Here is a 57,671-nt window from a genome sequence, read left to right as displayed (position 1 = left end):
GGTTGCTTTCCAATCCATCCCTTCCTTTTTCCAGCGCTTTGTACAGGGCAGAAACTCCAGCAAAAGGCACTCTGGAGTAGGCATTTTTGGCAAAGGTGGTCTTGAGCATTTCCGTAAGCCGCATGGCTCCTGTGGGGATCACGGTGTCGTCTATGTCTGAGATCACGCCAAAGTCCAGCGTACCCTTTGGGATTACTACCTTGCCTATGGCTGTAACAGATCCCTGTCCTTTGATGATTTGATCCACCAGGTTTATTTCCACGTTTTGCCATCTGGAACCTGAGATTTTGCTCGTATCAATTGCTACCTTAAATTCAAAATACCCTTCTTCATTGGTCTTGGTGAAAAATTCTTGCCCTGCAATTAGTGCTTTGACCTGCACGTGGGGAATGACCACGGTGTTGAATCTGCGGAACATTTTATCTATGTTTTGCCAAATGCTATCCTTAGGAGTGGATTTGTTAATTCTATTGTTCCGAATTACCCGCCCTGCCAGGTAGAGTTCTTTTTGATTACCAAATCCCTGATAGGGGACGATCATGATGGAGCTGACTAAGCCAAGTTTGATCGAAATCCATAAGATCACTTGATTGACTTTGAGTTTGATCTCATAGATGATAGTTAAGAAAAGCTTTCCTTTTTTAGCAGTCATGTAAGGAGTTGAAAAGTGCTAAGACAGACTTTGGAATTTAAGCGTGCGGATAAAATCTATGATTGTAGGGAATAAATTCCCTAATCTGGGTAAATTTGCCCCGCGCCACTTGGTGTCTTTTGACCCTAATGTAGATCTGTCTTTGCTAAGGTAGAGATTTGTCTTTTTTTTGAAAGGAGATTTAATTTTACCTAAATGGCTGAAGGTATATTTACAAAGGCATATACGGTGGTAAAAATGGCTTTTTTCAAGGGGTGGAGGTGATCCAAGTTTGGATTTCAAGTAAAATTAGTGGCTGAGTAAAAGCTGCGAACATGTCAATGTGTTTTATCCTTACCATGGAATGGCGTTTGCGAATATTATTTAACAAAAATCACATAAACCAAACTAGAAGATTATGAATGCAAAAATATTAGGAACTGCCGCTGTGGCACTTTTAATGGCGGCGAGCTGTCAATCTAAGAAAACAGAAAACGAAGAAGTAGTTCTGGAAGAAATGGAAATGACTACTCCGGTTGCTATTTCTATTGAGAAATTCACAGAGTCTCCGGCTTACGCAGGCTCTTCTTTGAAACTGACAGAACCGAGCGGATCCAGCATAGCAAGTGCAGGTGAGGCTACTTTCAACTTTGAAGTGGGGGATTACGAGCTGGGAGCTCAAACCGAAAAAAGTGGAGTTGCTGCCATGCTAGCTAATTCAGGCAAGGGTCAGCACATTCACTTTATTTTGAACAATGATCCCTATTCAGCTCATTATGAGCCTTCGTTTAGCAAGGATCTGCCAGAGGGGACACACTATGTGGTCGCTTTTCTAAGTAGATCTTATCATGAGTCTGTGAAAAATGCCAACTCTTACGTAGCTAAGAAAATAGTGGTAGGCGAAGCTGGTGATGACAAGGGCGTAAATCTGGATGAGCCTACGCTGATCTATAGCCGTCCAAAAGGGGAATACAGCGGAGCAGATACAGAAAATCTGATGCTTGATTTCTTCTTGTTGAACACTGAACTATCCCAAACAGGCAATAAGGTAAGAGCTACAGTTAACGGTCAGGAATTTATGATTACCGAATGGGCTCCATACATCATCAAAGGGCTTCCCAAAGGAGAAGCGACAATCAAGCTTGAACTGCTTGATGCAGATGGAAACTTAATTCCGGGTGGATTTAATGAGGTGACCAGGACGGTGACTTTGGCAGACTGATCAAATTCGATTTAAAATTCAGAATAAACTCCGTGTGATTGATTTCGCACGGAGTTTTTTTTGCTGATTTGCTGTAGTGTTGCCTGGTAGGTAAGGCTGCGCCAGGACCGTCGCAGCTAATCGTCCAGGCTTTTTGCCCCAGGTGGAGACCACAGCGCACGGGCGACTGCACATTGAAGTAAGCTCAACCTTTAATTTACATCACTACTGGTAAGAACGCCGATATCCATATTTTCTCCTTTAGAAAAAGTAGGTGAATGGTTGAGTGTGCATTTCATTTTGCAGGAAAAAACTCCTTTACCAGTTTTTTGATTTTTGCTAATGTTTCGGGCATAGGGAGCTCACTTTTTCCGCCGGCAGCATTTGCATGTCCGCCACCATCAAAATGCCCAGCAGCAAGTTGGTTAACCGGGTTGTCTGCCCCTTTTGACCGAAAGGATATTTTGATGATTCCATCTTTCTCCGAAAGTAGAATGGCAGCTTTCATGCCTTTGATGGATAGGGCTTGGTTTGCCAAGCTGTCGGTATCGCCTTTTTGGTAGTCATATTTTTCTAATTCTTCTTTCGTCAGAGAGATAATTGCTACCGAGTTTTCTTCCAGAATTTCCATTTTCTCTGCCATGGCAAAGCCCTGCAAACGTAGGCGACTTGCAGTATTGGTATCGTTAAGAGCTTCATGGAGAAGGTGATGCTGTACTCCAGCGGCAAGCAATTTAGCGAGGATTTCATGCGTTCTGGGTTTGACAGAATTGAATCGAAAGCTTCCCGTATCGGTCAATATACCGACATAAAGTGGTGTTCCTGTTTTTTCATCCAACAAACTCCCATTTCCAGACTGCTCGATTAATTCTACTATCAACTCTGCCGTGGAAGATACTGAGGGGGCAGATACGGCAATGTCGCAGAAATCCTGCGGGTCTAGGTGGTGGTCAATCATGATTTTTTTGCAGGTGGCTGATTCAAGCATTTCCTGCATAGATTTACCTACCCGCTCAGTAGAATTATAGTCCAGACAGAAAATCAAATCTGCTTTTTGGAGTGCTGTGGCCACTTTATCCGCCTCATGTTCCATAGTTTTAATGCGGTTCAGATTCAGGAAATCCAAAAAATCAGGTGCTTGGTCAGGATGGCAGACCAGCGCATCCTTTCCCAGTTTTTCAATAAAGTGTAGAAGTCCCAGAGAAGAGCCTACAGAGTCTCCGTCGGCAGATTTATGAGCAGTAATCACAATATTGGAGGCTGCTAAAATTTCATTTACTATGTGAGAATAAGTATTCATGCGCTGGTTTTCGGGGATGAGCTGCTATGCTGCAGCCGAGATGGGGGTGATAGATTTGCTGAGCGCAAAGGAACAAAATGAGAAGAGAATTATGGGGAATTGGGCTATAAATACCTGAAATTAGTAATAGTCAGCCAATTTTATTGATTTTATGCATTTACTTTTCGAAGTGAAAATTTTCCTCAGTGCGGGTTAAGTCAGTATTTTGTCCGAGGGAGTATAGATAGGCGATCAGCGGTTTTAAAGCCCCTGATTCAAACATGGTATTATGGGAAGTTCTTGTGCCATTTTGGTATAAAACAAGGGTTTTGATTGCTCCATCACAGCAAAGCAAAGGGTTCTGCTCAGAATCTAAAGCTGTGATTTTGGACTGAATGATGAGTTCAAGAAGTTCATTGAAAGCCTGCTCCGAGAGCACTCCTCTAAAATTCCCATAAGCTAAAGAGTCTGCCTCGCTATAGTTCTTTTCTTTATTATAATTTCCAGTAAATCGAATGGATCTATCTGCCAAAATCTCCAGATGTATCACTGGGCAGGATCCAAAGCAATCGCTAGTATGAAAAATCAGTTTGCTAAAAGCGGCAGTACTGTCCTGTAGTGCTAGGGGAACAATTGTCAAGGCATGCTCAGCAAGGGGAAAGCCTTTTTTTTCAGGTTGACCAAAATTGAGCCATGCTATTAGGCTTAAGCTAATCATAAAAGCAGAATGCATAGAAATGAGTTTAGTTTCGCAGCCAAGACGAACGTAAAAGCCTGCATGATACTTTATTTCACCATTTTTAACTCTGCTTTCTTTTCCTCAATCTCACTAGCTAAAATGGAGTTGATATCCGATTTTGCGCCAACAAGAAGATGGATGTTAGTTCCGAATTCCCGAGCATTGCTGTCTGAGATGGATCCGATATGCGCTGACTTTTCAAATAGAGAAATTTCCCTTTCGCTGACTTGGTCTGAAGCTTCCCTTACCAAAATGACATGCTTGATTGGTTGATCCAGCGAAATCCAGTTTACATAATCAGCATTCATGGTGACGGCTCTCAGACCTTTGATTTTCGTATAGAAGTTGATGGCGCCAGCCTGCCCATAGTTATCACAAATAATCAGCGTATGGTCTGTTTCAGGGCTTTTCGAATAAGCCAGGTCTACTTTCTCTGCCAGTTCCTTCCAGCCCAGCATGTCAGCAAAATCCTGTGGGATATCGTGCACTTCCCCATCTTCCCAGCGTGTGAGATCTAGATCTGCATTGCTTGCATAGATTTCTTTGAGTTTTTTTGGTGGTTTGATGGGGAAAACTAACGGGAGTATCAGCAGAAAAAAAACAATTGGGGTAAGATAGGTGAATGGTTTCAGGTAGCGCTTCCAGCCTAGCTCTAGCAAGTGGGCAAGGTAAATGGACCCAAAGGCAAAGAAAATAGGATAAAGACTAATGGCATAATATGCTTTGGCGCGGAAAATGGCGAAAGTAACCAAGGTGCTGATCAAAGTAAAAAAGAGGAATCTATATTTCTTGAAAGGAGAATAGCTGAAAAAGGAAAGGAATGCAGCGATCAGAATAAAGATGGAGCCTAGAAAAAAGAGCACTTGCTCAGCCAAGAAATCCACTCTAGAAACATTTACCAGTTGATATTTGCTCAGCATTTTCATATGCCAGATCACAGGATAATCATTCACTACTTGCCAAATGATATTGGGAAGTGCGATCAAAAAGCCCAAGCCCAGTCCGGCGTAGAGGTGAGGGTTTTTGAAGATTTTGCGTTCGGGTGTCAGCATCAAGCCTAGTAAAACCCCGAAAGCAAGGAAGAGTACCGTGTACTTGTTCAAAAAACCAAATCCGAAACCAACTCCCATCCAGTAGAGCCAAGAAACTTTTCCGGTCTGTATATGTCTTAAGAGGGTGTAGAAGATAAAAGTCCAGGCCAAAATGTCGAAGGAATTGGGCTGAAAAAGTAGGTTCAGACGAGCCAATGCAGAAAAGGTCAAAGCGGTGGCAGCCAGGGAACAGGCGTATAAATTTCCTCCTAGTTTTTCAATACTTTTCCAAACCAGCAAAATCGTTAAAGCGCCGAAAAGAGCAGGAAAGAATTTTACCCAAAACCCAGTGTTACCCAAAAGGTAAATCAGATAGGAAAACCAAGAAGTGACCGGAGGAACAGAAATGTAGCCCCAGGCCAGGTGATGGGCTTGGTCCAGATGAAGATATTCATCTCGGTGTAAGTCGTAGCCGGAATCTATGAGTAGGTACTGAAGTACCAACTTCAGGAGGATAAATCCGCATAGCAAGAGGTTACGCTGATTCATGGGATGCTTAAGCAAAGAATTTGACCAGTGAGTTTTCCAAGCTTAGGTTAGAATTGATTCCTGATTCATACTTTTGATTTTCAACATTACCCATTGAAAATCAGCTTGAAGGTGGTGCCTTCTCCTTGAGTAGACCGCACCTGAATATTGCCTTTGTGACGTCTCATGATTTGCTTGGAGAGACTTAAGCCTATGCCCGAGCCTTTCTTTTTGGTGGTGAAGAAAGGAATGAAAATCTTGCTTAGTGCTTCTTCCTCTATGCCTTTCCCAGTATCACTTACTTCCAGTATGATCTTTCCTGCTTCATCTATAAAAGCCCGCAGGGTCACCCTTTTCTCCGGGGCGTCTTCCACGGCCTGGATTGCATTTTGGGCGAGGTTGATCAAGACTTGTTCTATCTGGGTCTGGTCACCAAAGAGGACCAGCTCCTCGGGATTTAGGTCTTTGACCAGTTCGATATCATGGGATTCCAGTTGGTTTTGGAGCAGGACTTCCAGCTGATCAAATAGTTTTGCTATGGCAATGCTGGTGAATTTAGGCGATGGGATATGTGCCAAGCTCCTGAAGTCAGACACAAAACTGATCAATCCTTGGCTTCGCTTTTCTATAGTGCTGATGCCCATCAGGTAGTCCTCCATGTCCTGATTGGAGATTTTCTCCATGTTTTCCAACTTGCTTTCCATTTCACCTTGTATGGTTCCTGCGAGTGAAGATATTGGCGCTATGGAGTTCATGATTTCGTGAGTCAGTATTTTTACGAGGTTTTGCCAGGCCTCCATCTCCTTCTCTTCCAGCTCGGATTGTATGTTTTGCAGGGATACCAATTTGAATTTTTCCCCTCTCATCAATAGTTCGATCACATAGACAGAAAGCTGCATAATGCCGTCTGGATGGGCGATTTTGATGAGTTCGCTTCCCCCCGTTCTAAGGTTATTGATCGCGAGGTGGAGTTCCTTATTGATCTGGCCTACCTCACTGATGTTCTTCACTTCCTCTACGTCCAGTATACGTTTGGCAGCGGTATTGATGATCTGAATTTCCCCATTTTCCCCAAAGGTGATCAGGCCAATGCTCAGGTGTTTGAACACCGAGCGGAAGTACTGGTAATTCGCTTCTTTTTCTGCTTGGTCTTCTTTGAGCTTTGCCAGAATGGCGTTGAATTCTATATGGAGGTCGTCAGTTTCTGTGCCGTCAAACTTGACTGGGTACAGCTCGGAATAGTTGTCCTGCTTAATATTATCCAGAAATACCCGGACCTTATTGAATGAACCCTCCGAGTACCGCAAAAGGTAAATGATCTGGAGCACCACCAAAACCAAGAAAAGGGAGATCATAAAGACTCCCCAACTATCGATGATAGCATACGCCAAAAGGAAAAGGGATGCAGCCAGGAAGGCTATCCTCCCGAGTAAACCTACTTTATAATCCATATTTTTCCAGCCTTCTGTACAGGGAAGCTCTGGTCAGTCCCAGCTCTTTTGCAGCTTTTGAGATATTGCCTCCATTTTTGTCTATGGCGCGCTGAATGGTAGTGCGTTCCATGTCGTCTAGGTTCAAAGTGGCAGAGGTAGGGGCTTTGTCTGAGGCTGGTTTGGCAGATAGAAAGAAGAAATCCCTAGAGTCCAACTCATTCCCTTCAGCCATGATAATGGCTCGTTCTATGGCATGCTGGAGTTCACGGATGTTTCCGGGCCAGCTGTAGTGCTGTAGCAAATCTATGCCAGCAGGGGTGAAGCCGGTGAAGTTCTTTCGGTACTTCTGGCTATAGCTTTTCAGAAAGTGATTGGCCAAAATCGGAATATCGTCCTGTCTCTCTCTCAAAGGAGGAAGGAAAATCTCCACCGTATTGATTCTGTAAAGTAAATCCTGGCGGAAAGTATTGTCCATGACACTTTCGTGCAAAGGCATATTGGTCGCGCAGATGAGGCGAATATCCACTGGTATGGCTTTATTGGTGCCTATCCTGGTCACTTCTCTTTTCTGGAGCACCGTGAGGAGTTTGGACTGCAGAGGAATGGATAGGTTTCCGATTTCATCCAGGAAAAGCGATCCCTTATCGGCTACCTCAAAACGTCCTGCTCTATCGTCTTTTGCATCGGTAAATGCGCCTTTTTTATGTCCAAAAAGCTCGGACTCAAATAGGCTTTCCGTGATCGCTCCCATATCAACGCCTACGAAGATTTCATCTTTACGTAGCGAGCGTTCATGGATAGCTCTGGCGATGAGTTCTTTTCCGGTTCCGTTTTCTCCCAAAATCAACACATTAGCATCCGTTTGGGCTACCTTGTCGATTATGGAAAAAATATTTTTCATGGAGGCACTTTGACCGATGATATCGGTGTAAGGCTTTTTCATGTCGGACTGCATTTGCTTTTGCCTCTTCTGCAGCTTGTCCACTTCGTTGTAACTTTCTTTGAGTTTGATGGCCGCAGAAAGCGTTGCAAGCAGCTTTTCGTTTTGCCAAGGTTTCAAGATAAAGTCTGTAGCACCTTCCTTAAGAGCTTGGACTGCCATCTCCACATCACCAAAAGCGGTGATGAGAATCACCACGGCTTTGGGGTCAATTTCTTTGATTTGCTTCAGCCAGTGGAATCCTTCCTTGCCGGAGGTGGTATCCTCCCGGAAGTTCATGTCCAGCAGGATCACATCGTAATTGTTATTATTAACCAAAAAAGGGATTCTTCTTGGATCTTTTTCAATCATCACCTCCTTTGCGTGCTTTTTCAGGAGCATTTTGGCAGCAAAAAGTAAATCTTCGTTATCGTCTATGATTAAAATCTTTCCTAAGTCTTGGTTTTCCATGGTTCATTGTTTGGTTTCCTTAGTGTGAAAATGATGCCAATGCGAAAATAGGCCTTAAATGTCCGTTTTTTATGAAGTTGTGTCCAAAAATGTACGCTTTTATATTGAAATCGTACACTTTGATTGGGGTTTTATCCCCTAATAGATTTTTGTACCTTTGTGCTTTACTAAAAATGAAATACTTATGCAAGCTAAAAAAGGGGATGCAGTTCAAGTGCATTACACTGGAAAATTAGAAGATGGAAGCGTATTTGATACTTCTGCAAATCGCGAACCACTAGGATTTACCTTAGGCGATGGCAATATGATCAAAGGATTCGATACTGCAGTGGACGGTATGGCAATTGGTGATAAAAAGACGGTGACTATTCCTGCGGCTGAGGCTTATGGAGAGCGCAGAGATGATATGATGATCGATGTGCCTATAGAACAAGTGCCAGCTGACATCAAGCCTGAGGTCGGAATGCAATTGACTTTGCAGGGCGGTAATGGCCAGCCTATGCCGGTAACTGTCACTGATATCGATGAGAAGAAAATTACCTTGGATGCCAATCATCAACTGGCAGGTAAGGATTTGATTTTTGATATCGAATTGGTGAAGGTCAATTGATATTAATTTCAAGGAAAAAGAAAAGGCTGGTTTTAACGAATCAGCCTTTTTTTATTCGATTGCTTTGAGCCAGTCCGGGATCTGATAGACATATACTTTTTCGGAGGTAACGATCGAAAGGATTTCCTGGCCGATTTGGATGTACTGTGCCTTAGGTTCAGCTACCTTAGCGAGGGTGCTGATGCTTTGAGTCCCCAGATCCATCGCTTTCAATTCATTATCCTGTATCCAGAGCAAATGCTCCTGATAATAGCACAGTTTGCTTACTCCACTCAGATTGAGCTTACCCATTAGATTGGCTTGATTGTCAAAAATGTACACTCCGCTTTTCGGTACATTGACAAATAGTCGGTTTTTAAACTCTCTGATTTCTGAAATGCTCAGATCGCTTGAGTCTAGGATCAGGTTTAAAGGCTGGGATTCCGTGACTATGTTTCTGAGAAAATCGACTTTTTTCAAGCTTAGGTCTGATTCATCCCAAACCCAAACCACATTGTTGTTTCCCAGGGTGGCGGCCTTTGCCAGATTGACTTCTGTACCGAGGAATCCTTGTTCTGCCAGAGGGTTTAAAAATCTGTCCAGTATTCTATACTGTTGAAGATCTGCTGAAAAGCTAAAAATATTAACCGTCCAGGCAGCCTCTAGCTGGTCGAGTTTCCCCTGGCGGGAAGGGGAAAATAGGTTAAGTTGTTCACCTTCCTTAGCATATAAATAAATATCGCCAGAACTGTTGCTGATGAAAATTTGGTCTTTGGTGTCTATAGCAACCAGGTCTGGATTTTCTAAACTGATGGCAGCGAGAGGATTGCCGAGGGTGTTATCATCCTGTGCCATCCCCAGGGAAGAAATCAGGAAAATGAAAAGGGTAGCGATGGGCTTCAATGCTCAAAGGTTTTTAATTGCGCTTCCTTTCCGTCAAATTCCAAGAAAGTGTTTTGTGTAACCCATTCTCCCAGATTGTAATAAGTGGAGTTTTCGCCTACTTCAAGTTCCAGCGGGAGATGCCTATGTCCAAAGATGTACAGGTCATGATGGGTTTTAGCTTCCATTTCCTTGCAATAGGCCCAAAGCCATTCATCATCACCAAGGAACCGGTTTTCATCTTTTTCTATGTTGGAAATTCGGCTATGTCCTGACCAAAGCTTGGCTAGTTTGATGCCGATATCCGGATGTAACCAGCGGAAGAGCCACTTGGCCAGCGGATTGGTAAACACCTTTTTAATCAACTTATAAGAGTGATCACCTGGTCCCAGTCCATCTCCGTGGCCGATCAGGATTGATTTACCCGCTACGGCAATAGTAATTGGTTCGGTGTAAACTGGAATCCCGAGTTCATGTGTGAAGTAGTCTTTCATCCATAAGTCGTGGTTTCCGGTAAAAAAGAACACCGGGATGCCACGATCTCTCAGTTGGCTGATTTTAGCAATGAAAGGGATGAAACCTTTAGGTACGACCTGCTTGTATTCAAACCAGAAGTCAAAAATGTCGCCTACCAGGAAAACACCTGCCGCTTGATCCTCAATTGATTCGAGCCAGCGAATAATACGTTTTTCACGGATTTTACTTTCTGCTTCACTAGGAGCCCCCAGATGAAAGTCAGAAGCGAAATAAAGGTTTTTGCCCTGGAGCGAAAAATCCGTCGGAATAGAATGCATGACTAAATATAAAAGAGCGGATACAAAAACAAAAAGCCCCGAATCGATCGGGGCTTTAACTATAATATCTGGTTATCAGAATTTGGCTCCGGGATAGGATCTTTCAATGGATCAGAAGACCCAGAGTCTTTGTCCTTTGAAACCACATCCGGTTCTTTTTGATCTTCCTTTTTATTCGTAAAAGCTTGGTAGGTAGTTTCCTTTTCGAAAGGTCGCTTGCCTATCAATCGCTCTAGGTCGGCCTGGAACAGGATTTCCTTTTCTAGCAATTCTTTGGCTAGAATATCCAGTTCATTCTTACGCTTAGTCAATAACTCTTTGGTTCTTTCGTAAGCTTTTTGAATCAACTGTCGCACTTCCTCGTCAATCACTTCAGCGGTGGTTTCCGAGTAAGGTTTGGTCATTTTGTAATTGTCTCCTTTTGAGTCGTAGAAGGATACATTGCCAATCTTCTCGTTCATACCATATACTGAAACTATGGAGTAAGCCATTTTAGTGACTCTTTCCAGATCACTTAGTGCTCCAGTAGAAATTTTTCCGAAAATAATTTCTTCGGCTGCTCTACCACCTAATGTCATGCACATTTCGTCGAGCAATTGTTCAGTCTGGTAGAGGAATTGTTCCTTTGGAAGGTATTGGGCATAGCCCAAAGCCGCCACTCCTCTAGGTACTATACTTACTTTGACTAATGGATCCGCATGCTCCAGGAACCAGCCGGCTACGGCATGTCCTGCTTCATGGAATGCTACTATTTTTTTCTCTTCAGGAGAAATGATTTTATTTTTCTTTTCCAGGCCACCGATCACTCTATCTACTGCATCTTGGAAATCCTGCATATCCACAGCGGTCTTGTTTCTTCTGGCTGCGATCAGTGCGGCTTCGTTACATACATTGGCAATTTCAGCTCCGGCAAACCCTGGAGTTTGAGCAGCACATTTTTTGGGATCTACATCGTCAGCAGTTTTGATAGGCTTCAGGTGAACTTTGAAAATCGCTTCTCTACCGTTGATGTCCGGCTTGTCTATGGAGATTTGTCTATCGAAACGTCCAGGTCTGAGCAAGGCAGTGTCCAAGACGTCCGGTCTGTTGGTAGCAGCGACTACGATCACTCCGGTGTCGGTACCAAAACCGTCCATTTCTACTAGGAGTGAGTTTAAGGTGTTTTCTCGCTCATCGTTTGAGCCTGGCATCTGACCTTTTCCTCTGGATCTGCCTATGGCATCAATCTCATCTATGAATATGATACATGGGGCTTTTTCTTTGGCCTGCTTGAACAGGTCACGAACACGCGCTGCACCCACACCTACGAACATCTCTACAAAGTCAGAACCTGACAGGGTAAAGAATGGTACTCCAGCCTCACCAGCTACGGCTTTAGCCAGCAAGGTTTTACCTGTACCCGGAGGGCCTACCAGTAGTGCTCCTTTGGGGATTTTACCGCCAAGCTTGGTGAATTTTCCTGGGTTTTTAAGGAATTCTACGATTTCCTGAACTTCCTCTTTGGCTTCGTCTAGACCTGCCACATTGTCAAAAGTAATTTTGACTTTGTTTTCAGCATCGAAAAGCTGTGCTTTGGACTTTCCTACATTGAAGATTTGTCCGCCTGGGCCAGATGGTCCAGCCATTCTTCTCATCATAAACCAGAAGAGGACGAATAATAGAATCAAGAAGCCAAAGCTTCCGAAGTAGTTGCTCCAGTTTTCCTCTGTTGCCACCGAGAGTTCTATGCGGTCTTCCTGGGGAAGTTGCTCTTTTAAGGTGTCGAAATCGTTAGCAAACTTTTCTACTGAGGCTACTTGAAAGGAGTAGTGCGGGCCAGATGGATTGAAGAAGGTAGAATTTGCCTCTAGTTCTGTTTTGTAACTGTCCTTGCCTAATGCTGCGGATTTCAGTGTGACGTCTACCCTTTCCATGTTTTTGACCATGGTGACTTTAGCTACATCACCGGCCAGGTACATGTCTTCAAATTTCTTCTGCGTGATATCAATTACAGCATTTCTGTTTTGAATCCAGGTAAGTCCAAGTAGCACCAGTACTGCGGCTATGATCAGCCACAGTTGGAAGTTAGGCTTCTGAGGTGCCTTTGGAGTGAATTTTTTATTTTTATTTTTTGTGTCGCTCATGTTCTTTGATAGGGTAATTCTACAAACTTAAAGTAAAACGGAAGCAGTAGCTTAAAGTTTGTGGATTTTATGTGATACGGGTGACTTTGGCATCGCCCCAGAGGTCTTCGAGTCCGTAGAAGCTGCGTTTGTCCTTCAGGAAGATGTGGGCCACGACGTTTACATAGTCAACGAGTATCCACTGTTGACCGTTTTTTCCTTCACTTTTCCAAGGATTGCCTTCACCGGCTTTGTAAACCTGCTCTTCCACCGAATCTGCGATGGCTTCCAGCTGGGTGTCGGAATTGCCCGAGCAAATAACAAAAAAATCAGTCACTGTATTTTTTATGTCTCTCAAATCCATCAAAACTATATCGGAAGCTTTTTTTTCTTCCATTCCCTTGACGATTACTTTGCTCAGCTCCTCTGCTGTCATATTATTCATTTAATTTTGCGTGTCCGGGACAATTTCACCCCTTTAAGACGAATTCAAAATTTATGTATAAAATTCTTGCCAACACGATTTTTTTAGGGAAAGATATTCATTTTCTGCCAGAGTGTCATTCTACCAATGACATTGCGCTGGATTTAGTCAGACAAAATCAGGCACATGAAGGAGGTATCGTCATTTGCGCCCACCAAACCCATGGGAAAGGGCAGCGGGGGAATCACTGGTTTTCACAAGCTGGTCAAAATTTAACGTTTTCCATAATTTTGAAGCCGGATTTTATGGATATCTCAGAGCAGTTTTACCTGAATATGAGTATTTCAAATAGCATCCGCAGCATCATGCAGGATTATTTGCCCACTTTGAAAGTCAAATGGCCAAATGACCTACTAGTCCCTGGAGTAGGGAAGTTAGGTGGGATTTTGATTGAGAATACATTTTCAGGCAAGGAATGGGAATATGCTGTGGTGGGCATAGGCCTGAATGTGAATCAAACAGTGTTTGGCAGTGGAATTCCCACTTCGCTTAGCCTAATGACAGGCAGTACTTTTAATTTGGAGGAGTTATTCCGCTTATTGATTACCCGGATCGAACAAGGTTTTATTCAGTTAAAAAAAGGAAAATGGGCTGAGATCAAATCGGAATACCTGATGCACCTTTACCAGTTGGATACTTGGTGTAAGTATAGCGCATCAGGAAAACATTTTCAGGGAAAAATTGTTGGGATTTCCAATGAAGGGAGATTAGAGGTGTTAAATGAGCGAGGAGATTTGTGTTTATTTGACTTTAAGGAGATATCCTTTCTGCACTGAGCTGGGTTTTAGAATGTAAATTTTATCCGGTACCTTTGCGAAGGTTTTTTTGAGAATTTAATAAGTTAACTATCAATATTATGTCAGAAACTAAATCTGAAAAGTACGTACAATACAAGGTAAAAGACATTTCTCTGGCAGAGTGGGGACGCAAGGAGATCAAACTGGCCGAGGCTGAAATGCCAGGCTTGATGTCACTTCGTGAGGAATATGGTGCTTCTCAGCCTTTGAAGGGTGCAAGAATCGCAGGGTGTCTTCACATGACGATCCAGACTGCTGTTTTAATAGAGACTTTGGTGGCTTTAGGTGCCGAAGTGACCTGGTCATCTTGTAATATTTTTTCTACCCAGGATCATGCTGCCGCTGCGATTGCTGCCGCAGGGATCTCTGTCTATGCCTGGAAAGGCCTGAATGAAGAAGAATTTGATTGGTGTATCGAGCAGACTTTGTTTTTTGGAGAGGATAGAAAGCCGTTAAATATGATCTTGGATGACGGTGGAGATCTGACCAATATGGTTCTTGACCAGTACCCAGAGTTAGTGGCTGGCATCAAGGGTCTTTCTGAAGAGACCACCACTGGTGTGCACAGACTCTATGAAAGAATGAAAAACGGTACACTTCCCATGCCGGCTATCAATGTGAACGACTCAGTGACTAAGTCTAAATTTGATAACAAATACGGCTGTAAGGAATCTTTGGTGGATGCGATCAGAAGAGCTACTGACGTGATGATGGCTGGTAAAGTAGCTGTAGTCGGCGGATATGGTGATGTAGGAAAAGGATCTGCTGCTTCACTTCGAGGTGCAGGTGCTAGGGTGATTGTCACTGAGATCGATCCGATCTGTGCACTACAGGCAGCTATGGACGGCTACGCAGTGAAAAAAATGGTAGATGCTGTAAAAGAGGCTGATATCGTAGTGACGGCTACAGGTAACAAGAATATCATCACTGAGGAGCATTTCAGAGCGATGAGAGACAAGACCATCGTATGTAATATAGGCCACTTCGATAATGAAATCGATATGGCTTGGCTAAATGGAACTTATGGCTCTACCAAAGTAGAGATCAAACCACAGGTAGACCTTTATAACATTGACGGCAATGAAGTGATTGTATTGGCAGAAGGCAGATTGGTGAATCTGGGCTGTGCTACCGGACACCCATCTTTTGTGATGTCTAATTCCTTTACCAACCAGACTTTGGCCCAGCTAGAGCTTTGGAACAATACAGATCAGTACAAGCCGGGCGTATATGTTTTACCTAAACACTTGGATGAAAAAGTAGCGGCCTTGCACCTTTCTAAATTAGGAGTGGAGCTAGAGGAACTGTCTCAGGAGCAAGCTGAATACATAGGCGTTACGGTGGAAGGGCCGTATAAGCCAGATTACTACAGATATTAAGCTATATTGATTTTCTACCTTAAAGCCTCAGAATTTTCTGGGGCTTTTTTGTTGACTCATTCGGGATTCAATAGCAATGTTTTGCCATCGGGTAATACGGCGAATACATTGGAATCACAAGTGCTGACAGGATCATAGGTGACGGCGTAGGAGGCAGTGGTGCTTTCCCCTCGCTGTACCAGCCAGCTTTCCTTCCCCCCAGATGGAAGCATGAGGTTTTGGCTGAAGCAGGATTTACTTTGGATCTTGGGTGAAATGAGGTTGATTTCTATTTTTCTGCCTGCAGGATTTCTGCCTTTTATCTGTCCTAAGGAGGAAATTTGGCTTAATTCTTCATCGGTAATAATTAAAGTATGGTTGTATTCTCCAGAGATTTCTGAGGATACATCAGATCCATAATTCACCAGTAGATTTTCAAATTTTTCATGGGAAACGGAGTCCTCATCGAGTTCAAAAGTCCTGCTGCCTGAAAGGGAGTGTGGTCCGTATGCATAGGAGTTGTAGTTCAGCGTGATCTTAGTGTCAGGGACATTAGAGATGCTGTCATAGTTTAGAATAATTTCTCCTGACCTGACATAAACCTCCGACAGGGTACAATCTTCCGAAGCTTTGAAATTCAGCCTAACTTGTTTCAAACTGTCATCTACGAGGATTTCTGGACAGCCTGGCAATGGAATGGAGTCAAGGTTTTTATAATTTTCATACCCGAAGTACACGAAAAATAGTGGCTCACTTAACGCACTGCTGGCTCCATATATTTCCTGAGCTTCAATGGTTAGGTCGGTTTGGATTTCCTTGGATTCATCTTCCTTGCATCCTATCAATAATGGGAGGCAAAGGCTTAGTATAAAAATTACCTTTTTCATTAACGAGGAGTAATGTTTTTTTAAACGCCGAGATTGTTTCTTCCTTCAATTACCAAGCCGAAATAGCTATCTTCGAAAACAACGATAAACCACAAACTTATGATTTTAGCAGAAGGGATGTTTAAGGAGAATGCTTTGAAGGGCAAAAATATATTGATTACCGGTGGAGGTACTGGTCTTGGTCGATCCATGGGAGAGTATTTTTTGGAGTTGGGCGCAAACCTCGTGATTACTTCCAGAAAACTTGATGTACTGAAGCAGACAGCTGAGGAAATGATGGGCGCTAAAGGCGGAAAAGTGATTCCGCTGGCCTGTGACGTGCGTGAAATCGAAGAAGTGGAGGCCATGTGGAGAGCGGCTATAGAAGCATTGGGCAAGATAGATGTGGTTTTGAATAATGCAGCTGGAAATTTCATAAGTCCAACTGAGCGCTTATCCACCAATGCTTTCAATACGGTATTGGACATCGTATTGAAAGGTACCTCACAGATGACACTTACAGCAGGCAAGCACTGGATAGCGCAGAAGCAGGCAGGGGTGTTTTTAAATATAGTCACTACTTATGCCTGGACGGGTTCGGGTTATGTGGTGCCGTCTGCAGCTGCCAAAGCAGGAGTATTGGCTTTGACTAGGTCACTAGCCGTGGAATGGGCCAAGTATGGTATTCGCTCCAATGCAATTGCCCCGGGGCCGTTTCCGACAGAGGGAGCATGGAGTAGGCTATTGCCCGGGGATTTGGTAAAGAAATTTGACCCGGCAAAGAAAGTCCCAGTAGGTAGAGTGGGGAAACATCCGGAGCTGGCAAATCTTGCGGCCTATTTGGTTTCTGATTTTTCCTCATTTGTCAACGGAGAAGTGATGACCATAGATGGAGGGGAATGGCTGAAAGGAGCTGGGGAATTCAATAACCTGGATCAGATTCCAGAGGAAATGTGGGACATGATGGAAGCCTCAAGAGGAAAAAAAGCATGAGCCCCAAAGTGATTTGGGGCTATCTGAAAGCAAAATGGAAATTGAGGAATATAGAAATGTGAAATAGCTATGCTAAGAGAGGCTATGCTGGTCTTCATCAGGTGAGAAATCAGGTAAGTCCTTATTCTTTTTGACGGATTGTTTGATGCTTTTCTTTAATGCTTGATCTAGGAGTTTTGACTCATTTTTAATCAGTTGCATGAGTCGGTTAGTTTCATCGTTTTGCGGTTCGGCTTCCATTATTTCCAGAATTCCCAAAATATTGGCTACCCGAGCTCTTAGGGAATGCGACTGCTCATGAGCAAGTTCTTTCAGGAAGTAGTGATGCTCTTTCAGCCAGATTTCTTGCTTTTTCCGTTCGGAAATATCTACCAAACAACCCACCACTTTCCTGGGAAGCCCTGAGTCAGACCATTCTATAGTTTTGCCAAAACCCAATACCCAAATGACTTGATTGGTTTTTGGACGCATTCGAAACTCACGCTTGAAAGGGATATTTCCGGTGGTTTGAAAATGCGTGGTGAGGTCATGGATCAGTGCATTGTAATCTTCAGAGATAATGTGGTCCTGCCAAGAGATGCTAGCGGAGGTTTTCAGCTCTTCCTGCGTATATCCCAACATGTGCCCGAGTCCCTGTGAGATAAAATCTGTTTTTTTCTCCAGGTCAAATTCCCAGAACCCTAAGAGTTTATCCTCTAGAATATGGTCGAGCAATTCCTTGTCTCCACTTGCACTGTCAAAAAAATCACCCAATCCTATATCATAGGGTTTGTTTTCCACTAGAGGATGACCTATTCCCAGGCAGGTGCCGAAATCTTCTGAGATAAAGAAAAACTCCCATTTGGTATTGACTATACCTCCCTCAGGATGAACGATCTTCTGTAGCTCTAGAGTGAAGGATTGGTGAGAGTTTCTCCAAGCTTTCAATCGCTGAGTTTCGTATTTGGCCCAATTGGACGCCAGGAAGCAATCTGCGAAAAAGATTGGTTTTTCTTTGTTGTCAAAAAATGTGGGAACAGGCCCAATTCCTGAATCAGAAGTGATGACTCTGCCGGTTTTGTCTAGGGTGACTTGCAGAAAGTATTCAGATACTACTGCCAAGTGGCTTAGTGCTTGGATTTCCTTCCAGTCGTTCATTATTAATAAATAGGTCGATCGCTTATTGTTTGTCAAAATACATAAAAATTTATTTAAAAAGCTTGTAATTATATGTGTAATGCAATTCGTTGATAAAAATCAAGGACGGAAATAGGGGGTTAGATCCAGCCTTGGGATAATGATCTAGTAGTTAAATGGCCTATGAAGTAGAGTCAAATGGAATTTATCCCAGATAAAGTTTGGTAATTTCTAGCCAAACAGGACTGCCGAGCTAAAAATGTTTTGGTATATTTAAACAGAGTTTTTCTATAATATTAATTGGTATTTATGCTTAAGAAAATTTGTTTAGGCCTTCTTTTTATTACAATGGGCCAATTGGTACACGCTCAGGAATCAAAGCTGGACTCCACGGCATTGATGATTTTGGATAAAATGAGCGGAATGTTTGGAGAGATGAAGTCTATAGGCTTTACCACTAATGTCTCTAAGGACGTGGTGTATGCCGAGGACTTTTACATCAAGGAATTTGGTTCCAGCAAGGTGAAATTGGTGGGGCCAAATAAGTTTTTGGTGAGGGCTACGGGAGAGCAGAAGGATGATCTTTATACCTATAATGGCTCCCAAGTATCCTATTATTCGTTTCGAAATAATATCTACACCATAGCAGATGCGCCTGATAATCTAATCGAGACCATCGATTGGTTATACACCGAGTTTGGGATAGAGTTGACCCTGGCGGATATGTTTTATCCTACCTTTTCGACAGATTTTGCTGCTGAAATGGATTACATAGAATTTTTAGGGGTGACACATATAGCAGGCGAGCGCGTGTTTCATATAGGTGCTGCCAATGAATTTGCGACTTTCCAGCTATGGATTTCTGATGATGGTTATTACTTGCCTATCAAAACCCTGATCACCTACCTAGAGGAAGGTTCATCACATCAGTTTGAGACTGATTTCAACGATTGGGAATTAAATATGGAATACCCAGCGTCCATGTTTGAATTTTTGCCGCCTCCAGGTGCAGAGCAGATCACGTGGATTTCAAAGGATTAAACTTTTAATTAAGAAGTATGAAAACTAGCAAAACAAGAATTTGGATTATAGCTTTAGGGGTAATAGCAATGCTCAGCTTACCTGATCTAGCTGAAGCACAACGGATGAGGGGAGCTGCTGCAGGCAGAGGTGGTGCCAGGCCTACTACTACCAGAAAAGCACCATCGCGAACTCCTTCCCGAGCTACCAGCCGACCGGCGTCGAGTAACCGCTCCTCGAGTAATTCCAGACAGATCAGTAAGCCTACTAATTCCAGTTCCCGGGCTACTATTAATGGAGGATCTAGCCGAGCGACTAATGTTAAAAACAACAATAGCCGGGTCAATAACATCAAAGGCAATAAGGTGGGTAATAACTCTGGGAACAAAATTGGTAACAATACTAATGTAGGAAACCGGGTAAACATTGATAATAGCCGTGATGTAAACATCAATGTCAATAATAGGAACAATATCAATGTGAGGAATAATAGAAATGTAGCCTACAGACCTCCCTATAGACCTTACCCCCGTCCACCTGTGGTTTGGGGAGGGTTCGGTTTTTCTTGGTTCAGGCCGTATTACTACCATCCTTACAGACCTTTCTATTGGGGGCCTATGTGGCACCCTTGGGGCTTTTTTGTAGCCACTCTGGCCACTACTGCGATTATAGTTTCAGTTGAAAACCAAAAATATCATTATGACGAAGGGGTTTTCTATGAAGAACATGACGATGGATATGTAGTAGTAGAAGCGCCACAGGGAGCTACTGTTAACGTTATTCCTAAAGAAGCAGAAACTGTGGAGGTATCCAATACAGTGAACAACTACTATTATGGGGGCACTTTTTATGAAAAAGAAAATGGAGAATATACGGTAGTCCCACCTCCGGCAGGTGCAGTTGTAGATAATTTACCCGAAGGTGCTGAAGAGGTAAAAGTAGGGGATCAGACTTATGTGAAATACGGGGACACGTACTATATGCCTGTTCAGGAAGATGGAGTAGATAAATATGAAATCGTGCAGGTAGAGCCTGTAGATGAATAATCAGAATAAGAACATCAAGAATAAAAAAGGCCGCAAATCGCGGCCTTTGATTTTTATTCGTTTTCCTGATTCACTTCAGAGACAGGTCTGAAATTCCCCTCAGGTAGTTGATCGGCGACTTCGTCCCGTTCATATGGGAACACCTCTACGATAGGGCTCTCCACGATATCCGGTACTCTGAAGCTGACCAGCATGTTGCTCAGACTTTCCTGAATTCGGTCATAAGCCTCCTTAGCATCAGCCGCGGTTACTATCATGTACTGGGTCACCTTTTTTTCCTTACCACTTTCACCATCTGCTACCATGTATGAAATCTTACATTTGTACCAAATATCTGCATCTTCATAAAAGAACACATCTACGATATTACTTTTGCTAAGGCTTGTTACTTGGAAATCTCCACGAATCTGGGAGGCGAGTCTATCAAACAAAATGGCTTCCGCCTCGGTGAATGAAACTGCATCTACCAGATATTGCTCAGAAATGTTCTTCAGCAATCCTTGTTCGTTTTCTTTAGCGTATTTGACTTTGCACAAAAACCAGGTTCTCATATCTCTTGAAGTTTGAGTGCCGAAGGTAAAATATATCTGCTGAAGGACAAGGACATTAAATGGCAAACAGCGGAAGGAATCTTTAATCTTTGAAGTAAGAGATTGATTATCAATTGGATTGATTTGGTGCTGTTTTTAGAAGAATTTAGACTTGTATATTGCTGATAGATATCTGGCACAGGAAGTGCCAAAAATGTAAATTACCCCAAAAGTTATCCCATGTGGACTAAAATCTGGTACAGTTTCCCAGTTCAACTACTATTACTTCACCTGAAGAAAAATCTAGGTTTGGTTTTGATTTGGGTCGTTCTCGCTGGAGTTGTTCTGGAACTATTTGGGGTGATGCTCGGCATTCCTTTTCTTTTTTTGGATCCGGAGTACCTCCATCAAGTTTCTTGGGGCAGTTTTTTTCTGATGGGAGTGGGCTTGGCCGTGCTGACTATGGCTTTTCATATGTCCACCTATATTATGGATGGGAAGCACTTTCCATTTTTGGCGGTGGTGAACAAGCCATTTATCCATTACTGTATCAATAACGCAGCGATTCCTTTAGCTTTTTACACGATCTATGTCATCCGATTCGTAAGTTTTCAGCTACAAAATGACCTTCCGGATAATTGGCTGGTGTGGTATTATTTTCTGGGTTTCTTAGGGGGAAGCATCCTGAGTTTCTCCATCATATTTGCTTATTTCGCTTTCACTAACAAGGACTTTTTCATACTCTTTGCAGGTACCGTGGATAAGCAGCTGCGCAAAGCAAGACTGACCAGAGCCAATGTGATCAGCCAATATAAAGAGCTGAAAACTCAGAAATATAAAGTCCTTTATTACCTGAATATCCATTTAAAACCAGAAAAAGTACGTCCTGATATTTCAAGATTTGAGGGGACTAAGCTGCTGAGAGTTTTTGATCAGAATCATCTCAATTTATTTCTAATTCAGGTTTTTCTGATCTTGTTCGTGTTGTTTCTCGGTTTTTTCAAAGAGAATCCCTACCTGCAGCTGCCGGCAGCCATGAGCTCCACTTTGCTACTGGCGATTCTCATCATGCTGGTAGGAGCTTTGAGTTTTTGGTTAAGGCGATGGGCGACCTTTGCGGTGATCGCTTTTTTAGTACTGTTGAATTACTTCAGCAATTTTAGCTTTTTCAATCGTCCTCATGCGGCTTTCGGGCTAGACTATAGTGTTCCCGCCGCAAAATACAGTTTGGATCAAATGGACTCTTTGCTGACTCCTGAAATTGTGGAAGCAGACAAGGCAAATGTTGTTGAAATATTGGAAAATTGGCGGGCTAAGTTTTCTGAAGCAAGTAATCCGAAACTGGTCATGGTGGCCGCGAGTGGAGGGGGGCAGCGGGCATCGTTGTGGACTCTTAAAGTGCTGCAAAGCATCTATGCTATCAATGATGCGGAGGTGATCAAGCATACAGAGTTGTTTACGGGTGCCTCTGGAGGTGTTTTGGGGCAGGCGATTTTTCGTGAAATTTACCTCAGGTCACTCACCGATAGTGCTGTGAATCCAATGGATGCCAAATATCTGGACCAGATCTCAGCAGATAATCTCAACCCTATTATTTTCACGCTGCTGGTGAACGACCTATTGATTAGAACCCAGCATTTCCACTACAATGGCAGAGATTACCTGAAAGACAGGGGATATGCTTTTGAAAATCAATTGAATGAAAATACAGAGGGCATCTTGGATAAACCCCTGTCCGCCTATCGTAAGCCTGAATATGCAGGGGCTATTCCTTTGCTTCCTGTGACTACTTTGATTACCAATGATGGAAGGAAACTGGTGATATCTCCGCACTCTATGTCTTTTTTTGGGACTTCTATGCAGGGTAAATCGGGTAAGGATGAGAAAAAACAAACCATAGATTTCCTGCGATTTTTCCATGAACAGGATTCCGAAAACCTGCGCTTCCTTTCAGCCCTGAGGATGAGCGCGACTTTTCCATTTGTCACTCCCACTATTCAGCTTCCTTCAGACCCGGTCATGGAGACCATGGATACCGGTATTTCTGACAATTTCGGCGTTCAGGATGCATTGAGGTTTATGTATGTGTTTCAGGATTGGATCCGGGAAAACACGGATGGGGTGGTGCTGGTCACTATCCGAGACTCTGAAAAGGCCACTGAAATCTCTCCGAGTATGCCACCCCGGATTTTTGAGAAGGTGTTTACACCCCTGCGGAATATTTATCGTAACTGGGATAATATTCAGACAATTCAGAACGAGGTGCTTTTCAATTATATGGCAGAGTCCATGCTTTTTGATTTGGAGCGCGTGGAGTTTGAATATGCTCCGGAAAAAGTACAGGTGGAAAAGCTCACTGAGAGTCAAGAAACCATGCAAAGGGCTTCCCTCAACTGGAGATTGACAGCAAGGGAAAAGAAATCGATATTGGAAAGTATGTTTACGCTGAAAAACCAAGCTGCGCTACAGCGGCTGGAAGAACTGTTTCCTTTGCCTAGTTCAGATTCGACTAGCACGCAAAGCGCTCAATAGGATAGCCCTAACCTGCGGTAAATAAAATGCATGAGCCATGCAGGCCCTATCAAAAGGAATTGTAGATCCCGCAAAAAAGTAGGCTTTTTGCCTTCTATTTTATGTCCATAAAACTGCAAAAACCAAGAAATGATAAATATGGCCAGCGAAATCAGCCAAAGTTTCCCAGGGAAAATCAGCTGGATGAAATTCGCCAAAGCCAGGCACATGGCTGAGAAAAAGAGCATACCCAAAGTGATGGGCATAGAAAGTGTGAGGTAGTAGATCAATACCAAAAATAGGGTGACTGTGGCCCAATTTGCAAAGTTTCCAAGGAAGGGCATTAACTCTACCAAGGGCTCCGCCGGGATACTGAAGATCAGTCCCACGATGCTAAAGAATATAGCCGGTACACATACCCAATGAATCATTTTGTTAGTGGAGTTTTGGTGGCTCATGCCGTACTCTTGGAACAATGCATCTATTTTTCTCATAGCATTTTGGGATTTATTGCCTTAGATTTATTCAAATTACAAAATCTTAGACTAAATCTTATTTCTGAACTTTGAAATGTTGAGTTATTGGGAAAAAAAGCATTTTTTCAACTATGACCTGATTGTCGTTGGGGCAGGCTTTGTAGGGCTGTCCACGGCGATTCATTTTCAGAAAAAACATCCAGAAGCCAAGGTGGTTGTGCTGGAGCGCGGGGTATTGCCTACTGGAGCGAGCACCAAAAATGCCGGGTTTGCCTGTTTTGGGAGTTTAACTGAGATTTTGGATGATTTAAAAAGCATGACCCAGGACGAGGTACTTGATTTGGTGAGGAGAAGGTATAGGGGACTTGAGGCTATCCGGAAGGAATTTGGAGACAAGGGAATAGGGTATAAGCATACTTACGGTTTTGAACTCTTGGACCGGGTGTTGATCTCAGATCTAGACCAACTGGAAGGAGTGAATAGCATGCTCAGAGTTCTATTTAAAGAGGATGTTTTTTCAAAGGTTAAAAAGGTGGCTCATTTTGGGTTTTCTCCTCATATAGAGGCTATTGTAAAAAATAAGTTTGAGGGTGAACTGGATCCGGGTACGTACCTGGATTCACTTTGGAAGAAAGCCCAAAAAAGTGGGGTCAAAATTTTGACTGGGATTACTGTAGAAGCAATTCAGGATAGTCAAGGCTTTGCGATTGCCAAAGATGGAGCAGGGGAAAAGCTGGAGTTTTCAGGGCAGAAAATAGCAGTTTGCACCAATGCCTTTAGTAAGAAACTCCTGCCTGAGTTGGACCTGGAGCCAGGAAGGGGATTGGTGTTGCTAAGCAAACCATTGGAATTTGAGATTCCATGGAAAGGGACTTTTCACATGGATAAGGGCTATGTTTATTTTAGACAAATAGATGGAAGGCTGCTTTTGGGCGGAGCCCGCAATCTAGATTTTGGGGGAGAAAGAACTTTGGATTTTGCTGTGAATGAACAAATTAGAACTCACCTACAGCAGCTGGCAAATGAAGTGGTTTTTCCCGGGAAATCTCTGGAATGGGAGATGCAATGGACGGGGATCATGGCATTTGGTAGCTCGAAAACTCCTTTGATCCAGCCTGTTGGCACTAAAACAGCCATAGCTGTACGGCTGGGAGGAATGGGGGTAGCTGTGGGCTATGAGGTGGGCCGGGAACTGTCAGGGATTTTAGGCAAAATGTAATTGATATTTTTTGCTTAGATTCATGCTCTTAAATTCACCAAAATCCGATTGATGAAAGGTTTCACCCGCTCCCCAAAAGTAGTAGATGCTTTAATACCTTTGATTTTTTTGATCGTTCTATTAGTTCTGAATATTCAGGTTTTTGGGACAGATGGACTTGCCGGTTCCAATCAGATAGTACTCATTCTTTCTTCTATGGTCGCAGCACTGGTGGCCATATTTCGATTAGGGTACAACTGGCAAACCTTACAGGACGGCATGATCAAAAGTATCTCGGCAGCGATGTCCAGTATTTTGATCTTGTTTTTGATAGGAGCACTGGCAGGTACTTGGCTGCTGAGCGGGATTGTTCCGGCTATGATATATTACGGACTTCAGATACTAAGCCCGGGGATTTTCTTGGTGGCGGCATGTATAGTGAGTGCCATAGTTTCTGTCTCCACGGGGAGTAGCTGGACTACCGTAGCTACGGTAGGTGTGGCCTTACTGGGAATAGGCAAAGCTTTGGGGTTCGAAGAAGGAATTATAGCTGGAGCGATTATTTCCGGAGCGTATTTTGGAGATAAAATGTCACCGCTTTCCGATACCACCAATTTGGCTCCGGCGATGGCCGGTACGGATTTATTTACGCACATTCGATACATGGCCAGGACTACAGTGCCTTCCATTGTGATTACCTTAATCATATTTATTGTGATAGGGATGAATTATGAGAGCAATGGCACTGTGAATGAAGTTCAGGCCATATCAGCAGTGATTTTGGAGAAGTTCAATGTCACAGGTTGGCTATTTATTGTACCTGTTCTGGTGATAGTAATGATTGTGAGAAAGGTGCCTGCGATTCCGGCATTGCTTACAGGAGCACTACTGGGCGGTGTATTTGCAGTTATTTTTCAGCCAGACATCATCAGGATTATAGCTGCTGAGGAGGCTTCCTTTGCCTATCAAAGTTTCAAAGCTGTCATGATGTCCTTATATGGAGAGATCAGTATTGCTACCTCCAATGATGTGGTGAATGAATTGCTGATTACCAGTGGAATGGGCGGGATGATGAATACCATCTGGTTGATTATAGCAGCTATGGTCTTTGGAGGAATAATGGAGGAGAGCGGTATGCTTAGGGTGCTGGCAGAGGCGGTGATTGCTAGAGTTCATAGAGTCGGCTCCCTGATCGCTTCTACAGTAGCCACCTGTGTGTTTTTCAACATCACTACCTCTGATCAATATTTGGCGATATTGGTACCTGGGAGAATGTATGCCGATGTCTATAAAAAGCGGGGATTGAAGCCGGAGAATCTCAGCAGGACTTTGGAAGACTCTGGGACAGTCACCTCGGTGCTAGTGCCCTGGAATACCTGTGGAGCTACCCAGGCGTCTGTGTTGGGAGTCGCTACCTTGGTGTACGCTCCCTATTGCTTTTTTAATATCATCAGTCCATTTATGACCATTTTATATGGGTATTTTAAAATAGGACTCACTTATTACGACGACATAGAGGAAGAACAAGTAGCATGATTAAGTTAAAGATCACAAAAGAGGAAGTGAATGAGCTCCCCTTGGGGAAATTTGAAGGGGAAATGTTCCTCATTGATAAAGTAGAAGATGTGGAGGAGGTGGCTGAGTTCCTGGTTCAGCAGCGGACTTTGGGATTTGATACGGAGACCAAACCGGCTTTTCGCAAAGGAGTGATCAACCAGGTAGCCTTACTTCAGCTATCTACCCCCACCCAGGCATTCTTATTTAGGCTGAATGAAATCGGGTTTCCGGATGCTATCAGGAATATTTTGGAGAAAGAGTCCATAGTGAAGGTAGGTGCGGCCGTTCATGATGATATTAAAGGATTGGCTAAACTGACGGATTCCTTTTATGCCAATTCCTTCTTCGACCTCAATGATGAGCTGAAAAAAGTAGGTTTTGAAAATATAGGGGTGAGAAATCTATGTGCAATGGTGCTGGGAATTCGTATCTCGAAGTCTGAGCAGGTTTCCAACTGGGAAGCAGATACCCTCACTATCAAGCAGCAACGCTACGCAGCTACAGATGCCTGGAGCTGTTTGGAAATCTTTCATAAGCTCAAAGCAGAAGGATATTTGGATGAGCTGTTTAAGCAGTAGAAAGCTCCAGACCTTCAATGTCTTCCAAAGCTTGAGTCACCCTTTGCTCCAAACCTTGACGAAATTCCAGGCTCATCTGGCAGTCTAAGGTCATTTCCTGAGCTATGATATCCAGATCATGGGTTTTGACCAGCTTCATTACTTCGTTCATTTGAGGATAGGGAAACTGCACCTGAATCCGAATTTTGACCTGTTTTTCTATGATTTCATTTGCTTCAATGGCCATGGCAGCAGAGGTTTTGTAAGCTTGAATCAGGCCGCCCATGCCTAGCTTGGTTCCTCCAAAATACCGCACCACTACGATTAGAATATCTGTAAGTTGATTGGATCTTATCTGGCCTAGTATTGGGTCTCCAGCGGAGTGGTTAGGTTCCCCATCGTCGTTTGCCCGATAATCAAGCCCCTCTTTCCCTAGCACCCAGGCAAAGCAATGGTGGCGGGCATCGTAGTATTTCTTGCGTAAATCAGCGAGGAGGTCCTTGATTTCCTGCTCGTCTTGTACAGGGAAAGCAAAAAAATAAAACTTACTCCCTTTGTCTTTATACAGGCCTTCGCTGCTACGGGCGAGGGTTAAGAAACTATCGTCAAAATTGGAATCCTGACCTGGATCTGGCATGAATCTTAGGTTTGGTTTCCGGCGAAATTATAAAATTAACAAATGGGTAACGGTGATTCCATCTGAATTATCTTAATTTTAGCTACCAGAAAGGTATCAAACAGTGGAGACCACAACTGCAAATTCACCATATCAATTCACCCTTCCCGGCCACGCCAATGCCAGTGGAAGTCTCTCCTTTTGGGAAAACTCTTCTCTGTTTCCCGAGGGGATTCAGCGTTGTTTTTGGATTTCTAAAGTGAAGGAAGGCGAGACTAGGGGGAATCATGCCCACTGGCAGGAAGCACAGGTGATCGTGGCTATGGCGGGCACTATAGAACTGGAACTGACCAATGTGCTGGGCCAGATTTTTCATTTTAAGTTGGATTCTCCAGAGAAAGGGGTTTTTATTCCTCCATTGACCTGGTTAGTGGCTAGATTTTCTCCAGAGGCAGTCCTGATGGGAATGTCTGATCGGGTCTTTTCGGAAGACGATTACATACGAGATCAAAACTATTTTGCAGAGCTTCAAAAACGATACAAATGACTCCCATACCCTTCGGGTAATTTCTTCCCTCGGTGAGGAGAGGGATTACTTCTTGAGTAGTTTTCGGTCAGAGGGAGGTTTGGAGCATATAGATTTTTTGTGGGAGAAAAAACAAAAGACCAAAGCACTAATCACTTTTCAGATCACTGAAGATGGCCAAGCGGTATCACTGCCACATGCTCCTTTCGGAGGTTTTTGGGTGTTGGAAAACATGACTTCTCAGAGTTTGGATGATTTTTTACAAAGTGTACTGTCTGAGCTTAGGCATCGAGGTGTAAGCAGTGTTCAGATCACGCAGGCGCCCAAGCCATACGGACAACAGACGGATTTGATCAATTACCTGCTTTTTAAGAATGAATTTGTACAGGGAGATGTGCTTAGCCACCATTTGTTTTTGGGTAAAAAGAAGATCAAAAAGCTGGCGCAAAAAGAAATGCAAAAACTACAGGTGAAGGCTGCCAAAGCCGGGTTAAAAACGGAGTACGCACCCATTTCAAACTTCTCCTTTCTCAAGAATATCCGAGCATGGAACGAGCACAAGGGGTATGAGCTGAACGTGGACGAAAACCGGCTTATCCAACAGGTTTCTGAATTTCCCAATAGGTATTTTTTGATCTCACTGATGAAAGGCTCAACCCCGGTGGGGTATTCTCTGGGCGTAAAGTTGACCATGGATTCATTGTATTACTTTCTTTCAGCCGTAGACCCTAAGGCTTCTGTAAAGCACGGAGGTGAGTTGATTTTAACAGCTTTGTTTCAGCTTGCTGTCGAGCAGAAAGTTGCCTTCGTGGACTTGGGTTCTTCGGATCTCGGGGAGAAGGCAAACCACAGTTTGATGTTTTTTAAGTCCAGGTTTGCAAATGATATCAGCAATAAAGTAACCTGGATCAAACAGCTCTGATATGTCTGTGCAAGGACTAGTATCAGTAATCTGTATTGCTTTCAATCATGAAAAGTGGATTGAGGATACTTTGAATAGTGTTATAGCGCAGGATTACCAGCAGGTCGAGCTTATCATTGTAGATAATGGAAGTTCCGATCTAAGCTCAGCTTTGATCCAAAAATGGAAGAATGGCGCCCAGACAAAGATGCCCGTAAAGGTGTTTCTCAAAACTAAATCCGAAGGATATTGCGCCTTGTTCAACGAAATGCTGGAAATGGTGAATGGAGAATTTGTCATTGATTTGTCAGGGGATGATCAGTTGTTACCTTCCCATATCAGGCAGTCAGTCTCTCGCCTAAATGAACATTCAGATGCTGCTTTTTCTTTTTCGGATGCATGGATTGTAACAGAGCAAGGAGATAAGTCCACCTTTTATTCCAGAGATAAAGCAGGAGACTTGTCCAGTGCGGTTCAGGACAATTGGCTGTATGAACTGCTGATTCGGCGAAACCATATCTGTGCTCCGACGGTAGTCATTCGTACTGAACTATTGAGGCAAGAAGGAGGATACGATGCCAGTTTGAGCTATGAGGATTTTGATGTACAGTTACGCTTGAGCAGAAAATACCCTGCTGTATTTTCAGATCATATCGGAGTAGTCAAGCAAAAGCACTTAGCTTCCCTCTCAGCTACGCAGTACCAGCGCTATCAGTCTTTAATGCTTCCCAGCACTCTTCAAGTATGTAGAAAAGTGCAGAGTATGAACCAAGTTGCGTCGGAAAACTCAGCTTTGAGAGAGCGGGTCATGTTTGAGCTGAAGCATGCACTTTGGTCTGCAAACTTTGAAGTTGCGGAGGGTTTTGTACATCTGGGTACTGAACTGAAAATCTCAGGAGCGAAATTTTTAATTTATAAACTTTGGCTTTGGGCCAGGTTAGATCTTTCTGCTCTTTACGTTCGATTGCGTGGTTAGCCTACCACTACTTCTATAAAAGGAGGTTTGCTGAAGTATTTTTGCCCTATGGCAATCATATCCTGTGAAGAGAAACTTTTGAGGTAAGCGAGTTTTCGGTCAAAATAGGATAAATCCATCCCAGAATAGTGAACAGATCGAAATCTTTCGATTAACTCAAAAGAAGAGCTGAAGTGCTTGAGCATTTGCCCGATTAAATAGTTTCTCACCACTTCCAATTCTTCGCTGCTCAGGGGTTCTAGTGTTAGTTTTTCTATTTCCAAGTATATTTCCCGGATTACTTCCTGAGTGAATTCCTTCTGAACGTCGGCAGCTATTACCCAATAATTCTGATCTCCGATTTCGGTCAGATTCGAGTATATCCCATAGGTATGTCCTTTGTCTTCACGAATGTTTTTGATCAGCCGAGCACCGAAATATCCTCCTAAAATGGTATTGAACACACTGAGGGCGATAAAGTCCGGATGGTTTTTAGGGATGGACCAGTAGCCAATCCTTATGCTGCTTTGGACGGCATTTGAGCGCTCTTCTACTACACCTTTAATGGTGTTCAGCGCCGGTAATAAAACTTTCTCAATAGGTTTTCGATTCGGTAATTTTCCAAATGCCTCGCAATATTGTTTGATTTCCGTAGCCGTAAAATCTCCGGTAACGAAGACCTCTATTTCCTGCCACAGCATTTCATTGTAATAAAACTTAAGCAGTTCTTGGGAAATGATCTGCACATGTTCAGCTTCGGGCTCTACCCCATAGGGATGTAGCTTACCGAAGAGCGAGCTGCGAAAAAGCTTTCCTGCTCTAGCTGAAGTTTTTTCCTTTTCCAGCTTTAGGCTCAGTTGTTTTTGAGATTTTCTTTTTGCCAGAATTTCCTCAGGGAAGATGGCTTCTGTGAAGAGTGAGAAAAAGGCAGGTAATATTTGATCCAGGTGTTTTTTGGTGCTGAGCAGTCCAAGTCCTTCATGCCCAAAAGTGGTAATCGGATGCACTTCTGACGCATGGAAGTCAAAGAAGTTTGCCAGCTCATCACCTGTCATATGGTGGGTGCCCTCCTGCAAAAGCATTAAGGTGAAAGCAGGCACCAAAGTTTGCGAAACCGGCAGGGATGCTCTGTTTCCTTTACCTATGACTTCTATTTTGACGGCATTTAGACCGGGAGTCTGAACGTGGTAAAGTGTTGATCCATTGCTGAGTAGGTGTTTATCTGGGGGCAATAGTTCAAAATCCTCAGGAACTTTAAATTCCGGAGCTTTTGATCGGTCTAGAATCATTATTCGTTTGGAATCGTGTACAGCAGTGAGAATCGCAATGTCTCAGCTAATGGGTGATTTTGCTTTTGAGGGACGAGGTATGAAAAGTCGAAGCCAAGACGCTTGAGGTCTAAACCTACGCCCATAGTGAAATACTTTCTTCCCCCTTTGTTTTCATTTTCATAAAAATATCCGGTCCGTACAGCCAGCACATCATTATAGGAATATTCCACCCCGAAGGAAACCATGATTTCTTGAATTTCCTCTGAAAATCCTCCAGGAGCATCTGCCAAGGAGCCGAACATGCCTGATATTAGCGGTCTGTTTGGATCTTTGCCTTCCTCGATTACTAAGTTGCCGTTTTCGTCAGTTTCCAGCGTCCCATCTTCATTGGTGGCATAAATCGGTGGAGTGGGAACCAATAGCTTATTCAGGTCCAATGCAAAAGTAAGTGTGTTCACCGGATCCAAGTCAATGGAATAAGCGGTACCTACTTTTAAATTAGTGGGAATGTAATCCAGATCATCGGCGGAATTATAGGTGATCTTCGGGCCAATATTGGATATGCTCAGTCCCCAGGAAAAGTTTGCATCCTTAGCTCCTGCAAAAACCGGCTTGGAATAATATAATCCCACATCTGTTCCTACGCTGATTCCTGCTCTGGCTTCACTGCCTCCTACGGAGGAAATATTCCCAGAAAGATTGGAATAAATAAATCTGGCAGAAATACCTAAGCCTAAATAGGAAGATAATTTTCTGGAGTAGGTTCCTCCAATCGCAATATCCCGTGGGTTGAATTCTCCCAGTTCATTGCCAAATCCATCGGTAAGTATGATGTCCCCCATATTGAAATACCGAAGATCAAAACCAAAAGCTGAAACCTCATCGATCTTGAACACACCTGTCAGGTAGCTTAAGGACATGTCATTGACGAGTTTGCCCAGCCAAGGAGAATAGCTGAGCGAAAAGCCCATTTTTTCCTCGATGAAGGCCATCTGACCGGCATTCCAGTGTGCTGAATTGGCATCTGGTGACGTGGCTACTCCAGCATCTCCCATAGCAGAATGTCGGGAGTCAGGGGCAAAATTCAGGAATGGTACGGCCGTAGTTATTACACGTCTATCAGGATCTTGTCCTGAAATGACCACACTGTTTTGTGCATGTACTGTAAAAGTAGCCAGGCTGAAAACTGCAAGAAGTAAGTTTTTCCTATTCCAAATGGCCATTTTTTTCATTGAATCACGATTTGTCCGCCCACTGTTGCTGCCGAATTATCACTCTCCGACTGAAGCGTTAATTTGTAAATATAAGTTCCTTTTGCTGGATATTTGGTTTGGTTTTGGAAAAAAAACCAAGACAAATCCCTGATATGGACGTCTGCTTTCACTAAACGATCCTGGTGGGTAAATAGTATTTTACCGTCAGTTTGGTACACTTCTAAGGTTAAATATAAGGTTTTTCCCGGTTGATTGTGCATTAGTTCAAAATGACTCACGGTCTGACCAGGGTTTGGATATACCTTATGGCTGATTATCTGTAGTTTATCACTTCCTTCAATCCGTATTTCCTGTTCTATAGTGGTGAAATTACCGACGTTGTCCCAAGCCGTAATACTGATCAGGTTTTGGCCCTCTTGCAATCCTTCGAGTACAAAATTCAAATTTCCAGATGTGAAAGTATTATTTTTTGATGTAAAGTAGCTGTTTGCGATAAAAGATTTTTGACCGTTGAGCTGAATGGTGAGATTTTGATTTGGGTCAAATCCAGAAACGTTAATTCCGCTGGCGTCATGCATCTCAGCGCTGAGCAGAATAGTAGTGGAGGCAAAGGAAAATGGAGAGGCAGATTGGCTATTAAACGACGGGATGATTAGCGGGCCTTCCTCATCTGGAGAAGTGGTGTTGTTGGTGCCGCCAATGACCTGCTGCTTCAATCCGAATGCATCTCTGCTGGCGTCCTCAGATTCTCCCCAGATTCGTATATTTCCCACACCATGTTCTAAATCTATGTTTTTGGGTACAATGAATTTTCCTTTAATCCTCCCATTATCTATTTTTCCTTCCCCTCGAAAAAGCAGATTTTTTTCCTCTGAGAATTGAGTACTGCTACTTTCGTCGCCAAGGGTTTCACTTTGAATGGGCTTGTCGGAAATTTCGAGGGTGTATTTTCCATCAAAAGACTGGATTAAATTTTGCGAAGCAGGGTCCAATACGCTTGCCTCAAATTCCACTACCTGCAAGGCGGAGAGTGTATCCAGTGCTCGGCCATTGTCAGGATCATTCAATGCGGTGATTTGAATGGTAGCAGAAGCTTTGGACAATCGCATGCTAGGATCTGCCAATAGACTGAAATTTCTGTTTAAGGCCCCGTTTTGGCTAGAGTTTTTAGTCTGGCGAAAGATACTTCCAAGATCCTGATAGTCTCCATTTACCTCCAAAAATGCTTTTTCTATAAAAGCTTGATTTAGCGAAAAATTAACACTGCTAAATACCGGTCTTCCGGTGCTTAGCAGTCCTATTGCTCCCTTTCCTTTGGCAATCAATAGCTCTTCGGCTGCCGATCTCAAGTACGGGCTATCGTGTCTACCAAACTCGCAGGTGGCGGTGACCCAAAGCGCTAGCTGATCCGTTTCTTTCCAGTCTCTGATGTCAGAAACCTCGAAAATCTCCTCTGCAGTTAGGGTGTTTTGGTTGCCATGACCTACATAGTTTAACAGCAAAGTACCTTGTTCAAGGGTTTCGCTGAGTGATTTCTTGGCTTCTTCCGAACGTTGATCAAGCTGTGGATAGTGATCCAGGTAGAGCTTATTGAGGTTGAATTTTGGTTGAATTTTGGCCAGATAGTTACTGTGCGATTCCGAATCCCTGAGATGGATGTTGCTATCTCCATCATCGGCAAAAAAGGTCAAAGATTCCTTCCATTTTCCTGGGCTGGGAATGGTCTCATAAGCAATGATTTTGTCCACTACAGTTTTCGCTTCTTCAGGATTGATTACCGGTAACCTTCCCACACCAATTTGTAGTTGCTCGTCTCCTTCCTGACTCTCTTCCCAGGCACCCTGCCCGTACTGCAGCAGGGCATAGTAGTCGTCTGAACTATAGGATTTAAGCGGGTCCAGACTGTTTCTACTGGTATAAATAGGTAAGAGGTTGGGCCTTCCGCCTATAATTCCCTTGTGATCAAAAGTTCCCTTCCCAAGAAGTAACACATTTTGTAGGGCCTTTCCCTTGTGAAAGTGAAAAGCCAGAAAGTTTCTGATTGCTGTTACATCTGGGTTGCCATAGCCAAATGAATTGAATATATCTTCTAGGTAATATACTTTTGAATAAATGCCCATCCCAAATTTATGGCTACTCAGCCTCTCTGCCGCAGCAGATAGCTCTCTAGGCGCAATTATGATCAGTTCTGGCCAGTTTCCTTCTCGTTCTAAATAAAGTGGAACCAATTCTGGAGTTGGTATTTCTGGTGCTTCTTGGGGGGAGAAAACAATGATTTGGGACGAATTAATGGTGCTTCCGGTAGAGAGATCTATGTTTTTAGGGTTTAAAAATTCGGAGATATCCCAAACTTGCAGTGTTTCGTCTAGCTGAAGTGTAAATTCAATTTCATTCCCCAGGTGATAAATTCCGGGTTTAGGATTGATACTTGAAAAGGGAACCCCTATGCCTATGTATTGAAAGTATCCTGCTGAATTTTGGTCTGAGGAAAGAAATGAAATCCTTAGCCGCTCTATTTTCTGTCCATTTGGAAGAAAGGAGGACTGTGTCCATAACTCCTTTCCTTTCACTCCATAGGTTTCATTTGGGATAGATTCAATGGTGCTCGTAGAGATTTCCAACTCATCCACGGCAATTTTGGTCTCCGCATGAGACAGGGATCGAGTCATCAGAGCAGCAGAAAGCCGCCAAGGCGCTTCCAGATCAGTGGATAAGGGAAGTGCATAGCCCCTGGTAACTCCAGGTGCAATAGGTCGGGAATACCAGTTCCTGCCCGAGTTGATGATATTATTTTCTTCTTCATTGATCCAATGCCACTCATATAGTGTAGCTGGTGAAGAAGGCGTAGCGCCGGCTTGATGAACGGGAATTCTTTTAGGGTCTGATCGGATGGAAATTAAATAACTCTGGCTGTCCGAAAATTGGTTGGGAGTGAAAACCATGCTGTTATCTGGGCCCGGGGAGAAGGTGTCCGGGCCATTCAGATACACCAATAATTGGCCTTGGTTTTCTAATGCCGGGATCTCCTGTAACCTTAGGTTATTTTCATTTAGTACCTGCGGAAGCATGCCGGGGAAGCCGTAAAAAGCAATTTCCGATAGATTGCTGGCACCTAATGCCTTGGCTTGCTCCTCCGAGAAACTATAAACTCCGTCTTTTTCAATGCTGAATTTGAAGAATGTATGCTGGGCTTGAGCCAGCTGGTGAAATGTGCAGCTGGCAAGAAGAACTAGGATCCATCTGAAGCATGCGCAAGTCATTCTGGTTGGATCCTGTTTTCTATCACAGACAAAACCAGGTAGGAAACTATAAGGATTGGAATACCGGACAAGCCAAATATGGCGAGCAGTGCGACGCCCAACCCAATCAATAGGTACCGGAATTTATTTGCTGCAAAATCGTATGATTTGAATTTCAGCGCGATAAGGGGGAGCTCTGCTAAAAGCAAAATGGAGAATAGCCAAGCTACGGCGATGATGAAAAAGGGAGAATGGAGCCAGGATGCCAACAGCTCCCAATCTGCAGCTAAGAATGGCAGCGTGCTCATAAACAATGCATTCGCAGGGGTGGGTAGGCCTATAAACCGATCAGATTGTCGTGTGTCTAGGTTGAATTTGGCTAGTCTCAGGGCAGAAAAAAGCGGGATAATCAAGGTCAAATAGGGCAACCAAGGGACGGAGGTGCTGCTTTCGCATATTTTGAAAATGACAAAGCCCGGCAAAACCCCAAAAGAAATCAAGTCTGCCAAAGAGTCCAGTTGTTTTCCTATATCGCTTTGGACCTTCAAGATTCTGGCCGCGAAACCATCAAAAAAATCAAAAATTGCTGCAAGAATGATGAAGTATGCACCGGACTGAATGTCGCCCTTCAAGACCCAAATGATTCCTATCACACCAGAAAGTGCGTTCATTAAGGTGACGGCGTTTGGGATATGTGATTTGATTTTCACAGTTTAGCATTTTTTCCTACAAATGGATTATTGGCTTTCTCGAAAGCAATGGTGGTCTCTGGTCCATGCCCGGGAAAGATTACCGTTTGGTCTGGCAGGGAGAAAAGCTCTGATTGAATTTTCTCTAACAATAGCTCGTGATTTCCACCAGGAAGATCTGTTCTGCCAATGCTTCCTCTGAATAAAGTATCGCCCGCGATGCATTGGCCTGTAGGTTCATGGTAAAACACCACATGACCTGGCGCATGCCCAGGGACAAAGATTGTTTTGAGTTCTTCATTCCCGATAAAGATACTTTTACCTTCTTTCAAAAATGAATCTGGTTCCGAACTTTCATAGCCTACAAAGCCATAATTTGGCGCATAGACATCCACAGATTTCAGCACAGGGAGTTCCTCCGGGTGAATCTGCAGTCCTACCCCAAATGTCCTCACTGCCCAGGCATTGCCCAGAACATGATCGATATGGCAATGGGTATTGAACAATTGGGTGACGCGTAAATTTTGCTCAGTCACATAGTCCAGTAATTCTTTCTTCTCATGAGGCTCAAAGCAGCCCGGGTCAAAAAGAGCGGCTTCGCCATTTTCATCATAGAGCAAATAAGTGTTTTCCTGAAAGGGATTGAAAGTAAAAGACTTAATGTGGAGCATTAGAATTGTGTTCGGTAATCGAACAAAATAAGGAATTAAACCTTTATTTTGGGCTATGGAAATTGATTTTTTGCTCATTGGACAAGGTCTCGCCGGAACTGCACTTGCCTACCGCCTGAAGCAGGCTGGTAAGAAAATCAAAATTATTGATCAGCCCAAGGCAAACAATTCCAGTAGGGTGGCCGCCGGACTTTACAATCCTGTGACCGGGAGAAAGATGGTAAAAACATGGAATGCCGATAAGCTGTTTCCTGAAATTGCCCCCTTCTATCGTGAGCTTGAGCAGGTGACCCAAGGCAGTTTCTTAAAACCCCAGCATATTTACCGTCCCTTTCTGACCATAGAGGAGCAAAATGAATGGATGGGGCACAGCGCAGAAGCAGGTTTTCAACCGTATTTGCACCGAATCCACACCAAATCCCAGTCCACAAAGCTCTTTGATGCCCATGGGGGAGTGATGCTCCAAAACTCTGGATGGCTAGACATCAACAATCTACTTGATGGTATGACTTCGTACTTTAAGGAGGAGTTGCTCCAGGAGGATTTTCAAGAGAGTTTATTGCTCCATAATGCTGACAGGTGGCAGTACCGGGATTATTCAGCGAAGTGTCTGGTTTATTGCAATGGTTTGGGGGCGATGAAGTCCAGATTCTTTGAATTCTTGCCATTTGCTCCGGTAAAGGGAGAGATTTTAGAATTGAGGCAGGAGTTTTTGCCAGATTACATTGTGAACAGAGGGGTGTTTCGAGTACATTTAGGTGGTGGGATACATCGGGTGGGCTCCACTTATTCCAAGCATGACCTGGGTGAAGGGCCCACAGCTAGGGCAAAAAATGAGATTCTCGAGCGTTTGACCGATTTGGTCAATGAACCTATACTTGAAATGATCAGCCATAAAACTGGTATAAGACCAGCGACCCGTGATAGAAAGCCATTTATTGGAAAACATCCTACCGAGAAGAGCGTTTACATTTTCAATGGTTTTGGAGCCAAAGGAGTTTCGCTAATTCCATATTATAGCAAGCAACTTTGCCAACATTTGATAAATAATGAGGCTATTGATCCAGAAGTGGACATAGCTCGGTATTTTAACTATATTTAAAGACATCTTTCAGCAAACCGAATGCGAAATCACCTATTCAGAATTTTCTTATTTGCTGGGTTATGGTTGAATTCATTTTTTGTCCTTGCTCAGTTTGATCAGGAGCGATTTGGTAAAAACAGGATTCAGCACCAGCAGTTTGATTGGTATTACTTCTCGTCCAATAACTTTGAGGTTTATTATTATGACCGAGGGGGAGCCAATGCCAAAATGGCCATTGATTACCTGGAGAGTGAATTTGATAGGCTGACCCAAATGATAGGTTATGTGGCATATACCAAGCCAAAAATCTACATTTATAACAGCCCGGAGGAAAGGCTTCAGAGTAATATAAATCTGAACAAAGAAGAGTATAACGAAGAAGGGCAGACCAATTTTAATCGGCTAATAGCAGAAGTTGCGTATAAGGGGGATGTGGCCAAGTTTAAGGAAGACTTGATCTACGGGACCTCTAAAGTGATCATTGAGGAGATGCTCTATGGCTCATCTGTGGCAGATGCTTTTCAGTCCAATTTGGTGAATAGCTTTCCGGAATGGTATCTGGATGGAATAGCGCTTTATTTGGCCAAAGGCTGGAGTATGGAGATGGACGATTTTGTCAGAACCTATCTCAAAGAAGAGGACAATCCCAAGCTTTTGAAGTTAAAGGAAAAGGAAGCAGCATTGGTAGGGCAATCGGTATGGAATTACATTGCCGAAAGATATGGAAGACGCTACGTGTCCAGTATCCTAAACCTATCGAGGATTAACAGACATGAGGAAAACAGTATTGCTAATACCGTAGGCCAGAACTATAAGACATTTTTAGAAGAGTGGAGAAAGTTTTACATGGATGTAAATCAGCAGGTTTCCTCTTCTTTTCAAGAACCGAATTTGGATGCAGCCATTGCTGAAACCAACCCAAGACACATAGGAGTGATCAATGACGTAAAGTTTAGCCCAGATGGGTTAAATCTAGCCTATGTCATCAACAATGGGGGACGGTATAAGGTGCAAGTCAGAGACCTCAGTTCCGGGTCTGAGCAAACCATCCTGGCAGGAGGTTCCGCTTTACAGGATCAGATTCCAAATTATAGTTCCCCGGTAATCGCGTGGAGAGATTCTGCCAATGTAGCTATAGCTACTTTCAAGCGAGGCTTTACCACACTTCGCCTGCGGTCCATAGATGGATCGGAGCAGGATAAGATTTTCCTTCGTAACATTACTCAGATATTGAGTTTGGACTTTAACAGCACAGGTAAAAACATGGTGCTTTCAGCCATTTCAAATGGAAAATCTGATATATATACCTTAAATACTCGTGGGGCTGGAAGAAGACTTACCAATGATTCCTTTGATGAATTGACACCGGTATTCTTAAATGACTCTACGATCATTTATTCGTCCAATTTCAAAGAAATACCTGATTCTTTGGCAGGGAAAAATCTCCAATTAGATAACCTGCCTGACTATTATAACCTCTACATGGTGCAGGTGACCGATACAGTGGTGACCACACAACTCACGAATGCAAATAGCCGAAACCTACGTCCTCGTCGTGTCAATAGTAACTCTGTGGTCTATTTGAGTGACCTAAGTGGGATTAACAATATGATGAGACTTAACATTGGGAATCAGGTGTCCAATCAGATTTCTGCCTTCAGTCATAGTATTGAGGCATTTGATGTGAGCAGTAGGATGAATAAAGTCGCCTATGCCGTCCGTGAGGGCAGAGAGTCCTATCTGATAGTGGAAGGCTTTTCAAATGCGGATCGGTTCACCCCGAGTACGCCTAGAATTCAATTGCAACAAGCTAAGTCCCTCAATGAAAGGATAGCTGCCCGCCGGCTTTTGGAGGAGCGTGAAGCTCGTGAAAAACTGGTGAATCCAGAACCAGAGGAGGTTCCGCAGCAGCAAATTCTGGTAGACAGCACGGCCAAAAAATCCACTTCCTCAATTGATTTGCAGCGCTTAAGTTTTTCTGCAAAAAATGGAATCAATACGGATAATTATACTTTTGACACCATCCCTGGTAACCTGCTGAAAGGAAATGAAACAGCGGCTGAGTCCAAGGGTAATTTGCTAGAGGCCTACAGGAAGCAGAGTTTGCGTAAACGTGTCACTGGGCCGAGGCAGATGGAACCACAGTTTTTTATTAACAATATCAATACGCGATTTGTAGTAGACCCATTAAGAGGTTTTGGAATAGGCCTGACCGGCAAAATGACTGATTTGCTGGATAATCATTCATTCTATGGTGGCGTGATGACTACCTTGGATTTTCGCTCAGGTGGAGATATATTTTTCGAATATGAATACTTAAAAAGCAGAGTTGATTTCAAAGCCAGGTTTGATCGCAAAACCATTCAAATTACCGAAGGAGATGTTACCTTCCAACGTTATGTGCTGACCAAAGTGGAAACCGGCTTTTCGTACCCGCTCAATCCTAATGCAAGATTTACATTGGCCCCCTTTGTGGCAAAATCCCAATATTTCAACCTAAACTCAGATTCTTTGATCATGGGCATGGATCCTGACCAGAATAGGTTTGATGTGAATTATTTAGGTGGTAAAGCAGAGTTTGTTTATGATAGGACAGAAGCTTTAGGCTTGTATTCCCAGGCAGGTTTCAAAGGTAAAATCGGTTACGTACAGTATCAGTCTTTTCAGCACAAAGACCGTTCTTTCGGTAATTTTTACCTGGATTTGAGAGAATATAGAAGAATTCATAAAAATATAGTTTTGGCGGCCAGACTCTATGCAGGATCGTTTTTGGGGAATAATCCTCAGACCTATCTCGTAGGCGGAATGGATAATTGGTTGTTCAATGAATTCTACAGACCACCATCCAACCGGCCAGAGGCTTCGCCGATTCGCAATCCAACCGGAGTAGAAAATTCCAATATTCTATTTGCGGACTTTGTGGATTTAAGAGGGTATGATTACGATGAGATTCGAGGTAGAAATGTGGTTACATTTACTACAGAGCTTAGAATCCCTGTTTTCTCCTACCTGACCAGAGGGAATATTACTTCTAACTTTATCAGGAATTTTCAGTTAGTAGGTTTCTATGACATAGGTTCTGCATGGAATGATTCTGCACCATGGGAGCGTGTAAATGACCAGAATACAGAAGTAATCAATACGGATGGCTCACCTTTTGTCATCACACTTAATAACTTCAATAATCCTTGGCTACAGAGTTATGGAGCTGGCCTGAGGACTGTTTTGTTGAATTATTATGTGAAATTTGACGTTGCTAGGCCTATTCGTAACTATGAGGCAGAAGACCTAAAGTACTACGTGACTTTGGGCTTTAATTTCTAAAAATCACAATATTCAGATATGATCAAATCAATGACCGGCTTCGGAAACGCCGGTATGGAGGATGATTCTCGCAGCATCCAAGTGGAAGTGAGAACCTTGAATTCCAAATTTCTGGACCTTTCTATCCGAAGTCCCAGACAGTTTAATGATAAAGAACTTGAGATCAGGACGCTGGTCCAGTCTATCCTCGACCGAGGCAAGGTCAGTGTGAGTATTGAGTTTTCTGCCAAAGGAGCTACAGAGCTTCCTGTAAGTATCAATGAGGAATTGTTTACACTCTTCCATGAAAAGTATAAGCAGCTCTCAGAGGCTGTGCAAAATGGTTCTGAAGAGCTTTTTAAGTTGGCCTTGCAATCACCAGGGGTGATTACGCAGCTTACGGCAGAGCATAGAGATAGCGAGGAGGACTGGGATGCCATCAAAAAGGTTTTGACTAAGGCCTTGGAGAAGTGTGCGGCATTTCGTGAGGATGAAGGACGCTCTTTGGAGGAAAAACTAAAGGGTAATATAGAAACAATTGCCTCTGGCCTTCAAAAGATAGAAGAACAAGAGGGAGAGCGAAAGGAGCGGATCAAGCAAAAAATCCGAAATCATTTCAATGATTGGTTGGATGAAAACTCCTTCGATGCTAATAGATTTGAGCAGGAACTGATCTACTATTTTGAAAAACTAGATATTACTGAGGAGATAGTACGACTGGGCACCCACCTGAAGTACTTTTCCAAATGCCTAGAAGAAGAGAGTAATCAGGGTAAAAAGTTAGGTTTTATCAGTCAAGAAATAGGCAGAGAGATCAATACCATAGGATCAAAAGCAAACGATGCGGGAATGCAGAAGCATGTGATTCTGATGAAGGACGAGCTGGAGAAGATCAAAGAGCAGGCATTGAACGTATTGTAAAAAGAGGGCCGAGAAAGGCCCTCTTTTTTCTAGTTTAGTCGGAAGCGTATAGGCATAGTCATCCTTGACCGTACTGCACGGCTTCCCATTTTCCCTGGGTTCCAATTTGGTGAATTCTCAATTACTCTTTTCGCTACTTCATCGCAGCCACCGCCTATGGTGCGCAATAATTCAATGTCTTGAATAGAGCCATCTGTGTTTACCACAAACCTAACGATCACTACGCCTTCAACACCTATCCTGCGAGCTTGGGCCGGGTATGTTAGGTTCTTGTTTAAATAGGCGTACCAAGCATCCATTCCTCCTTTGAAGCTTGCCTGAACCTCCACAAAATCCCTGATTTCTTCTGCGACATCAATTATTGGAGGTCCTTCTAGTTCTACTGCTTCGATTCTATCTGTTTCGGAGGTGTTGATGTCCACATGGAAGTCCGGAACCTTGTCAATTTCGATATCATCGGGTACTTGCAATATTTCCACTTGAACTGGTGGAGGTGGTGGAGGCGGAGGTGTCTGTATGGTCACCGGAATATCGATGTCCTCCCAAGCGTCTGAGCTATTAGCTAATTCCAGGATGGTACCTTGATCATAAGCCTTCCATTCGAAAGCCACCAAAACTAATCCAAGGCTGCATACCAGTCCAAGGTTAAACCATGTTCCGGACCATTTTTTTAAGTCTGACTGCTGTGTTTTTTTTGATTCCATGAGTGTATTATTTGAGGTTGAAGAAAAATTACTCTTATAATATACTCTATGTAAGTCTTTGATAATAACGTGATAACGTATTTTAACTAAGCTAAAAGTTGTTAATTGCTCTTGTGAAGACTATGCTTGAATAGATGAAAAAAAGGCAAAAAAAAGACCCGATTTCTCGGGTCTTACTATTTAGCTAAGTTTGAATCGAATCGGTAGTCTCATACGAGTACGTACCGGGCGACCTCTTTGCTTTCCAGGCTCCCAGTTAGGAGCTTCGCTTACTACTTTGATTGCTTCTTCGTCACAACCTCCGCCGATACCTCTTAGGACATCGACATCTTGGATAGATCCATCTGTGTTTACAACGAATACTACAATTACAGTACCTTCTATACCCATTCTTCTAGCTTGAGTTGGATATTTTAGGTTTTTGGATAGGTATTTATTCCATCCTTCCATTCCCCCTGGGGGCATTGGCTGGGTTTCTACCACATCGAAGATTTCATCAGCCTTTTCTTCTACTGGAGCTTCAGCGATGACTACTTCTTTGATTACAGTAGTTTCTTTAACGTCTACATCGAAGTTTACTTCAATTTTGTCTTCGATTTCCACTTCATCAGGAATCTCCTCAATGATTGGCTGCTCCACTGGTGGTGGAGGTGGTGGAGGTGGCTGTTCAGTAATAGGTATATCAAGCAATTCCTCGAAGTTATCAGTTACTTGACCTAGGTCTTTCAAAGATCCATCGTCAAATGACTTCCATTCGAAGGCAGCAAGAGTGGCACCTACAGCTACTGCTAATCCTAAGTTCAGGAACATTCCTGACTTCTTGGATAAATCAGCGCCGGGAGTCTTTTTTGCTTCCATGACTAGTTTGGTTTATAAAGGTTAAATTTTGCTCTTAATCAGTTTAACAATTGTAATTATTTTCAAGCACTAATCCAAGCCGATACGGGTGGTAGGAATCTTAAAATATGCTAATAAACCTGAAAATCCACCTATGAGGTTGACTATCATGTCCATATAATCGAAAGTTCGGTTGGGTACAAACTGCTGGGCTGTCTCCAGAATTACACCTGCGGCGATTCCGAAAATGATAAAGTTAATCAATAACCTCCCCTGTACTCCCCGTACCTCAGCTCTTTTAATACCTACTCCACACCAAAGAAAGCTCAGTGTCCCAAAACATATCAAGTGAACTAGCTTGTCTTCAGCTTGGAATGTTTGTTCTGGAAAATTTTCCCCTGGTGTAAGCATGGCTACACTTATTACCAGCAAGCAAAGGATGGCAAGGCCTGTTCTCAATCTCACGTTTAGGCGCCTACTAGTTCTGCATATTCCTCAGCAGAAAGTAATCCTTCCGTAGCATCTCCGGAAAGCTTCACTTTGATCATCCAGCCTTTTTCGTAAGGAGATTCATTGACCAGCTCGGGAGCATCTTCCAACTCAGGATTCATTTCCACTATTTCACCAGCAACTGGCATAAACAAATCGGAAACAGTCTTCACTGCTTCTACTGATCCAAATACTTCGTTGGTGTCCAAGGTCTCGCCTGTAGTTTCTACTTCTACATATACGATGTCTCCAAGTTCTCCAGCGGCAAATTCAGTGATACCAATGGTGGCTACATCACCGTCTATTTTAACCCACTCGTGGTCTTTAGTGTACTTTAAGTCTTGAGGAAAATCCATGTTTTTGTTTTTTTAAAAGGGATTCAAAATTAATAGGAATCGCATAAGGATAAAATCTATTGCCCTAAATTAAATCGAAGTTGTCCACCAAATGCAGTGGAAGTTCTCTTATAGGCTGTAGTAACTCTAGGGTCATTGATCGTTCTATCGAAATATAAGGTAAGATTTAAGTTCTGATTGATCAGATAGGAGATAGTAGGTCGGATTTGGATGTTGAGATTACCATTGGTCACTGTGCTGCCTTCTTCTATTTTTCGCTGCACTGTTTTGGTATCCACTAGTTTAGAATCTAGCTTGAAGGTCAGGTCGTTTTTGAGTACAGTTTGCCTGCCTTGGAATTTAAAAGGAATCTTGACACCTGATTTGGTGTAGCCCAGCGTCAGTCCAAAGTCATTACTTTTCTGCTCTGTAATCTGGGCATTGGAGAAATTGAGACCTAGATTTCGTTCTTTGTTATAAATGACAGCAATATTCAGTCGGTCCTTGGTCAGTAGGTCTATTCCGATCAGTGGTGAGAAACGTTCCGAGAGCACTACTTGATTCAATACATAGATCGGGATGTATTGTCCTTCTGTATTGATTTGATTGGGAGTGGGGATCTCCTGGAGTGTATTATACAGTTCCAGGCCTTGCTGGTACTGGAGAGAATTTGAGAAATTACTCACATCATATTTGGCAGTGTATTGATGGGTTATATTGATACTGCTGAAGATTTCACTGAGTGCTTTGATACGGGAAAGCCCTCTGTAATCCAGTCTCCAGTTTGGCAGTGGAGTTTTAGGGAATGGATTTAGGTTCATTTCAGCAGGGTCTTTGCCCCTATATGCGGCCAGGAAGGAGGGGATCAATACATCCTGTCCATTAAGGGAATATTCTCCACCTTCGCTTGTACCGTCCAGCCTTCCTTTTATGATTCCTCTATAGGCTTCAAAGTCATCAAAGAGTGGGGATTCATTGTCAAATCCATCTTTGCTGAATGAAGTCCCTATCATAATCGTAGTGATGCTGTAGGATCCTAATCTATTGGGACTTATGGATTCATACGTGTCGGGTTCATCAAAAGAACTGCGGAAAATTTCCTGGTAATCTCCAGATTCCCGTTTGGTGGCATTCAGGGTAATCCTGAAATCCTGAAAGGGTTCTACTATGCCTCCCAGTCGAAGATTCATGACGCTGGTTTGCTTAAAGGTCTGTGTGAGTTCGGGGCTTGGTGCCATTATGCCGGCATTGGCATACTCATATCTCAAGGCAGCGTCCTGACTTCCCAGCAGGAATGCCAATCCGGGGTTTTCAAAGGCCCTGTCCATACCGAGAAGTCCTGTGTTTGGTAAGTATCCAGGTAGGAATGTGCCTTCAATTTTACCGTAATTAAAGGTCAGTTCTTTGACCATCATCAGGAATTTGACCAGTTTATAGGAGAAAGGTGTTCCGATGGTATCCTCTGCAGTCAGGTTAGTCCTTCCTGGGATGCTCGGTCGTTTGGGAGCATTGAGGGCAGCCAGCTTTTTACTTTTATTGTAAAGCTTGACTAGGTCTAGGCGTCCATTCAGAGATTGGTCCCGGGTGTTTTGGATGGTGTTTCCCAGCGTGTCCTTTTGCCCGATTGCTCCGGTTTGCCAAGTATAAGTGGCAGTATACCTATAGTCTGCATTGATCCAGTCGGTAAGTGGAGACTTGTCCAGCGGCAAGGTGTAGTTCAGATTGACGCTATGATTGTAGTTTGTTTTTCTCCCAAACCTCCATGCATTGTATCTGACGGAGTCTATTTTCTGCTCTGAGTCCAGGTCACCCTCTGGCTCATCTACTACTGCATGGACATTGCCCATGTAATCTACTCTGAGATTTCTGGTCAAATCCCAGTTTACAGAATAGAATCGGTTCATAAAGAAGCTTTTCTGAAATAGGGGATCTACACCTTCCGAATTCAGCCGGTCATTTCTATACTGTGATCTGAGATAGCGTCTATCCACATCAAGTCGAGCTGTTACCGAGGTAGGAGAGAGGTTCAGATTGAAATCTTTGATGAGTTGGAGGTGAGGAGAATCCAGAAAGCCAAAGCTTTTGAAAGGTTCTAGCGTCCAAGGTTTTGGAGAATAAGAATAAGTGATATTTCCTCGGTTGGTCCGGAAGTTATAATCCTGGATCTGAGCATTTGACTGGGTCACTAGCCCAAAAGCGTAGGAAAAGGAAAAATTACTCAGATCATAGAAATGGGGTTGGGCATCTGGGTTGGTTTTGATTTTTCGGACATTATTAAAACTGATGTTCTTTCGGTTCAATTGGTCCAAAGCTATATCTCTATAGGCATCCCGCTCGCTATCGGTTTCAAATTTTTGCAGAGCTACCTCGAAGGGTACATCTGGATTAAGTGGATCGTATTCTGGTTTGGTGGAGCTGTTTTCTACGGAGAAATACATAGGAATACTTACCCCGAGACCTTGAGGCAGAAGTTTGTGCAGTTCTACATTGGTAGAAATGTCATACTGCGTAGTGGCTGATCTTGATCGCTGTGAAAGTCTGGTTTCCAATCCTCCAAAACCAATAGAACTATGTCGGATAGAAGCCGATACTACTGCCACATCAGCGATTTTGGCATTCATCAGGGCATTGGCGGCCCAACCGTTTGATTTGGTGAAGCCGGTCACACGCAGTTCATTGGCCCAGATGCAAATGTCCCTATTTCCACCTCCGTTTGTTCCAGGGTTTCTTACACCTATCATGGCGGTTTGCGTCTGGCTCAGTTCAGGTCTGCCTACTACAGTCACTTTGTATTGGCGGACTTGCTGGGTGAATGGGATATTCAGTGGGACACGTTGATTGTCCCGTTCCACTTTTACTCCTACTATTTCCTGTATAGCGATGTCTATCTCATTTTCCTCCGGCCAAATCTGCAAGGGATCTCGGGTTCCATTTGGCGTAATATTTAGTGGGACTTCTACTTCGTAGTAGTTGTTGGAGTTATCTGTTCCCAGTCTTAGGAAGGCGGTGATTTCACCATCCACTGCATTTTCACTTTCTGCGTGGAAAAACATTTTGATCCGCTCAAACTGTACCACATCTAGCGTTAAGTTTTTGAATACGGCTCTGGCATCTCGTGGAGCCAGATCTTCTACACACACGCGCAGTGATTGCTCATTGAGTCTTCTTTCTACCGTGGAGGTATTGTCTCGGTCTCTTGAAATTCCTGGCGGTAAAACGTAAGGGCTTTCGGTTTCGCTACCTTGACTGTTTTGTTCTATGCTGACCACATCGACGGTAACCTTGGAATTGCCCGGCTCAGGAATCTCGAACAGCCCTCGCTCATAAAGGGACTCAGGAAACACTCTCCATTGACTGCCTACCATTCTGAAATTGGCCATTCTCAGTACTACAGGTTGCTGGAAATCAGTCAAATAAGTTCTCAGCCAACGGATGGATTTATAACCTGTAATATCACCTTGAACCCGGTCAGGCTGGCGGACTGGAATTCTGAACAGGTACCAATCTACGTTTTCACCATTGACATTGGCGGTAGTTTTATCGACCACATAATTTTGGCCTACGACCAGTCCTCCCGGCTTGAGGTCAATTTCATATTCGTAGTAGTTTTCCAGTTCATTGATGGTATTGTCAGTGTTTAGATCCTCGTTATCTGGGGTGTTAGAACCAGAAGGGGTATAGGGCAGGTTTTCATTGGCAGTGACCGGGGTATTGCCTTCCATGCCGTTGAATTTTTTATAGCGCTCCAGGATTTTCACATCGTTTTGATCAAACTGCTCATCCAGGTAATATTGGAACAAATCGCCGGAAACATCTTGACGGATTTGGTTCAATGCATTAGTGTTAACATTGAGACGGTCTAGAAATCTGTTTTGAAAATAGGAGGCTTCATCTTCATTTTTTAAGCCATCGAGTCCTACATCTTGGTTTTGTCGCGATGTTTCTGAGTTGTCAAAAGCTGGTAAGAGAAACTGTTCCCGTGTGATTCTACCCCATTCATTGCTTCCTGTTTCGGCAGGGTCTCCATCTGCGGGCAGCCCGTTTTCGAAGGCATGACGCCCATCTTTCATCACATCTTCCGAAATATCTCCTAGGTTTAAGTATAATTTCCCACCGGTGGTGTTGTTCTCATTGAAGTTGCCATCGAGTACCCTGCCGTTTTCTCCCTCTATAAATGGATCCAAGAGCCAAAATTCCACATACTCAATATTGGTACGATCAAAGTCCACCTCGGTGGTAATCGCGCGAGTGACCCCACCATAGTTCTTTTCAGGATCCGGTAAGAAACCGTTTGGAGTCAGATTGGGATTGTAATTATACATGCCCCGTTCACTGGGGAAATATGCCATTTCAAACAAAGGCTCCGGAGTTACGATTACATCCCGATCTTGCTGAGGGAATATTTCCTGCGGCAAAACTCTTCTCACGTAGTGATTTTCTCTATCCTCACGGGTAATATTGGTAGGTACACCAAGCCCGTTTTCGCGGTAAAAAATATTATCAATATTGTACCAGGCTACTCTGGCTCTTCGGTACGCAGCTCCCAAATTATCCTCAGTCATATTGCTGAGGTCAAATCGGTTGTCGACGGTCTCTGGGGTCGATGAAAGTTTCCAGTTTTGATTGGCCGCTCCTCCCAGATTGTATGGGGTTATGGCTGCCTCGAAATCATCTATGTAAGAGGCCTGTTCTCCATCCACTACATTTGAGGTGCCTGGGATCAGGTGGGCAAACTCTCCACTAAACTGAACCAGTGATTGTTCTTTGGTGTCTGTAAATGGCAGTGCATCAGCTAGCTTGGTCAGCCATCTGGATTCATCACTGTAGTTGCCATCTATTCCCCAGAGGCTATTTCTCAGGGTCTCGTTTCCGGTGGCAATTCTGGTCACATTGGGACGCTCATTGAGGTATAGGAAGGTGCCGCCCAGATTGAACTTGTCACTGAACAGGTAATCCAAGCGGGTTCCCAGTAAACTCCTGGTTTGGAATGAAACCAGGTCTGCTTTTTCGAAACTTACATTGATTTGCTTGCCGGATTGTAGAATAGCGTCATTGATGATGACCAATCGGCCTACATTATAATCTACTGTAAAGTCCACTCCCTCGGTCAAAGGAATGTTGCCGGCTGAAACGATCACCGATCCTGGTGATATATTCAATCCAGGTAGTTGGATCTCACTGGCAGACCCTGCGGTCAATCGTCCCTTGATGAAATACTTATTTAATTGACTGACCAGTTCAGCATCGGCCTGGGTAGTGTTGTACAAGGTGTCATAGACATACTTTTCCTTCAATACCGCTTCCCCTGGGGTGAAGTATTGAGCCAAGTTAGAGCCGAAAGGTTCTAGCACGGGAAACACCAAAAGCCCCCGATTGGAGAGTATGGTGAGTCCTTCTACAAAGTCAAAGTTACCGTCCGGCGCCGGGTCGTTTTGCGGGTTGAGGTTGTCCAATCCTGTAAGTCTAATGAGCGGCTTGTCTTTTACATTCGTGCCTTCAAGTAGGGAGGGGTTGTCTAGCCCTGTTCTGTCATCCCGGTAGATCACCTGAAGCTGAAAACCGTCTCTTAGAATCTGATTGGCATTGAGACTGTAGATGTTTTTCATCATCAAATCCCAGGTTGGTAGCCGGGGGTTGATGCCTGCCGGACGTAGCATTTTCAGGAAAATCATTTCATCTTCCTGCCTGTTTTGGTAATCTTCAGTCAATTCACCGACTTTGTACACTTGTCCGTTGTAGGTGTATTCGTAGGATACGGCTAGGACTTCATCGTTTTGCAGTTTTCTGAATAGAGAAAGATATCCCAGTTGGGGATTGAAAAAATACTCCGTCTCTTCGAGTTTTCGGGCACCATTGATCTGCACAAAGTCCACACCTTTTTTCAGACCTAAACTTGATTCTATGGCTCTGGCTCCGGTATCAAAAGGGCGGAAAGAGGGATTGCCCGTGATGTTACTAAATAGTTGATTTGCTTCATTGCTTGCCGGAGAGCCGGGGGTACCCGGTCCTACATTGGGGTTACTGGGATTGTAGAGAACCCTGCCTTCACCCATGTCGATAAATGCCGAAAAATTACGTAGCGTTTCCGTGTTGACCGCTCGGTTCATGATGTACACTTCTATACGGGTGACATTGACGCCGGACAGGACCTGAGGGAGGCCTCTGAGCCATTTTTCATAATTGTCCCGAAAGAAATGCCCCAGGAAAAAGTGCCTGTTTTCATCATATTTCGAAGCTTGAATGTCAAAAGACCTTCCCTGTCCATTTGCATCTATGACCAGATTGTCCCGGCGACCTCGCTGAGTGGAGGCAACGGCAGTTACGTTCAGTTTACCAAATTGAAGTTGGGTTTTTACCCCAAAGAGATTTTGAGCTCCTTGGATCAGCCGGTTTTGAACGGGCATACTCACATTTCCTATCTCTATAGATTGGATGATATCTTCTTCAAATCCGTCAAACTCCAGCTTCAGTTGGTTTTGGAAGTCAAAGGAGTTGTTTGAGTCAAAGTTGGCGCCGATTTTTACTTTTTCACCTAAAGATCCATTGACAGCCATTTGGATTTGCTGGTCAAAATTAAAGCCTCCGTTTTGCTGCTGTCGGATAGGTAGGGTGGGATTGTCCACTCTTCTGAAAATCGCGCCGAAATCCAGGTTGACGTAGCCGGAAGGGGTGATGTTGATTTCGTTGCCGCCAAAAAGTCTATCAAAAGAAGGGCTTACAGTAAGTGGGGGGATGAGCCCGCGGCCTTCCACGGCACTTTCACCGTCACCGCTTCTGGCTCTACTTCGCCAGTAGTCTTGTCTTACTTTGTATTCCTGAATTTTCGAAAACTCCTCGAAATCGTATTCCTGTTCATTCCCGACACGCACAGTATCCATTTGATCTACGATGTTGTATCTCAATGTGGAATCTACACGTACTTCTACATTTTGGGTGATCGGTGGAGGTTGAAAAAAAGGGGTCTGGGACTGAAGAAAAGGGTTCCGTTGCGGGAATAGGGGATTGGTCCTCAGATTTTGCCAAAGCAAATACGAGGGGGTCATCCTTCTTTGGTTCAACGAATCTATCCTAGTCTGAACACTATCAGACTCAGTTTGTTGAGCATAAGAAGTGGAATAGGCAAGTAGAAGCCCAATGATTATGAAGCAATTAGGCCAACTACCGAGAAACCTCCTCCTGCAAAAAGTCAGAACACTCCGAAAGTTCAATACAGCTTCAAATTATGGTGTCTTTAAAGATGCTTTAATTAAATCTTCTAATGAAATTTCTCCCGTGGTTTTTTTGAGAACTGCTGAGATATTTTTTTCAGCAGCTGCTTTGGTAAAACCAAGGGTTAGGAGTGCTTGTAACGCTTCTTCGCGTAATTTATTGCTTGATTTCAAAAATCCCAGGGGTGCAGAACCTGAATCTGAACTGCTTTTTCCAACTTTATCTTTCAGCTCCAGAATGATGCGTTGGGCGGTTTTTGCTCCTATGCCTTTTACCCCCTGAATGGTAGGTACATCACCGGATAAAATGGCCTGTTCTATTTCTGCAGAGGCCAAGGAGGAAAGTATCATCAAGCCGGTATTTGGGCCGACTCCGTTGATTGATATTAACAATAAAAAAAGCCGCTTTTCATCTTCTTTTTTAAAGCCATAAAGGGTATGTGCATCCTCTTTGATATGCAGAAAGGTGAGGAGCTTGATCTGCTCCTCATCTTTGATTTCTGTATAGGTCTGAAGTGATATTTTTACTTCATAGCCTACTCCTGCTACATCGATGATGACATAAGTGGGGTCTTTGAATACTAGTTTTCCACTGAGATATGCAATCATGGGGTTCCATTTGATTGGGCATCCACCACGGCAATGGCTACCATATTTACAATTTCACGAATGGAGCTTCCCAGCTGGAGAATGTGGACTGGTTTATTCATACCTAGGAGTACCGGACCAATGGCTTCTGAGTTTCCAAGTTCTGCCAATAGTTTGTAGGCGATATTTCCGGAACTCAGGTCAGGGAATATCAAGGTGTTGACCTTCTTATTGATCAGTTTGGAAAAAGGATACATTTCCCGCTGAATGTCTTCGTTGATGGCGACATTCGCCTGCATTTCCCCTTCGATGACTAAATCCGGATATTTCTGCTGCGCAATCGCAGTGGCTTTGGCCATTTTACTTGAGATTTCTCCTTGTGCCGAACCGAAGTTTGAATAAGAAAGTAGAGCTATTCTAGGTTCCATATTGAAGAACTTCACTGCATCTGCGGTGAGGCTGATGATCTCTACCAATTCCTCCGCTGTAGGGTTCAGGTTTACCGTGGTGTCGGCGAAGAAATAAGGGCCTTTTGGCGTATTCATAATGTACATCCCCGCTACTCGGTTGACACCGGGCTTCACACCTATGGTCTGCAAGGATGGGAGGATGGTTTTAGGATAATCTCGGGTAAGTCCTGAGATGAATGCATCTGCATCTCCGGACTCTACCATCATAGCTCCGAAGTAGTTTCGCTGTGTCACCAATCTATCTGCGTCACCAGCAGTCATGCCTTTACGCTGGCGTTTTTGAAAAAGCATATTCCCGAATTTGCGGAGCATTACTTTTTCCTCCATAGGATCTATAATAGTCACATTGTTGAGATCCAGGGAGTTGTCTTCTATTAGTGCCAGGATTTTTTCCTTGTTACCCAAAAGGATAGGTTCGCCGATCTTCTCATCACGGATGATCTGGGCAGCTTTGAGGATTTTTCTATTATCAGCTTCTGCAAATACCACCCTTTTCGGGTTCTTTTTGGCACGGGCGATCACTACAGACATGAGTCTTTGGTCTATGCCGATTCGCTCTTGTAGCTCAAGCTCATAAGATTCCCAGTCAGTAATTGGATGTTTGGCTACGCCGGAGTCCATGGCAGCTTTGGCCACAGCTGGAGCAATGGTGGTGATTAATCTCGGGTCTAGCGGCTTTGGAATGAGGTATAAGCGGCCGAATCCAAGTTTGTCTTCTCCGTAAGCTTTGTTGACTATATCAGGAACGGGTTCTTTGGCTAGCTTGGCGATGGCATATGCAGCCGCCAGTTTCATTTCTTCATTGATGGCAGTGGCCCTTACGTCCAGTGCTCCTCTGAAAATGTAAGGGAAGCCCAGGACATTATTCACCTGGTTAGGATGATCGGATCGTCCGGTAGCCATGATCAGATCCTTTCGAGCTGCTATCGCCAGATCATAGGAGATTTCAGGATCGGGATTTGCTAAAGCAAAAACTATAGGGTTGGGTGCCATTAGTCTCAGTTGATCCTGAGATACGATATTTCCTGCCGAAAGCCCCAGGAAAACGTCTGCATCTACCAGTGCATCATTGAGGGTGTTCAGATCTCTAGCTGTAGCAAACTCCCTGCGAATGCTATCAAGATCTGCACGGTCGGTACGCAGAATGCCATCTATATCACATAGCACAATGTTTTCTCGCTGAATGCCCAGAGAAATATAAAACCGGGTACAGGAAATGGCTGCTGCACCGGCACCATTCACCACCAGTTTTATTTTAGAGATATCTTTCTCTACGAGTTCCAGCGCATTAAGCAATGCTGCCCCGGAAATAATCGCAGTGCCATGCTGATCATCATGCATGACAGGGATGTTCATCTCTTTTTTGAGGGTCTCTTCTATTTCAAAGCATTCTGGTGCTTTGATGTCCTCTAGGTTAATCCCACCGAAGGTTGGCTCTAGAGATTTTATCGTCTGTATGAGTTTTTTGGGATCCTTCTCGTTTATTTCGATGTCAAAAACATCTATCCCGGCAAATTTCTTGAACAGCACGCCTTTTCCTTCCATTACTGGTTTGGATGCGTCTGGCCCTATATCGCCAAGTCCTAAAACTGCCGTACCGTTGGAAACCACACCTACTAAGTTGCCTTTAGCAGTGTATTTGTAAGAGTTTTCTACATCAGCAGCTATTTCCTTACAAGGTTCGGCTACCCCTGGGGAGTAGGCCAGGGCCAGATCCATTTGACTGGACAGGGGTTTGGTAGGCTTTACTTCAATTTTGCCTGGCGCACCCTGAGAATGATAGGTGAGTGCGTCTTCCTTTCGGATTTTGATTGCCATAAAAAGCTAGTCTAATTTGGGTTTTAGGAGCCCTCGTCAGTCCAACTTACGTCTGTATTGAGAAGAATAGTTTCTATTTCCCGAAGTGCATCTCTGTGTACTTCATTGGGATAAAACACAAACCCTTCCATGTAGTAAAGCTTCCCTTTTTCTTCATCTACCATTAGGTAGCCTAGGTAGCTTCCACCCATACTGATGTTGTTAGTCTTCCACGAGCCTCTGATTTCGGTCGTAAAATTATCATTAATCTGCATGTTCCTGAAGGCTGGAGGGATTTGTTTTTCAGAAATCATAAAAGAAGTAGGGTCTTCGGGATCTCCAAAAATGTGTTTTCCGGCCACGGAGTCTCTCAGCGCCAGTATATTTGCAGGGAAAGTCTGCTCCTCTGCGGTATAGTCTGTTTCGTAGAAAAACAGGCTTATGTCGGCTCTATTGGCTGTAGGGGTAGGTTGACGTACCCACAGAAAGTCATTTTCTGATTTTGCTACCTGGTACGATGCGGGTACATTGATCTGAATCCCCAGGTTTTTCTTGGCTTCAGATGCGGCAGCTGTATTTTTCCGAGCTAAAATTATTTTTTCTAATCTTCCTCTTTCTCTTACCTCAAAGAGATTTGCTAATCTATCACCGTTTTTCCTAAGGTTTTTAATCAATTCCTCTTCTGTATTTCCAAATAGGTAAAGGACTTCCTGACCTACAGCATACTCGTCTTCAATACGAAGCGAATACATGCTCGGGTCATTCATCGCTTTTTCTTTGGACTCCTTAGAAAATTGGGAATTAATGGCTTGGCTGGCTGAACCCTTATCATCAAAAGTAGTTACGTAAATCAAGTTGTTGGACATTTTGAGCATGCGGGTCATTGCTCTCGGGTCTACGGTCAGCACGTTGAATTTTGCTTCGGAGCGAATCATCCCCGGGATATCGGACTGAAAGATGTCTTTCAGTTCATCGCCTACCGGGCCATTCCATTTTACTGAGTCGATCACTATGATTATTTCACCTATTGATCCTCTAGCTTTTGGTTTGCTACTATTGGCAGATTCGGAGTTAGGAGCGCAAGAGTAAAAGCTCAACGCTATAGCAAATCCCGCAATTATGGAAAGGAAAGTCTTCATTTCTGGATGTTTGGTTCTATAAGTCCTTCAAATTAATTACATAAACAGAGTTATCCCTATTTAAGATTGAATATTGCCAATACTTAAAAAAAATTAACAATTAGCGGGTGTGCGGGGCAATATTTTAGCCAATGATGAGTTTCTGGCCGGGCTTGATGTTGTTCGAATTGAGGTTATTCAAACGCTTGATTTGTTCTACAGAAAGGCCGGCATGTCTTTTGGAAATGATCCAAAGGGAATCTCCCGGCTGAACAGTATAGGTAGTCTGCCCTGATGAATTTGTCTGCGTACTGGCTAGTGAGGCATTGCCTGAGTTTATTCGTAAGGTTTGGCCTACTCGGATTAGATTTGAAGAGAGATTGTTCCAGTATTTCAAATCACTGACTCTCACTCCGTATCTTCTGGCAATAGACCCTAAGACATCACCGGATCGTACCCTGTAGGTCACAGCGTTTTCTTTTATTTCATTAGCTAGCTCTTCTGCCGATTGTAATTCCAGATTGGCGGCCAATAATTTAGTAGGTGCATTGTTCAGGGAATCGCTGATCCATGCCAAATTTGTTTTCACGTATTGTGCCTTGGATTTAGGGATTCTCAGGGCCATAGATCTATGGCTTTCCGGCACCTTATTTCTTTTGATAGAGGGGTTGATGGCGCCCAAATCTGCTACGCAAAGATTGGTCAGCTCAGCCAGTTTCTCCAAGCTCAGTGCTCTGTCAAACCTGATCTTTTCATATTCTATAGCATAACTGGGATCTTCTGGGTGGAAATTGTGCTCATCCAGATGATTCAAAATGTATAGCATTGCCTGGACCTGAGGCACGTAGCTTCTAGTTTCTCTAGGGAGGTAATTGTAAATTCCCCAAAAGGTTTTCTTACCGCCAGACCTACGGATAGCTTTACGCACATTTCCAGGACCGCAGTTGTAAGCAGCCATGGCTACTTCCCAATCTCCAAACATGCGATAAAGTGATTTTAAGTATTTGGCAGCAGCCTCAGTGGATAGTTCTGGGTCCATACGATCATCTATATCGGAACTGACCTCCATACCGTACATTCTACCGGTAGCTGGCATAAACTGCCAGAGTCCCATAGCTCCTACCCGGGAGCGAATCTGCGGGTCTAGACCTGATTCTATGATAGAAAGATATTTGATTTCCAGTGGCATTTCATGCTTTGCCATGGTCTGATCAAACATGGGGAAAAACTGCTCTTTTCTGGCCAGTACCATTTTCGTGTAATCCCGGTTTCTTACCGTGAAATACTGGATAAAGGAAAAAATTCTATCATTCAGTTCAAAAGCCATTTCATGATCCATGGCTTTGATCCTCTGATCGATTTCATCATAAGTGAAATCAGGGATGTATTCGTAATGATAGTTTGGGACTACCTCATCTTCCAGGGCAGCAGCCGCAGCCACTGATTCTTCTTCCTGAGAAAAGGCATTGGACAGTGGTATCAGACATGTGAAAAACGCAAGTATGAAGGTGCTGTTCAATATTCTTTTCATTGGGATGTTGTTTTTAGGAAGTGAGTTCTGCGATGTAATTACTAAAGGCATACAGTTCCGCTTCTTTGAAAGAATTGGAAATGACCTGCAATCCTA

The 57,671-nt window shown here is 43.5% G+C and carries 47 protein-coding genes (2 of these 47 running past the window's edge); 17 read left to right on the top strand and 30 right to left on the bottom strand.

Annotated features, from left to right (window positions below):
- A protein-coding gene (locus PBT90_RS13065; protein ID WP_270129646.1) for an App1 family protein crosses the window boundary here: on the bottom strand, window positions 1–652 show its 5' portion. The gene continues 485 nt to the left of window position 1, outside the view; the window shows 652 of its 1,137 coding nt (coding positions 1–652); it begins with the start codon at window positions 650–652; the stop codon falls past the left edge of the window.
- 397 nt (window positions 653–1,049) lie between these two features.
- Here PBT90_RS13065 and PBT90_RS13060 point away from each other — a divergent pair, with 397 nt between their 5' ends.
- On the top strand, window positions 1,050–1,853 hold the full coding sequence (locus tag PBT90_RS13060; protein WP_270129645.1) for a hypothetical protein: 804 nt from the start codon (window positions 1,050–1,052) through the stop codon (window positions 1,851–1,853).
- Between the two features lie 274 nt (window positions 1,854–2,127).
- On the opposite strand, the gene PBT90_RS13055 is transcribed toward PBT90_RS13060, so the two are convergent.
- The 5 genes from PBT90_RS13055 to PBT90_RS13035 form a co-directional block, all read right to left on the bottom strand.
- Window positions 2,128–3,132, bottom strand: a complete 1,005-nt coding sequence (locus PBT90_RS13055) for a DHH family phosphoesterase (RefSeq protein WP_270129644.1) — start codon at window positions 3,130–3,132, stop codon at window positions 2,128–2,130.
- 157 nt (window positions 3,133–3,289) lie between these two features.
- Complete coding sequence (locus PBT90_RS13050; RefSeq protein WP_270129643.1) at window positions 3,290–3,844, bottom strand: DUF6438 domain-containing protein; 555 nt, start codon at window positions 3,842–3,844, stop codon at window positions 3,290–3,292.
- Between the two features lie 53 nt (window positions 3,845–3,897).
- Window positions 3,898–5,430, bottom strand: coding sequence for a glycosyltransferase family 39 protein (locus PBT90_RS13045; RefSeq protein ID WP_270129642.1), 1,533 nt, complete (start codon window positions 5,428–5,430; stop codon window positions 3,898–3,900).
- A gap of 86 nt (window positions 5,431–5,516) precedes the next feature.
- Window positions 5,517–6,860: a sensor histidine kinase gene (locus tag PBT90_RS13040; protein WP_264811027.1), complete on the bottom strand. Its 1,344-nt coding sequence runs from the start codon at window positions 6,858–6,860 to the stop codon at window positions 5,517–5,519.
- On the bottom strand, window positions 6,850–8,232 hold the full coding sequence (locus PBT90_RS13035) for a sigma-54-dependent transcriptional regulator (RefSeq protein WP_270129641.1): 1,383 nt from the start codon (window positions 8,230–8,232) through the stop codon (window positions 6,850–6,852). The genes PBT90_RS13040 and PBT90_RS13035 overlap by 11 nt, the downstream gene beginning before the upstream one ends.
- Window positions 8,233–8,416: 184 nt before the next feature.
- Between PBT90_RS13035 and PBT90_RS13030 the strand changes: the two genes are divergently transcribed.
- Window positions 8,417–8,842 (top strand): FKBP-type peptidyl-prolyl cis-trans isomerase, encoded by a 426-nt coding sequence (locus PBT90_RS13030; RefSeq protein WP_264811025.1) that lies wholly within the window; start codon window positions 8,417–8,419, stop codon window positions 8,840–8,842.
- A 51-nt stretch (window positions 8,843–8,893) separates the two neighbouring features.
- Here the strand turns inward: PBT90_RS13030 and PBT90_RS13025 are convergent, their stop codons facing one another.
- The 4 genes from PBT90_RS13025 to rsfS form a co-directional block, all read right to left on the bottom strand.
- Window positions 8,894–9,724: a hypothetical protein gene (locus PBT90_RS13025; RefSeq protein WP_270129640.1), complete on the bottom strand. Its 831-nt coding sequence runs from the start codon at window positions 9,722–9,724 to the stop codon at window positions 8,894–8,896.
- Window positions 9,721–10,497, bottom strand: a complete 777-nt coding sequence (locus PBT90_RS13020) for a UDP-2,3-diacylglucosamine diphosphatase (protein ID WP_270129639.1) — start codon at window positions 10,495–10,497, stop codon at window positions 9,721–9,723. The genes PBT90_RS13025 and PBT90_RS13020 overlap by 4 nt, the downstream gene beginning before the upstream one ends.
- Before the next feature lie 59 nt (window positions 10,498–10,556).
- On the bottom strand, window positions 10,557–12,620 hold the full coding sequence (ftsH, locus tag PBT90_RS13015; protein WP_264811022.1) for an ATP-dependent zinc metalloprotease FtsH: 2,064 nt from the start codon (window positions 12,618–12,620) through the stop codon (window positions 10,557–10,559).
- A 67-nt stretch (window positions 12,621–12,687) separates the two neighbouring features.
- Window positions 12,688–13,035: a ribosome silencing factor gene (rsfS, locus tag PBT90_RS13010; RefSeq protein ID WP_264811447.1), complete on the bottom strand. Its 348-nt coding sequence runs from the start codon at window positions 13,033–13,035 to the stop codon at window positions 12,688–12,690.
- Window positions 13,036–13,097: 62 nt separating this feature from the next.
- On the opposite strand from rsfS, the gene PBT90_RS13005 reads away from it, so the two are divergent.
- Window positions 13,098–13,859, top strand: coding sequence for a biotin--[acetyl-CoA-carboxylase] ligase (locus tag PBT90_RS13005; RefSeq protein WP_270129638.1), 762 nt, complete (start codon window positions 13,098–13,100; stop codon window positions 13,857–13,859).
- Between the two features lie 80 nt (window positions 13,860–13,939).
- Window positions 13,940–15,259 carry an adenosylhomocysteinase gene (gene ahcY / locus PBT90_RS13000; RefSeq protein WP_264811020.1) on the top strand — a complete coding sequence of 440 codons (1,320 nt, stop codon included), beginning with the start codon at window positions 13,940–13,942 and terminating at the stop codon, window positions 15,257–15,259.
- A 56-nt stretch (window positions 15,260–15,315) separates the two neighbouring features.
- Here ahcY and PBT90_RS12995 read toward each other — a convergent pair whose 3' ends face one another.
- Window positions 15,316–16,125 (bottom strand): hypothetical protein, encoded by an 810-nt coding sequence (locus tag PBT90_RS12995; RefSeq protein WP_270129637.1) that lies wholly within the window; start codon window positions 16,123–16,125, stop codon window positions 15,316–15,318.
- A gap of 99 nt (window positions 16,126–16,224) precedes the next feature.
- On the opposite strand from PBT90_RS12995, the gene PBT90_RS12990 reads away from it, so the two are divergent.
- Entirely contained in the window at window positions 16,225–17,097 is an 873-nt protein-coding gene (locus PBT90_RS12990; protein ID WP_270129636.1) for an SDR family oxidoreductase, read from the top strand.
- Between the two features lie 72 nt (window positions 17,098–17,169).
- Here PBT90_RS12990 and PBT90_RS12985 read toward each other — a convergent pair whose 3' ends face one another.
- The gene (locus PBT90_RS12985) at window positions 17,170–18,234 is read right to left on the bottom strand and encodes a PAS domain-containing sensor histidine kinase (RefSeq protein ID WP_270129635.1); all 1,065 of its coding nucleotides are present in this window, start codon (window positions 18,232–18,234) and stop codon (window positions 17,170–17,172) included.
- Between the two features lie 288 nt (window positions 18,235–18,522).
- Between PBT90_RS12985 and PBT90_RS12980 the strand changes: the two genes are divergently transcribed.
- Together PBT90_RS12980 and PBT90_RS12975 are read left to right on the top strand one after the other, a co-directional pair.
- Complete coding sequence (locus PBT90_RS12980; RefSeq protein ID WP_270129634.1) at window positions 18,523–19,254, top strand: DUF2092 domain-containing protein; 732 nt, start codon at window positions 18,523–18,525, stop codon at window positions 19,252–19,254.
- A 17-nt stretch (window positions 19,255–19,271) separates the two neighbouring features.
- Complete coding sequence (locus tag PBT90_RS12975; RefSeq protein ID WP_270129633.1) at window positions 19,272–20,279, top strand: DUF6515 family protein; 1,008 nt, start codon at window positions 19,272–19,274, stop codon at window positions 20,277–20,279.
- Window positions 20,280–20,332: 53 nt separating this feature from the next.
- Here the strand turns inward: PBT90_RS12975 and PBT90_RS12970 are convergent, their stop codons facing one another.
- A complete protein-coding gene (locus PBT90_RS12970; RefSeq protein WP_264811014.1) occupies window positions 20,333–20,830 on the bottom strand; it encodes a DUF4494 domain-containing protein in 498 nt (165 codons plus the stop codon).
- A gap of 219 nt (window positions 20,831–21,049) precedes the next feature.
- Between PBT90_RS12970 and PBT90_RS12965 the strand changes: the two genes are divergently transcribed.
- A complete protein-coding gene (locus PBT90_RS12965; RefSeq protein WP_270129632.1) occupies window positions 21,050–23,341 on the top strand; it encodes a patatin-like phospholipase family protein in 2,292 nt (763 codons plus the stop codon).
- Here PBT90_RS12965 and PBT90_RS12960 read toward each other — a convergent pair.
- The gene (locus PBT90_RS12960; RefSeq protein WP_264811012.1) at window positions 23,335–23,814 is read right to left on the bottom strand and encodes an Mpo1 family 2-hydroxy fatty acid dioxygenase; all 480 of its coding nucleotides are present in this window, start codon (window positions 23,812–23,814) and stop codon (window positions 23,335–23,337) included. The genes PBT90_RS12965 and PBT90_RS12960 overlap by 7 nt on opposite strands.
- A 76-nt stretch (window positions 23,815–23,890) precedes the next feature.
- Here PBT90_RS12960 and PBT90_RS12955 point away from each other — a divergent pair, with 76 nt between their 5' ends.
- The 3 genes from PBT90_RS12955 to PBT90_RS12945 are packed head-to-tail and all read left to right on the top strand — an operon-like array spanning window position 23,891 to window position 27,129.
- The gene (locus tag PBT90_RS12955) at window positions 23,891–25,015 is read left to right on the top strand and encodes an NAD(P)/FAD-dependent oxidoreductase (RefSeq protein ID WP_270129631.1); all 1,125 of its coding nucleotides are present in this window, start codon (window positions 23,891–23,893) and stop codon (window positions 25,013–25,015) included.
- A 51-nt stretch (window positions 25,016–25,066) separates the two neighbouring features.
- Entirely contained in the window at window positions 25,067–26,530 is a 1,464-nt protein-coding gene (gene nhaC / locus PBT90_RS12950; RefSeq protein ID WP_270129630.1) for a Na+/H+ antiporter NhaC, read from the top strand.
- On the top strand, window positions 26,527–27,129 hold the full coding sequence (locus tag PBT90_RS12945; protein WP_264811009.1) for a 3'-5' exonuclease: 603 nt from the start codon (window positions 26,527–26,529) through the stop codon (window positions 27,127–27,129). Before nhaC ends, PBT90_RS12945 begins: the two co-directional genes overlap by 4 nt.
- Here the strand turns inward: PBT90_RS12945 and PBT90_RS12940 are convergent.
- Window positions 27,119–27,745, bottom strand: a complete 627-nt coding sequence (locus PBT90_RS12940) for an IMPACT family protein (RefSeq protein WP_270129629.1) — start codon at window positions 27,743–27,745, stop codon at window positions 27,119–27,121. The two genes, PBT90_RS12945 and PBT90_RS12940, sit on opposite strands and share 11 nt — an antisense overlap.
- A gap of 103 nt (window positions 27,746–27,848) precedes the next feature.
- Here PBT90_RS12940 and PBT90_RS12935 point away from each other — a divergent pair, with 103 nt between their 5' ends.
- Genes PBT90_RS12935 through PBT90_RS12925 form a run of 3 tightly spaced genes read left to right on the top strand, consistent with a single transcriptional unit; the run spans window position 27,849 to window position 30,127 of the window.
- Window positions 27,849–28,271, top strand: a complete 423-nt coding sequence (locus PBT90_RS12935) for a sugar 3,4-ketoisomerase (RefSeq protein WP_270129628.1) — start codon at window positions 27,849–27,851, stop codon at window positions 28,269–28,271.
- Window positions 28,243–29,172: a hypothetical protein gene (locus PBT90_RS12930; protein ID WP_270129627.1), complete on the top strand. Its 930-nt coding sequence runs from the start codon at window positions 28,243–28,245 to the stop codon at window positions 29,170–29,172. Before PBT90_RS12935 ends, PBT90_RS12930 begins: the two co-directional genes overlap by 29 nt.
- A gap of 1 nt (window position 29,173) precedes the next feature.
- Entirely contained in the window at window positions 29,174–30,127 is a 954-nt protein-coding gene (locus PBT90_RS12925; protein ID WP_270129626.1) for a glycosyltransferase, read from the top strand.
- On the opposite strand, the gene PBT90_RS12920 is transcribed toward PBT90_RS12925, so the two are convergent.
- Genes PBT90_RS12920 through PBT90_RS12900 form a run of 5 tightly spaced genes read right to left on the bottom strand, consistent with a single transcriptional unit; the run spans window position 30,124 to window position 37,190 of the window.
- Window positions 30,124–31,395: a M16 family metallopeptidase gene (locus PBT90_RS12920; RefSeq protein WP_270129625.1), complete on the bottom strand. Its 1,272-nt coding sequence runs from the start codon at window positions 31,393–31,395 to the stop codon at window positions 30,124–30,126. The two genes, PBT90_RS12925 and PBT90_RS12920, sit on opposite strands and share 4 nt — an antisense overlap.
- On the bottom strand, window positions 31,395–32,609 hold the full coding sequence (porV, locus tag PBT90_RS12915; RefSeq protein ID WP_270129624.1) for a type IX secretion system outer membrane channel protein PorV: 1,215 nt from the start codon (window positions 32,607–32,609) through the stop codon (window positions 31,395–31,397). Before porV ends, PBT90_RS12920 begins: the two co-directional genes overlap by 1 nt.
- A complete protein-coding gene (gene porU / locus PBT90_RS12910) occupies window positions 32,606–35,851 on the bottom strand; it encodes a type IX secretion system sortase PorU (protein WP_270129623.1) in 3,246 nt (1,081 codons plus the stop codon). Before porU ends, porV begins: the two co-directional genes overlap by 4 nt.
- Entirely contained in the window at window positions 35,848–36,540 is a 693-nt protein-coding gene (pssA, locus tag PBT90_RS12905; protein ID WP_270129622.1) for a CDP-diacylglycerol--serine O-phosphatidyltransferase, read from the bottom strand. Before pssA ends, porU begins: the two co-directional genes overlap by 4 nt.
- Window positions 36,537–37,190 carry an MBL fold metallo-hydrolase gene (locus tag PBT90_RS12900; RefSeq protein ID WP_270129621.1) on the bottom strand — a complete coding sequence of 218 codons (654 nt, stop codon included), beginning with the start codon at window positions 37,188–37,190 and terminating at the stop codon, window positions 36,537–36,539. The genes pssA and PBT90_RS12900 overlap by 4 nt, the downstream gene beginning before the upstream one ends.
- Window positions 37,191–37,245: 55 nt before the next feature.
- Here PBT90_RS12900 and PBT90_RS12895 point away from each other — a divergent pair, with 55 nt between their 5' ends.
- From PBT90_RS12895 to PBT90_RS12885, 3 genes are read left to right on the top strand one after another with little or no spacing between them, the layout of a single operon-like run.
- Entirely contained in the window at window positions 37,246–38,292 is a 1,047-nt protein-coding gene (locus PBT90_RS12895; RefSeq protein ID WP_270129620.1) for an NAD(P)/FAD-dependent oxidoreductase, read from the top strand.
- A gap of 21 nt (window positions 38,293–38,313) precedes the next feature.
- Window positions 38,314–41,598: a biopolymer transporter Tol gene (locus PBT90_RS12890; protein ID WP_270129619.1), complete on the top strand. Its 3,285-nt coding sequence runs from the start codon at window positions 38,314–38,316 to the stop codon at window positions 41,596–41,598.
- A gap of 18 nt (window positions 41,599–41,616) precedes the next feature.
- Window positions 41,617–42,498, top strand: coding sequence for a YicC/YloC family endoribonuclease (locus PBT90_RS12885; protein ID WP_264810997.1), 882 nt, complete (start codon window positions 41,617–41,619; stop codon window positions 42,496–42,498).
- Between the two features lie 29 nt (window positions 42,499–42,527).
- Here the strand turns inward: PBT90_RS12885 and PBT90_RS12880 are convergent, their stop codons facing one another.
- The 10 genes from PBT90_RS12880 to gatA all read right to left on the bottom strand — a co-directional run.
- Complete coding sequence (locus PBT90_RS12880; RefSeq protein ID WP_264810996.1) at window positions 42,528–43,202, bottom strand: energy transducer TonB; 675 nt, start codon at window positions 43,200–43,202, stop codon at window positions 42,528–42,530.
- Between the two features lie 180 nt (window positions 43,203–43,382).
- Window positions 43,383–44,060: an energy transducer TonB gene (locus PBT90_RS12875; protein WP_264810995.1), complete on the bottom strand. Its 678-nt coding sequence runs from the start codon at window positions 44,058–44,060 to the stop codon at window positions 43,383–43,385.
- 69 nt (window positions 44,061–44,129) lie between these two features.
- Window positions 44,130–44,504, bottom strand: coding sequence for a VanZ family protein (locus PBT90_RS12870; RefSeq protein ID WP_264810994.1), 375 nt, complete (start codon window positions 44,502–44,504; stop codon window positions 44,130–44,132).
- 2 nt (window positions 44,505–44,506) lie between these two features.
- Window positions 44,507–44,884 (bottom strand): glycine cleavage system protein GcvH, encoded by a 378-nt coding sequence (gene gcvH, locus PBT90_RS12865; protein WP_270129618.1) that lies wholly within the window; start codon window positions 44,882–44,884, stop codon window positions 44,507–44,509.
- A 56-nt stretch (window positions 44,885–44,940) separates the two neighbouring features.
- Window positions 44,941–51,906 (bottom strand): T9SS outer membrane translocon Sov/SprA, encoded by a 6,966-nt coding sequence (gene sov, locus PBT90_RS12860; RefSeq protein WP_270129617.1) that lies wholly within the window; start codon window positions 51,904–51,906, stop codon window positions 44,941–44,943.
- A gap of 177 nt (window positions 51,907–52,083) precedes the next feature.
- Window positions 52,084–52,680, bottom strand: coding sequence for a Holliday junction branch migration protein RuvA (ruvA, locus tag PBT90_RS12855; RefSeq protein WP_264810991.1), 597 nt, complete (start codon window positions 52,678–52,680; stop codon window positions 52,084–52,086).
- Window positions 52,677–54,947: an NADP-dependent malic enzyme gene (locus PBT90_RS12850; RefSeq protein WP_270129616.1), complete on the bottom strand. Its 2,271-nt coding sequence runs from the start codon at window positions 54,945–54,947 to the stop codon at window positions 52,677–52,679. Before PBT90_RS12850 ends, ruvA begins: the two co-directional genes overlap by 4 nt.
- Window positions 54,948–54,970: 23 nt before the next feature.
- Window positions 54,971–56,065 (bottom strand): DUF4837 family protein, encoded by a 1,095-nt coding sequence (locus tag PBT90_RS12845; RefSeq protein ID WP_270129615.1) that lies wholly within the window; start codon window positions 56,063–56,065, stop codon window positions 54,971–54,973.
- Between the two features lie 124 nt (window positions 56,066–56,189).
- Window positions 56,190–57,575: a LysM peptidoglycan-binding domain-containing protein gene (locus PBT90_RS12840; RefSeq protein ID WP_270129614.1), complete on the bottom strand. Its 1,386-nt coding sequence runs from the start codon at window positions 57,573–57,575 to the stop codon at window positions 56,190–56,192.
- Between the two features lie 13 nt (window positions 57,576–57,588).
- On the bottom strand, window positions 57,589–57,671 hold the end of the coding sequence (gene gatA / locus PBT90_RS12835) for an Asp-tRNA(Asn)/Glu-tRNA(Gln) amidotransferase subunit GatA (protein ID WP_270129613.1). The gene runs 1,345 nt beyond the window's last position; the window shows 83 of its 1,428 coding nt (coding positions 1,346–1,428); its start codon lies beyond the right edge, outside the window; its stop codon occupies window positions 57,589–57,591.

The organism is Algoriphagus sp. TR-M9, from assembly GCF_027594545.1.
Lineage (GTDB): Bacteria > Bacteroidota > Bacteroidia > Cytophagales > Cyclobacteriaceae > Algoriphagus > Algoriphagus halophytocola.
This window is presented reverse-complemented; position numbering and strand designations above follow the sequence as displayed.

Bases quoted from the DNA above. Each gene is read 5' to 3' on its own strand.
- PBT90_RS12995 (WP_270129637.1), bottom strand. From the start codon at position 16,125: ATGAAAAAGGTAATTTTTATACTAAGCCTTTGCCTCCCATTATTGATA.
- PBT90_RS12895 (WP_270129620.1), top strand. From the start codon at position 37,246: ATGGAAATTGATTTTTTGCTCATTGGACAAGGTCTCGCCGGAACTGCA.
- PBT90_RS12990 (WP_270129636.1), top strand. From the start codon at position 16,225: ATGATTTTAGCAGAAGGGATGTTTAAGGAGAATGCTTTGAAGGGCAAA.
- PBT90_RS13060 (WP_270129645.1), top strand. From the start codon at position 1,050: ATGAATGCAAAAATATTAGGAACTGCCGCTGTGGCACTTTTAATGGCG.
- PBT90_RS12960 (WP_264811012.1), bottom strand. From the start codon at position 23,814: ATGAGAAAAATAGATGCATTGTTCCAAGAGTACGGCATGAGCCACCAA.
- PBT90_RS12965 (WP_270129632.1), top strand. From the start codon at position 21,050: ATGTGGACTAAAATCTGGTACAGTTTCCCAGTTCAACTACTATTACTT.
- PBT90_RS12845 (WP_270129615.1), bottom strand. From the start codon at position 56,065: ATGAAGACTTTCCTTTCCATAATTGCGGGATTTGCTATAGCGTTGAGC.
- porU (WP_270129623.1), bottom strand. From the start codon at position 35,851: ATGACTTGCGCATGCTTCAGATGGATCCTAGTTCTTCTTGCCAGCTGC.
- PBT90_RS13005 (WP_270129638.1), top strand. From the start codon at position 13,098: ATGTATAAAATTCTTGCCAACACGATTTTTTTAGGGAAAGATATTCAT.
- PBT90_RS12955 (WP_270129631.1), top strand. From the start codon at position 23,891: ATGTTGAGTTATTGGGAAAAAAAGCATTTTTTCAACTATGACCTGATT.
- PBT90_RS12890 (WP_270129619.1), top strand. From the start codon at position 38,314: ATGCGAAATCACCTATTCAGAATTTTCTTATTTGCTGGGTTATGGTTG.
- PBT90_RS12970 (WP_264811014.1), bottom strand. From the start codon at position 20,830: ATGAGAACCTGGTTTTTGTGCAAAGTCAAATACGCTAAAGAAAACGAA.
- PBT90_RS12980 (WP_270129634.1), top strand. From the start codon at position 18,523: ATGCTTAAGAAAATTTGTTTAGGCCTTCTTTTTATTACAATGGGCCAA.
- PBT90_RS12885 (WP_264810997.1), top strand. From the start codon at position 41,617: ATGATCAAATCAATGACCGGCTTCGGAAACGCCGGTATGGAGGATGAT.
- PBT90_RS12880 (WP_264810996.1), bottom strand. From the start codon at position 43,202: ATGGAATCAAAAAAAACACAGCAGTCAGACTTAAAAAAATGGTCCGGA.
- PBT90_RS12900 (WP_270129621.1), bottom strand. From the start codon at position 37,190: ATGCTCCACATTAAGTCTTTTACTTTCAATCCCTTTCAGGAAAACACT.
- PBT90_RS12850 (WP_270129616.1), bottom strand. From the start codon at position 54,947: ATGGCAATCAAAATCCGAAAGGAAGACGCACTCACCTATCATTCTCAG.
- PBT90_RS13035 (WP_270129641.1), bottom strand. From the start codon at position 8,232: ATGGAAAACCAAGACTTAGGAAAGATTTTAATCATAGACGATAACGAA.
- PBT90_RS13055 (WP_270129644.1), bottom strand. From the start codon at position 3,132: ATGAATACTTATTCTCACATAGTAAATGAAATTTTAGCAGCCTCCAAT.
- PBT90_RS12840 (WP_270129614.1), bottom strand. From the start codon at position 57,575: ATGAAAAGAATATTGAACAGCACCTTCATACTTGCGTTTTTCACATGT.
- PBT90_RS13040 (WP_264811027.1), bottom strand. From the start codon at position 6,860: ATGGATTATAAAGTAGGTTTACTCGGGAGGATAGCCTTCCTGGCTGCA.
- ahcY (WP_264811020.1), top strand. From the start codon at position 13,940: ATGTCAGAAACTAAATCTGAAAAGTACGTACAATACAAGGTAAAAGAC.
- PBT90_RS13030 (WP_264811025.1), top strand. From the start codon at position 8,417: ATGCAAGCTAAAAAAGGGGATGCAGTTCAAGTGCATTACACTGGAAAA.
- porV (WP_270129624.1), bottom strand. From the start codon at position 32,609: ATGAAAAAAATGGCCATTTGGAATAGGAAAAACTTACTTCTTGCAGTT.
- PBT90_RS12945 (WP_264811009.1), top strand. From the start codon at position 26,527: ATGATTAAGTTAAAGATCACAAAAGAGGAAGTGAATGAGCTCCCCTTG.
- rsfS (WP_264811447.1), bottom strand. From the start codon at position 13,035: ATGACAGCAGAGGAGCTGAGCAAAGTAATCGTCAAGGGAATGGAAGAA.
- PBT90_RS12925 (WP_270129626.1), top strand. From the start codon at position 29,174: ATGTCTGTGCAAGGACTAGTATCAGTAATCTGTATTGCTTTCAATCAT.
- PBT90_RS12875 (WP_264810995.1), bottom strand. From the start codon at position 44,060: ATGGAAGCAAAAAAGACTCCCGGCGCTGATTTATCCAAGAAGTCAGGA.
- PBT90_RS12920 (WP_270129625.1), bottom strand. From the start codon at position 31,395: ATGATTCTAGACCGATCAAAAGCTCCGGAATTTAAAGTTCCTGAGGAT.
- ftsH (WP_264811022.1), bottom strand. From the start codon at position 12,620: ATGAGCGACACAAAAAATAAAAATAAAAAATTCACTCCAAAGGCACCT.
- PBT90_RS13050 (WP_270129643.1), bottom strand. From the start codon at position 3,844: ATGCATTCTGCTTTTATGATTAGCTTAAGCCTAATAGCATGGCTCAAT.
- gcvH (WP_270129618.1), bottom strand. From the start codon at position 44,884: ATGGATTTTCCTCAAGACTTAAAGTACACTAAAGACCACGAGTGGGTT.
- PBT90_RS13020 (WP_270129639.1), bottom strand. From the start codon at position 10,497: ATGCATTCTATTCCGACGGATTTTTCGCTCCAGGGCAAAAACCTTTAT.
- ruvA (WP_264810991.1), bottom strand. From the start codon at position 52,680: ATGATTGCATATCTCAGTGGAAAACTAGTATTCAAAGACCCCACTTAT.
- sov (WP_270129617.1), bottom strand. From the start codon at position 51,906: ATGACCCCCTCGTATTTGCTTTGGCAAAATCTGAGGACCAATCCCCTA.
- nhaC (WP_270129630.1), top strand. From the start codon at position 25,067: ATGAAAGGTTTCACCCGCTCCCCAAAAGTAGTAGATGCTTTAATACCT.
- PBT90_RS12940 (WP_270129629.1), bottom strand. From the start codon at position 27,745: ATGCCAGATCCAGGTCAGGATTCCAATTTTGACGATAGTTTCTTAACC.
- PBT90_RS13045 (WP_270129642.1), bottom strand. From the start codon at position 5,430: ATGAATCAGCGTAACCTCTTGCTATGCGGATTTATCCTCCTGAAGTTG.
- PBT90_RS12985 (WP_270129635.1), bottom strand. From the start codon at position 18,234: ATGAACGACTGGAAGGAAATCCAAGCACTAAGCCACTTGGCAGTAGTA.
- PBT90_RS12975 (WP_270129633.1), top strand. From the start codon at position 19,272: ATGAAAACTAGCAAAACAAGAATTTGGATTATAGCTTTAGGGGTAATA.